This window comes from Caulobacter sp. P4_E5 (assembly GCF_056401555.1).
Window position 1 is genome coordinate 1 of record NZ_JBFUJD010000047.1, and the last position, 40,771, is coordinate 40,771.

Here is a 40,771-nt window from a genome sequence, read left to right on the forward strand (position 1 = left end):
TCCAGGGGCTTCGCCTACCCACTCACCCTCCCACCGCTACGCGGCGGGCCCCTCCCTCTCTCCATGAGAGAGGGGTTCCGGTGAGCGTCCTTGCTTGGGTGGGAATCCTTCTCCCCCGGAGAAGGAGCCCTCCTTACATCTCACGGCAAAACGATCGCAGGGCTGATCAGGTCACTCAAGGACCGCGTTCAACCCACCAGGCGAAGACCGCTTCCGCCCCTTGCATTCATTGGGCGAATGCCAGATTTCAGGCCGCGAGGAGACTTGTGATCACGATTTAACTTGTGGTTTTCAAAGATCGCCGCAAGGACGCTTCATAGCAGGGGTGACTGATATGAAGCTGAAATCGATGGCGGCGGCCTTGGCGCTCGCAAGCCTGTGCGCGGCTTCCGCCCACGCCGAGCCCGTTGCGTCGCTCTCGTTCGCGGACCGGCTGGCGCAGGCAGGGGCGCCGCTGACAGTTCGGCCGGAGGGCTTCTCGGGTCCGGGAGCCGCGATACTATCGGAGGCTATAGACGCCAGCCGGTACGTCCTCATCGGCGAGAGCCATCATTCGCGCGAGATCCCCGCCTTCACCACGAACGTCTGTCGATTGATGGCGCTCGGCGGCCTGACGGCCATGGTCGTCGAGATCGGGCCGGAGGCCGCCGGAGCGGTCAACGCGCGGCTGAGAGCGCCGAACCGGGAACAGCTGATTTCCGACTTCATGCGCTCGCATCCCGACGCCATGGCCTTCCTCAACGGCCGCGACGAGGGCCAGACGGCGGCCGATTGCGCGGGCGCCGCCGGGCCGGACTTCAAGCTGTGGGGGCTGGACCAGGAGTTCTTGGGCGCGAGCGGCTATTTGCTCGAACAGATGCTGGCGGCCGGTCCAGGACCGCTCGCCCGCGCCCAGATCGAAGCGCTGGCCGACCAGGAGCGGACGGCGACGCAGGCCGCGCTCACCTCCGGTTCACCCATGGACCTGTTCCTGCTCAAGGCCACCGATGCAACGCTGGATCAGGCGGGGAAAGCCATCGACCGGGACGGCGGCGACCGGGCCAAGGCGCTGTTCGCCGCCTTGCGCGAAACACGCGCCATCTATCAGGCCTCGCAGTCCCGCAGCGGCGATCCGAACGGGCGCAGGGCGCGGCTGATGAAGCGGACGCTGGTGGCGCATTTTGCCGAGGCGCCGCAGGCACGCCTACTGATGAAGTTCGGCGGCTACCATCTCTACAAGGGCTACAATCCACTCGGCCAGCGCGACCTGGGCAATTTCGTCGCCGAACGCGCCGACGGAGAGGGCGTGAAGTCCCTCCATATCATCGTGACCGGCGCGAGAGGCGTGCAAGCCGGATACAACGGGGTCGGCCGCCAAGTGGCCGTGCACGACTTCGATGCGACCACGGGCAAGGACAGCGACTGGTCCAAGGAGGTGACGCTGGCCCGTCCTTCGGGCACGCCGCCGGGCGACTGGTTCCTGGTGGATCTGCGCCGTTTGCGCGGCGCCGATCTGGAAGCCCTGACGCCTGAATGGCGCGCGCTCATCCGTGGCTACGACCTCGCCGTTGTTGCGCCGGAAGTGTCCGCGTCCACCATGCTGGGGGCTCGTGACGCCCCTTAGGCTCAGGACTCATTCCTCATAGCCAGCAGAGCACGATGGCGGCGAGGGCTATGGCGGACATTCACGGCCAAGGTCGCGCGGTTCGCCGCTGCGGACCGTCCCCCTTTCGCCGGGGAAATCGCATCTGCAAAACTACTTCCTATAGGCCGCGATCGTCAGCCGGCTCTGGGCCGCTGGCGACTGCCTGGCGATGAACTCCGCCTTGGCGGCGAAACCGGCGTCGCCATAGGCCCAGGCGGCCAGGTCATAGAGATCCAGCGCCTCGCGGGTCGCGTCCTCGGGCTTCAGATCCTTGTAGGGGAAAGCCTTCTCGTTGCCGACGAACTGGGCCAGGTAGTCGTAGGCGGCGCGGATCCCCTGCCCCTTCGGCCCCTTGTAGGTCCACAGATCGACGCCGACGCAGGGCCCCAGCTCGGCCATGCCGACCAGCGGCTCGAGGGCGAAATAGCTGTAGTGCAGCCCCCGGGTCCGCGCCAGTTCGCGGGGCATCTTGCCGTCGGCCTCGATCTGCGGATCGATCCGGTCCTTACCGGCGGCGGCGATCACGCGCCTGGCCAGATCGGGCTTGCGGGCGAACAGGGCGAAGGTCGCCAGCTGGTCGTCGAACCAGATACCGTGATTGTTCTCGGCCGCGCGCTCCTCCTTGCCGGTCGGGGCGGTCTGCATCCACTGGACGTAGTCGCCGAACCAGGCCTCCAGCCCCTTCTGCTCGGCGGAGGTCAGCACCTTGGATGGCGCCAGGACACCGATCGACTCCACCACCCGCAGCAGGCGGAAGGTGTCCAGCACGCCCTCGGCGCGGCCCGGCGTGCGGCCGGGAACGCCTTGCGCAAAGGTCATACCGGGGTTCATCCGCGTGGTCGGATCCAGGAACCAGACGCGCAGCAGCTGGGCGGCCTTGGCCGCGTATTTCGAATCGTCGGTGAAGTAGTAGGCCAGCGACAGGGCCTCGACCGCGCTGGCCATCGTGTCCATGCGCCCGGCGTCGAAGGCGTTGGTGTTGCGCTCGGGGTTCACCTCGCCGTCCTTGCGGATATAGGGCTCGCCGTTCGGCTGGGCGGGATCGGGCCACCAGTAGGGTCCCATCGAGATGTAGTCGTGCTTGTCGCCGCTGGGCGGGGTGCGGCTCTTGTCGACGACGCTGTAGACGGGGCCGGCCAGCGCCTTGTCGGCGCGCGCCGTCAGCGCCTGGTAGGCAGGCGACAGCTCGGCCCCCTTCGCATTGGCCTTGGCCGATCGCAGCCACTGCGGCTTCCAGCGGAAGGTGCGGCGACCGTCGAAGTCGGCGGCGTAACCATCGTCGGCCCTGCAGACGGGGCCCGCGGCGGCCGGGGTGGTGGCAAGGACGCCGGCGACGGCGGTGGCCAGGCCAGCGGACAAGGCCAGGGCGCGAATCGAAGCGGAGATCATCGGGTCTTCCTGCGAGCTTAGACGCGCACCTTAGCGTGGTCTCGGCGCCGCGCAAGGATTGGCCTGACCAAATTGGTCATCTATCTTTTCCGAAAATTTGCCTGTCATCGGCAAGATCGGTAAGACAACCTTCGACGGTCGCCGCCACCGTGGCGTCGCCGAACCCAAGCGCCCGCAGAGRCGCCCGGGACGAACACGAGGGGAAGACCACCATGCGCATGAAGCTCGCGACCGCCCTGGCCTGCCTGGCTTTCAGCGCTACGGGAGCGCTCGCCGCCCCGCCCTCGTCCGCGCCGCCGGCCGCGACGGTCGACGTGTCCGCCTCCGCCCTGACCCTGGGCCGCGCCGTCGCCGACTGGCAGCTGCGGCACATGGACGGCCAATTCGCGTACGTCCGGACCCGCCGCGAGGGCACACAGAATCCGCGCGGCTGGATCCAAGGCGCCTTCTATGTTGGCCTGACCGCTTTCGCCGAACGAACCGGTGATCCCGGCTACGTCCAGGCCATGCGCGCGCACGGCGTGGCGCAGGCCTGGGGCCTGGGCAAGCGGCCGCTGCACGCCGACGACCACGTGATCGCCCAAACCTGGATCTGGCTGAACGCCCGCGACCACGACCCGGCCCAGATCGCGCCCGTGAAGGCCCGCTTCGACGCGATCCTGGCCGACCCGCCGAAAGCCGACCTGGCCTTCATCGACGGGACGGAAGACCAGCCCTGCCAGGCCCGTTGGTGCTGGAGCGACGCCCTGTTCATGGCCCCGCCGACCTGGACGGCCCTGTCGGCCGTCACCGGCGACCCGCGCTACGCGGCCTATGGCGACCGCGAGTTCTGGGCGACCACCGACTATCTGCTCGACAAGGAGCACGGCCTCTATTTCCGCGACAGCCGCTTCTTCGACCGCCGCGACGACCAGGGCCGCAAGATCTTCTGGAGCCGCGGCAATGGCTGGGTCTATGCGGGGATCGTCAACATCCTGAAGACCTTGCCGGCCAACCACCCCGACCGGCCGCGCTATGTCGCCCTGTTCAAGCGGATGTCGGCCAAGCTGGTTTCGCTGCAAAAGCCCGACGGCTACTGGCCGGTGTCGCTTCTGGCGCCCGAGCATAGCCCGCCCGAGACCAGCGGCGCCGGCTTCTTTGTCTACGGCCTAGCCTGGGGCGTGAACCAGGGGCTGCTGAAGGACCCGAAGTACCCTCGCTCGGCTCGCCTGGGCTGGTCGGCCTTGGCCAAGGCGGTGAACCCGGACGGCAAGGTCGGCTGGGTGCAGCAGGTCGGCTACGCCCCCGACCATGTCGAAGCCGAGGACACCCAGCTCTACGGCGCCGGCGCCGTCCTGCTGGCGGCGTCGGAAGTGTCGCGCGGACGTTTCTAGCGCGCGCGCATTCCCTCTCTCTAAGAGAGAGGGATTTTCAGTCTCGCACCTTCGCGCCCGCGAACATCGTTATTCAGTAAAACCAACTATTCGAATTTTAACGCCCAGCAGCGATACAGCTCCGTCGTTCCGCGAACGGTGGGATTTCAGTTATGTTCCACAAGCTCCGCCTTAAATTTCCGTCATGTTTCGCCACCGATACCACTTTGACTTATTCATGCCCCATTTGGCGCGAGGCGTTGCCTTAAAGAGACAGCTTCACGACAATTCGATTACATTTCGAACCGTGCGATTGACCACTTCGGCTGGAGACTTCTAAGCCGCCGATAACCGCCGGATCGCGGCGGGAAACCTCATCTCGCATCGGGCTGTAAGGACGCCGGCGTTCGCGCCGACGAGGGCGGCCCGGAAGGATCGAACATGAAGTACAAGATTAGCCGGGGTCGTCTGCTCACGACCACGATGATCGCGGGCGTGGCCACGCTGGCCGGCTTCGCCGCGAATGCTCAAACCACCGCCGCTCCGGCCGCTCAGCCTGCGGCTCAAGAGAACGAAGTCGAGGCCGTCGTGGTCACCGGCTCGCTGCTGCGCCGCACCGACACCGCCACGCCCTCGCCGGTCACCGTCCAGACCAACGAGCAGCTGAAGGCCCAGGGCATCACCACGGTGGCCGACGCCATCCGCAGCCTGTCGGCCGACAATTCGGGCTCGATCCCCGCCGCCTTCGGCAACGGCTTCGCCGCCGGCTCGACCGGCGTGTCGCTGCGCGGCCTGTCGGTGAACTCGACCCTGGTCATGATCGACGGCCTGCGCAACGCCAACTACCCGCTGGCCGACGACGGCCAGAAGGCGTTCGTCGACCTGAACTCAATCCCGTTCAACGCGGTCGAGCGCATCGAGACCCTGAAGGACGGCGCCTCGTCGCTGTACGGCGCCGACGCCATCGGCGGCGTCGTCAACATCATCATGAAGTCGAACTACCAGGGCATGAGCGCCGACGCCTCGTACGGCAAGAGCCAGCATGGCGGCGGCGACCAGTATCGCTTCAACGGCGACRTCGGCTATGGCGACCTCGATACCGACAAGTACAATGCCTATTTCGACGTCGAATATCAGCTGGACAAGCGCATCCGCGGCAACCAGCGCGGCTTCCCGTTCAACACCAACGACCTGTCCTCGATCCCAGGCGGCTCGAACGACAACCCGCAGACGGGCGGCAGCACCTTCTACGGCAACATCAAGCGCGCCACCCTGACCACGCCGGGCAACCTGGCCACCGGCCTGGCGATCGACAGCCCGACCAACGTCTGGCAGCCGTTGCGCACCTGCGCCGCCGACGCGCCCCTGACCACGCAGCTCGACGAAGACGGCGTGCTGATGGGAACCTACTGCGCCCAGAACATCGCCAACTTCGGCGACATCCAGCCCAAGCAGTCGCGGATCGGCACGTATGGCCGCTTCACGATCCGGCCGAACGACAATCTGGAAGCCTACATCAGCGGCAGCTTCGTCCAGAGCAAGACGTCGGTGAACGGCACGCCCGTCTCCATCTCGTCGAGCACGCCGAACAACCTGTCGAACCTGGTCCTGCCGGTCTATGTCTGCTCGGCTGGCGTCAGCTGCGCCACCGCCGCCGACCGCCGGCTGAACCCGAACAACCCGTTCGCCTCGACCGGCGACTACGCCCTGATCAAGTACCGCTTTAGCGACCTGCCGGCCTCGGCCCGCTACACCAACCGCATGATGCGTCTGGTCGGCGGCGTGAAGGGCTCGGCGATGGACTGGGACTACCAGGCCAACGTGGTGATCGCCCACGACACCCTGGAAAGCGCCCAGACCGGCTTCCTCAGCTACAAGCAGCTGATGAGCGACATCCAGACGGGCGCCTACAACTTCGTGGACCCGTCGCAGAACAGCCAGGCCGTCCGCGACGCCCTGTCGCCCGTGCTGGCCAAGACCTCGACCACCGACATGGACTCGGTGAACTTCCAGGCCTCGCGCAGCGTGTTCAGCCTGCCGGGCGGCGACGCCCAGCTCGGCGTCGGCGGCGAGTTCCGCTACGAAGCCACCAACGATCCGGCCCTGAACCCGGTCAACGACGCCCAGGGCCTGGGCAACGCCCGCACCGAAGGCAACCGCACGGTCGCCTCGGCCTTCGCCGAACTGGGCCTGCCGGTCACCAGCCAGATCGAAGTGAACCTGTCGGGCCGCTACGACCACTATTCGGACTTCGGCGATAACTTCTCGCCGAAGCTCGGCGTCAAGTTCACGCCCATCAAGTCGCTCGCCCTGCGCGGGACGATCTCGAAGGGCTTCCGGGCGCCAAGCTTCTCGGAAGCGGGCAACTCGGCCAGCCAGGGCTTCACGACGTTCTCGTTCAAGGGCGACCAGTACGCCGCGTTCCGTGACGCCCACGGCAACAACGAGTACACCAAGGCCTATTCGCTCTCGTCGATCACCACGGCCAATCCGGACCTGAAGCCGGAGAAGTCGACCAGCTACACCTTGGGCGCAGTCTGGGCCCCGACGCGCGCCTTCAGCGTGTCGCTGGACTACTATCACATCAAGAAGAACGACGTGATCGCCCAGGCCAGCGCGGGTACGGCTCTCGCCGCCTACTACGCCGGCCAGGCCATCCCGGCCGGCTATACGGTGGTCGCCGACGCGATCGACCCGGAACACCCCACGGCCCTGCCGCGCGTGCTCTCAGTCGCCTCGCCCTACATCAACGCCGACTCGCTGATGACCAGCGGCCTCGACCTGAACGTCCAGGCCACCTTCTACCTGCCGGCCGACGTGAAGTGGACGAGCAACCTCGATGCCACGACCATCTTCAACTACAAGTACACCCAGGACGGTACGACGTATGACTATGTGGGCACCGAAGGGCCCTACGTGCTGTCGTCGGGCGCCGGCACTCCCAAGAACCGCCTGCAGTGGACCAACACGTTCGAGCGCGGCCCGATCCACGTGACGGGCACGATGAACTACACCAGCGGCATGCGCCAAGGCGACGACAGCTATCAGGAGGGCTGCCTCTACGGCAGCGCCGAGTTCAACTGCCGCATCAAGTCGTTCACGACCGTCGACCTGACGGGCGCCTACGACGTGACCGAGCACGCGACGGTCTATGCCGACGTGATGAACCTGTTCGACACCGGCCCGATGTTCAACCCGGCCAACTACGCCGCCGTCAACTGGAACCCGACCTATTCGCAGTCGGGCATCGTGGGCCGCTACTTCCGGGTGGGCGTCCGCATGAAGTACTAGGCCAAGCGTGTCGCCAAAAGTGGTCGCCGGTTTCGGCGGCCATGATGCGGCCACGCCGAAGCGCTATCTCGCGTACGGGTCGCGTGAGTATGACCCGATGAGATGGAGGGGCCGTCCGCGAGGACGGCCCCTTTCCTTTTGCCAAAACCTTTCGCCCCAAAAAATGGGCTGGCCTCGCCGTTGCTCCGACGGCGGAAATCCGCTCCAGCTTCGTCGGTTCAGAGAGGCGGCCATCATCCTGAAGGAGTCGCCGAGGGCTTACGGGGTAGAACGATGACGCGTGGTTCAGCGATGGCCGGGGCGGCCCTCGGCGTGGTGCTGGCTTTCGGCGGGATGAGCGGCGCGATCGCCGCTGACATCACCGCGCCCGACAAGGCCTTCGCCCAGCCAATCGGCAGCGACTACTTCCTGGCCGACTACACCGCCTACGAGGCCTATCTGAAGACCCTGGCCGGCCAGTCGGACCGGATGAAGCTGGTCGACATCGGCAAGACCGAGGAAGGCCGCACCATGTGGATGGCGGTCGTCTCCTCGCCGGCCAACCTCGCCAAGCTCGACGACTACAAGGCCATCGCCCGCAAGCTGGCCAAGGCCGAGGGCGTCTCACAGGACGAGGCCCGCAAGCTGGCCGCCCAAGGCAAGGCCGTGGTCTGGATCGACGCTGGCCTGCACGCCAACGAGACCATCACTTCGCAAGGCCAGATCCAGGTGCTGTACCGGATGCTGACCCAGACCGACGCCGAGACCCTGCGCCTGCTGGACGACTGCATCATCCTGTTCGCGCAGGACAATCCGGACGGGATGGAGATGATCTCGGACTGGTACATGCGCAACCAGGATCCGAAGACGCGCGAGTTCGGCTCGCTGCCGCGCCTGTACCACAAGTATATCGGCCACGATAACAACCGCGACAGCTTCATGTCGGCCATGGCCGAGACGACCAACGTCAACAAGCAGCTGTTCCGCGAGTGGTACCCGCAGATCGTCTACAACCAGCACCAGACCGGCCCCAACGGCATGGTGGTGTTCGTCCCGCCGTTCCGCGACCCGTTCAACTTCAACTACGACCCGCTGGTCATGACCGAGCTGCAGGAGGTCGGCATGGCCATGCACAGCCGCCTGGTGGCCGAGGACAAGCAAGGCTCGGGCGCGCGCAGCGCCGCCCCCTACTCCACCTGGCACAACGGCATGGAGCGGTCGGTCGCCTACTTCCACAATTCGATCGGCCTCTTGACCGAGATCATCGGCGGCCCGACCCCGACCACGGTCAATCTGGTGCCGGAGCTGCAGCTGCCCGGCAACGACCGCCCCGCCCCGATCGCGCCGCGCGAATGGCATTTGCAGGACTCACTGGACTATCAGCAGACCATGAACCTGGCGGTGCTGGACTACGCGTCCCGCAACCGCGAGCGCCTGCTCTTCAACATCTGGAAGATGGGCGACAACGGCATCAAGCGCGGCTCGCGCGACAGCTGGACGATCACCCCGACCCGGGTCGAGGAACTGGCCGCCGCCGGCAAGGGCAAGCCCGGCCCGGGCCGCGACGCCGTCGACCCCGGGCTCTACAAGTCGGTGCTGCAGACGCCGGAGGAACGCGACGCCCGCGCCTATGTCATCCCGTCCGACCAGGCCGACATGCCGACCGTGACGGCCTTCCTGAACGCCCTGATCAAGACCGGCGTCGACGTCGACAAGGCGACCAAGCCCTTCGCGATCGGCGGCAAGACCTATCCCGCCGGCTCCTACGTGGTGCGCACCGCCCAGGCCTATCGTCCGCACGTGCTGGACATGTTCGAACCCCAGGACCACCCGCACGACCTGGAATATCCAGGCGGCCCACCGAAAGCGCCGTACGACGTCACTGGCTACACCCTGGCCTACCAGATGGGGATCAAGTTCGACCGAATTCTCGATGGCTTCGAGGCCCCGACCACCCGCGTCCCCGACCTGATCGCCGTGACGCCGGGTTCGGTGAAGGGCGCTGGGAGCGCGGGCTGGCTGGTCAGCCACGAGACCAACGCCAGCTTCACCCTGACCAACCGCCTGCTGAAGGCCGGCGCCAAGGTCTATTGGCTCAAGGACGGCGCCAAGGCCGGCCCCCATGGCGACAGGGTCGCCTTCGGCCCCGGCGCCATCTGGGTCCCTGCCTCGCCCGCCGCCAAGGCGGTGATCGACAAGAGCGTCAGGGACCTGGGCGTCGACGCCTATGCCGTGGGCGGCAAGCCGTCGGGCGCGACCATCGCGCTGAAGCCGGTCCGCATCGGCCTGGTCGACGTCTATGGCGGCTCGATGCCCTCGGGCTGGAACCGCTGGATGCTCGAGAGGTTCGAGGCCCCGTTCCAGGTGGTCTATCCCCAGCGCCTGGACGCCGGCGACATCGCCAAGGACTTCGACGTCCTGGTGTTCCCGGATGGCGTGGTCCCGGCTCCGGCCGACGGCCCATTCAAGGCCGGCCGCCCATCGACCCAGCCCAAGCCCGAGGAGATCCCGGCCGAGTACCGCGCCTGGCTGGGCCGGGTGAGCGACGAGAAAACGCTGCCCCAGATCGCCGACTTCGTGAAGGGCGGCGGCACCGTGGTGGCGATCGGCGCCTCGACCCGCTTGGCCACGGCGCTGGGCGCGCCGGTCGAGGTCGCCACCGCCAAGCTCGAGAACGGCGAGCTGAAGGCCCTGACGACGCGCGAGCTCTATATCCCCGGCTCGGTGCTGCGGGCCAAGGTCGATCCCAAACAGCCGCTGGCCTATGGCGCGAGCGATCAGGTCGACGTCTTCTTCGACCGCAGCCCGACCTTCACGCTGAAGGCCGAGGCCAAGGGCGTGGCGCGGGTCTCGTGGTTCGACAGCGACAAGCCCCTGCGCAGCGGCTGGGCCGTCGGCCAGGACAGGCTGAAGGGCTCGACGGCCATGCTCGACATCGACGTCGGCAAGGGCAAGGTCTTCGCCTTCGGCCCGGAGATCACCCAGCGCGCCCAGTCGTGGGGCACGTTCAAGTTCCTGTTCAACGGGATGCTGTACGGGCCGGCGGTGAGCGGGAAATAGCTCGAGACGACGCCCCCTCCGTCACGATGCTTCGCATCGCGCCACCTCCCCCGTTTCACGGGTGAGGAGGAAACCCTCCTCCCCTGCGCAGCGGGGGAGGTGGATCGGCGCCAATAGGCGACGAGACGGAGGGGGCGCTTTCCCCATCCCCAAAACGAATATCGCCGCCGGAGGGGCAGCTCCGGCGGCGATGGATCGCGCGTTTAGGGGACGTTCGGTGGGAGGATTGTCCCCCGCGGCGCGATCACCTCGGCCCCGGATCGGGGCGCGAGAAGGGAGGGTCTAGAACCTCTTGCTCAGGTTCATGTACCAGTAGCGGCCCGTGGCGTTGTGCAGGGCGCCCAGATAGCCGAAGTTGGACGAGGCGATCGGCGGGTCCTTGTCGCCGACGTTGCGGACGCCGACCCGGACGGTGGAGCCGTCGAACCTGCCGTCCTTGAACGCGTACTGGCCGTAGAGGCTGACCGTGGTCCAGTCCTTGACCGGGAAGTACTGGCCGTTCACCTGGGACGGACCGGTGTCGTAGACCTCGCCGACATAGTTGACGAAGGCGCCGGCGCCCCAGCCGTTGTAGCGCCAGGTGAAGCTGGCCGTGCCGCGGAACTCGGGGAAGCCGTCCATCTTGATCTGGTTGCCGGCGCTGGCGATCGACACGCCCGGCAGCGAACCGGCGGCGACCGCCTGCTGCAGCAGGCTCTCGATCGGGCTGGGCGACTGGTCGTACTTGAGCAGCTTGGCGACATTGACGCTGAGGCCGAAGTCGCCCCAGGCGGTGTCGTCCAGGTCGTAGTCCAGCGAGAAGTCGACGCCCTGGACCATGCGCGGCTGCAGGTTCTGATAGGTGTCCTGGATATAGGCGATGTTGCCGACGGTGGCCGCGCCGACCGGCGCGTCGCGGACGACATTTGGGTTGGACGAGCCGCCCTGGCGCAGCAGCCAGTCGTAGGCGATCTGGTTGTAACCGCCCAGGATGCCGATGATGTTCTTCTCGCGGATCGACCAGAAGTCCGCCGTCAGGGTCAGGCCGCCGAACTGGCGGGGGATGAAGGTCGGCTGATAGACGACGCCGACGGTGGCGTTGTCGGCCTCTTCCGGCCGCAGGTTCTTGTTGCCGCTGCGCACCTCGATCGTGCTGCCGCTGGGGCAGGTGGTCGCCGCCGGGTTGTTGATCCGGCAGGCGGCGTAGTCGGTGCGGGTGTTCGAGACCGTCGAGCCGTCGCTGTAGAACTGCGGCAGGTTCGGCGCGCGGAAGCTCTGCGAGACCGAGCCGCGGATGGCCAGGCCCTGGCCGACCTTCCAGTAGATCGCGCCCTTGGGCTTCAGCACATTGCCGAAGTCGGAATAGTCCTCGTCGCGGGCGGCGATCTGCAGGCTGATCTCCTCGACGAACGGGATGTGCATCTCGGGCGAGATGATCGGCACGGCCAGTTCGAAGAAGGCCGAGGTCACCGAGCGGCGGCCCGAGATGTTCGGCGCGCCCGAGGCGCCCATCACGTCGGTGCCGTAGGTCACGCCGGTGACGCTGTTGGTGTACTTGATCTTGCCGTCCAGGCGGTCGTCGCGATCGTCCTTGTAGGTCTCGCGGCGCCACTCGACGCCGGCCGCGAAGCCGACATCGCCGCCCGGCAGGGTGAACAGGTCCTTCTTGGAGATCTTGAAGTCGGCCAGGGCCAGCGAGGTCTTGCTGATCCGATAGACGTTGATCAGGAACGCATTGATCGTGGCGCGGTCGTTGGGCGTGGCGTCGCCGACCGAATAGTTGCCCAGCGACCCGCCGTTGAACGGGTTGTAGGCCGTGGCGTCGGTGCGGTTCAGCGCCTGCTGGAACAGGGTGTTGCTGATCGCGTCGTGCGTCATGTCCTTGGTGCGGGCGGCCGAGTACAGCATGGCCGAGTCCCACTTCCAGCCGTGCCACGCGCCCTTCAGCCCGCCCAGCAGGCGATAGCTGTCGTCGGTGACGGTGTAGGTGCGCGGGCCGGTGTCGACCGGGCGGTAGGTGGTGATGTTCATCGCCAGGCCCGTGGTCGGCACGCCGGTCAGGCCCGCCAGCCGGTTGGGGCTGGTGGTCGGGCCGAAGGGGTTCCAATAGGCGTTGGCGGCGATGCTGATCGGCGCGGTGCTGAGCGGGGCCGACTGCTCGCGGCTGCCGGTGAACAGGGCGTGGTAGTAGCCCGCCTCGCCATAGGCCGTCAGCTTGCCGATCTCGTGCTCGACGGTCGAGAACAGGTTGGTGCGTTCGACGCCGCCCTTCAGGGTGCGGTCCGGGTTCTCGTCGTAGCGCAAGGCGCGGTCGGCCGCGCCGGTGATCGTGCCCGACTTCAGGCAGAGGCTGCCCGTCAGCACGGTGCTGGAGCAGCCGGCGGCGGTGTTGCCGACCGGCTCGACATGGAAGACGCCCGAGGTGGTCAGGGCCGTCGCGCCCTGGCGCACCGTCGTGGTCGGCGGGATCACCGTGAACGAGCCCCAGGGGCTGGCGGTCGAGCGGCTGTCGAAGGTGGTGTTGTCGACCCAAGGCGTGCCGGCCACCTGGGCGCGGTGGTCCTCGCTGGCGGCGTAGTCGCGCTCGCTGGCCATCAGGCGGCTGCGGCTGGTGTAGTTGCCGAAGAAGGTCAGGCGCGTGCCGTCCTCCAGCCGCGTGCCGGCCTTCAGGCTGAACGAGCCTTCGCGATAGCTGGTCCCTTCCGAGCCGCCGTATTGCGCTTCCATCTTCAGACCGCGGAAGCGGGTGTCGAGCACGGTGTTGACCACGCCGGCCACGGCGTCCGTGCCGTAGATGGCGGCGGCGCCGTCGCGCAGGACTTCCACCCGCTTGATGCCGGCGACCGGGAACGAGTTGGTGTTGACCGTCTGGACCGGCACCAGGTTCTCGGTCTGGCTGCCCGGGGCCAGCACGGCGCGGCGGCCGTTCAGCAGGGCCAGGGTGTTGCCGGTGCCCAGGCTGCGCAGGTTTAGCGACGAGACATCCCCGCGCGCGTCGTTCAGGTTGCCGGTCGTGCGAGCTTCCTGGAACTGGACGTCGCCGGCCTGCGGGATCGAACGGAACAGCTCGTCGCCCGACACCGCGCCCGTGGCGATGATGTCGTTCTCGCCGACCACCGTCACCGGCAGGGCTTCGGTGGTCCGCGCGCCCTCGATCTGCGAACCGACGACCACGACGGTTTCGACGACCTGGGCCTCTTCTTCAGTCGCGCCGGCCCCCGCGCTCAAGGACTGGGGGGGCGGAGACGCGGAGACTTCGGCCGAGGCCGGACGTAGCGTGACGGTCTTGCCGTCGTCGGCCGCGACCACCAGGCCGGCGGCCTTGGCCAGCCGCGCCAGGGCGTCGGCGTCGGCGACGTCGCCGGTCACCGCCGGCGTGCGTTTGCCCGAGGCGGCCTCGAACGGGAACAGCACCTGCTTGCCCGACTGCTTGGCGAAGGTCTGCAGCGCGGTCACCGCGTCGCCGGCCGGAATGTTGAACGTGTGTCGAGCCCCCTGCGCCAGGGCCGGACCGGCCAGGACCAGGACCGCGGCGGACGCCATCAGGAAACCGCGAACCGTGCGGCGCCGGGTGTCGATCGACATGCTCTTCGTAGCCCCTCTCGGCGCCCTCCATCCCCATGGGAAGACGCCTTCATCAGACCGACGCTGCAATGTCCGTTTTCCGCCATGGCGGATGGAACTTTTTCGGACACAAGAAACTGTCATCCCGGCCAAGCGCGTAGCGCGCCGAGCCGGGACCGCAACAAGCGCCGGCGTTTCCGGCGGTCCCGGCTCTCCGCTTCGCTGCGGCCGGGATGACAACTTCTAAGGCTTCTAACGCTACCCCCGCCGTGACAGGCGGATCGTACCGTCGGCGCCTTCCGTGGCCCGCACCGGGAAGGCGCTGGTCACGGCGGCGACGAAGCCCTTGGGCTCGGTGGTCTGGAAATAGCCGGCCAGACGCAGGCCCGAGATCGACGGGTCGGTGATGCTGACCTGCTGGCGATTGTAGCGGTTGAACTCGGCGACCGCCTGTTCCAGCGACTGGCCGTTCAGGGCGATGGCGCCCTGACGCCAGGCCAGCGCCCGGTCGATTTCGCTCTCGGACACGGCCCGCGAACGGCTGCCGGCCGAGCCGTAGATCGCCGCCACGCCGGCGTTCAGGCGCAGCTCGTCCTTGCGCTCGGTCGGTTCGGGATCCAGGTCGACCGCGCCCTTGCGGACCGTGACCACCGCCCCGTCCGAGCGCAGGCGCACGGCCAGTTCGGCGGAACCGTCGGCCTGCATCACCGCGTCGGCGGCCTTGATCACGAATGGCCGCGCGTCCTTGGCGGCCTCGAACACGGCTTCGCCCCGCACCAGCCGCACCTCGCGGACGCCGTTGCGATAGCGGACCACGACCTTGCTGTCGGTGTTCAGCTCGATACGGCTGTTGTCGCTGAGCACCACCACCCGGCGCTCGCCGATCGCGGTGGCGTAGGCGGTCGAGGTCCCGAACGACATCACCCCGGTCACGACCAGGGCGGCCACGGCCGCGGCGGCCATGCCCCGCGCCCACGGCGACCGGCTCAGGCCAGGCAATGAGGCGCGACGCGCCGGCTCCAGCAGATCGCGGTCCGGACGCTCGCCGGGCGGACGCAGCGCGCGCAGCCGGTCCAGCCGCGCCCAGGCGACGGCCTCGCGCTCGAAGGCGGCTTCGTGTTCATGGCTTTCGTCGCGCCAGGCCTGGAAGGCGGCGCGATCGGCGTCCGAGCACGAAGGATCGTCAAGCCGGACCACCCAGAGGGCGGCCGCCTGTCTCACCGTTTCGCGTCGTGATCCCGTTTCGCGCTCCATGAGCGTCCTTCGTCGACCTTGTTCTTGCGTCCGATACGCCGTCCGAGCTTGTCGGAACAGTAGCGAAGACCCTTCACCAGATGCTTCTCAACAGTAGAGACGGATAGGCCCATCCGAACCGCTATCTCCTCCGGCGAGAGGCTGTAAACTTTTCTCAACGTGAAGGCGCGGCGGCACTGGGCGGGCAGCTCGGCGATCGCGTCGGCCAGGGCCCGCAGCTCCTCACGTGATTCGAGCACCATTTGGGCGCCGGGCGCCTCGTCCATCGGCTCGATCCGTTCGAAATCGGCGACGGCGGTGATGGTCAGAACCTTGCGGCGGCGCAGGGCGTCCAGGGCGCAGTTGCGCAGGATGCGGGTGGCGAAGGCGGCCGGATTGCTCACTTCGCGCCAGGTCTTGCAGGCGATGGCGCGCGCGAAGGTCTCGTGGACCAGGTCCTCGGGATCGGTCTGGCCGTCGCGGCAGAACTGTCGGGCATAGGCCGTCAGGTCCGGCTCCAACGGCAGGATTTCCCGTCGGAACCAGGCGCGCCTGTCTTCGTCGTCCTGAGCCATCAACGCTCCCCTCGGAGCGCAGCCAAGCTCATTGGCGGGAAGATGGCAACCCGGCGGCGGGAACCTTGGCCTCGAACAGGGCCGGGCGCCTATCGCTTGGTCACACCTGATCTGTCATCCCGGCCGTAGCGAAGCGGAGAGCCGGGACCGCAAGAAACTCAGCGCTTGCGGCGGTCCCGGCTCGGCGCGCTGCGCGCTTGGCCGGGATGACAGCTTTAAAGGTCTAATCCTCGATCGGATTGTGCCGCGTATCCTTCAGGAACAGACCACCGATAACGGCGGTCACCGCCGCGATGATCACCGGGTACCAGAGGCCAGAATAGATATCGCCGGTGGCCGCAACGATGGCGAAGGCCGTGGTCGGCAGGAAGCCGCCGAACCAGCCGTTGCCGATGTGGTAGGGCAGCGACATGGCCGTGTAGCGGATCCGGGTCGGGAACATCTCGACCAGCATGGCCGCGATCGGGCCGTAGACCATGGTCACATAGATCACCAGCAGGGCCAGCAGACCGATGACCTTGGGCTTGTCGACCAGGGCCGGGTCAGCCTTGGCCGGGTAACCGGCGGCCTTCAGCTGGTCGCCGAGATCGGCTTCCCAGGCCTTGCGAGCGTCAGCGAAAGCTTTGCCCGTGGCGCCTTTGGAATCGAAGCCGTCGAGGGTGACGCCGCCGACCTTGACGCTGGTCGCCGCGCCGGCCGGGGCGGCGTGAGCGCTGTAGCTGACCCCGGCCTTGGCCAGATAAGCCTTGGCCACGTCGCAGGGCGTGTTGAACTTGGCCTTGCCGACCGGATCGAACTGGAAGGCGCACGAGGCCGGGTCGGCCGACACCACGACCGGAGCCGAGGCCTCGGCCCGCGCCAGCACGGGATTGGCGGCCACGGTGATGGCCTTGAAGATCGGGAAGTAGGTCGCCGCCGCCAGCACGCAGCCGATGATGATGATCCACTTGCGGCCGATCTTGTCCGACAGCCAGCCGAAGAACACGAAGAACGGCGTGCCGATCAGCAGGCTGGTGGCGATCAGCATGTTGGCGTGGGCGCCGTCCAGCTTCAGCGTCTTCTCGAGGAAGAACTGGGCGTAGAATTGGCCGGTGTACCAGACCACCGCCTGGCCCATGGTCAGGCCGAACAGCGCCAGGAACACGACCTTGAGGTTCTTCCAATTGCCGAAGGCCTCGGCCAGCGGCTTCTTGGTGCCTTTGCCTTCGGCGATCATGCGCTGGAAGGTCGGGCTCTCGTGCAGCTTCAGGCGGATCCACAGCGACACGCCCAGCAGCAGCAGCGAGACCAGGAACGGGATGCGCCAGCCCCAGGCCTTGAAGGCGTCCTCGCCCAGTTGCGTCCGGGTGACCAGGATCACCAGCAGCGACAGGAACAGACCCACGGTCGCCGTGGTCTGGATCCAGCTGGTGTAGAAGCCGCGCTTTCCGTCCGGCGCGTGCTCGGCGACATAGGTCGCCGCGCCGCCGTACTCGCCGCCCAGGGCCAGGCCCTGGACCAGGCGCATGACGATCAGGGCGATCGGGGCGGCCACGCCGATCTGTTCGTACGAGGGCAGCAGGCCGACGACGAAGGTCGACAGGCCCATCAGCAGCATGGTGATCAGGAAGGTGTTCTTGCGGCCCCAGATGTCGCCCAGGCGTCCGAAGATCACCGCGCCTAGCGGGCGGATCGCGAAGCCGGCGGCGAAGGCCAGCAGGGCCAGGATGAAGCCGGTCGTCTCGTTGACGCCCGAAAAGAAGTGGCCGGTGATGATCACCGCCAGCGAGCCGTAGAGATAGAAGTCGTACCACTCGAACACGGTGCCGAGCGAAGATGCTCCGATCACCAGCGCGTCGCGCCCCTTCCCCGCCTTCACTTGGCCGGGCGCGGCTTGGCTGTCAGCCCCCATACGCTTAGTTCCTTCCCTCAAATGCGCCGCGCGTCGCCCGCGGTCACCCCAATTCGGGGGGACCCTAACGCGACCAACGTGACTCTTGCGACCGAGGAAATCTGGTAACGATCACTTTTGTCGGACAAACGTTTCGCGGCTAGGGAGCGGGYGCCTCGGTCACCGGGAACGGCGCGCCGGGCAGATACAGCAGGACCGGCCGGATCTCGTAGACCGCGGTGGGGTTGGCCTTGCGCAGGTCGCGGGCGATGCCGACCGCCTCGTCCCGAGAGGCCGCGTCCACCACGTAGAGGCCCAGCAACTGCTCCTTGGTCTCCGCGAAGGGACCGTCGGTGATGAAGCCGGCGCCGGGCCCGCGCAGGGTGACGCCGCCGCCCGTGGCGCCCAGCCGCGCCGCCGGGCCCAGCCGGCCCTCGCGGACGAGGCGGGCGTTGACCTCCAGCAGGTCGGTCATCAGGGCGGCGTCTTCGTCGGGCGTCCAGGACTGGACGGTCTGTTCCTCGTGATAGGCCAGGATGGCGTACAGCATGCGGTTTCCTCTGGGGCGCTCTTCGGCGCGCGATCGCGGGAGAATTGGCACGGAATAACGCCGTTCGCCATCCCGTCTGGCGGGCTGACGGGGCCGAAATGTTGCGCCATAACCGGGTGAACAAAGGAGCCGCCATGGACCGCGCCAAGATCGCCCGCCGCATCGTGCTGGGAGCCCTCGCCTCCCCGCTTCTGGCTATCCCGGCGCTTGCCGCGCCGGCCAAGCCGCGCGTGGCGATCGAGACCGACAAGGGGACCATCGTCGTTGAGCTGGAGGACAAGAAGGCCCCGATCACGGCCGGCAACTTCCTCTACTATGTCGACAAGCACCGCTTCGACGGCGGGCAGTTCTTCCGCGCCAATCGGGCCAAGGGCGCGCCGGGTGCGGGCTCGATCCAGGGCCAGCCCAAGCCCTATTCCCGCCGGGCCCCGCCGATCGCCCACGAGAGCACCTTGAAGACGGGCCTGAAACACAGGGCCGGCGCCATCTCGATGGGCCGCGACGCACCGGGCTCGGCGACCGCTGACTTCTTCATCTGCGCCAGCGCCCAACCCTATCTCGACGCCAAGCCGGGCAAGTCGGACGCGGCTCAGGGCTATGCCGTGTTCGGCTATGTCGTGCAGGGCATGGACGTCGTGAAGAAGATCCTGGCCGGCCGCACCGACGGCGCGACCAATGTCCCCTCGATGAAGGGCCAGATCCTGAACCCGCCGGTGAAGATCCTGAGCATGAAGCGGGTTTGATTCTCCTTCTCCCCTTGCGGGAGAAGGTGTCAGCCAAAGGCTGACGGATGAGGGGTCGATCGTCCTGTCAGCTTGGCGCCCGGCCGGACCGCTTGTCGCGGTGGATCCGGTCTTCGACCCCTCATCCGTCGGCTTCGCCGACACCTTCTCCCGCAAGGGGAGAAGGAAAAATCCTAAGCCACCGTCTTCATCGGCGCGGCCACCGGCTCCGGCGGCGGAGCCGGGCAGTTCTGGGCCAGGAATTCGCCGTGGCTGGGCAAGCTGGCGACCTGGGCGGCCAGCATCGGGGCCGACTGGTCCAGGGTCTGCTGGATCACTTCGTACGGCACGGTGTCGACCAGTTGCTGGTAGCGGCGCGGCCGCACGCCCATGCCCTCCATGATCGACTGCCACGACGGGTTGCGGAACATCTCGTCGACGCCCTCGCGCAGCACCCCATGGGCCCGGAAGAGTTCGATCCGTTCCTTCAGGCTGTCGGGGATCGGCGCGTCACGGCAGGCCCGCCAGAACGGCGTGTCTTCGCGCTCGCTGGTGCAGTAGTGCAGCACGATGAAGTCGCGGATCTCCTCGTAGTCCGCCGTCATGCGGCGGTTGTACTCGGCCGCCAGGGCCGGGTCRCAGTCGCGGTCCGGGAAGAACCGCAGCAGGAAGTCCATGCCGCGATAGATCAGGTGCAGGGCGGTCGATTCCAGCGGCTCGATGAAGCCGCCGGCCAGGCCCACCGCGACCACGTTCTTCTCCCACGGGCGCTGGCGCATGCCGGTCTTGAACGGGATGAACATCGGGTTCATCAGCGCCTCGCCCTGCAGGTTGCGCACCAGGGTGGCGCGGGCCTCGTCGTCGCTGAGGTGCTTGGAACTGAACACATAGCCGTTGCCAGACCGATGCTGCAGCGGGATGCGCCAGCGCCAGCCGGCGTCCTCGGCCTTCGCCAGGGTGAAGGGGTGCGGCGCGCCGACGTTCTGGGTCTGCACCACCACGGCGCGGTCGCATAGCAGCAAGTCCGACCAGTCGACGAACGGCGTCTCCAGGGTCTTGCCGATCAGCAGGGCGCGGAAGCCCGAGCAGTCGATGAACAGGTCGCCCTCGACCTCGTGGCCATTCTTCATGATCACCTTGGCCACCCCGCCGTCGGGGCGGGTGACGACGTCGGTGACGATGCCCTCCGTCCGCTTGACGCCTCGGGCCTCGGCGTAGTCGCGCAGGAACTTGGCCACCAGGCGCGCGTCGATATGCAGGGCGTAGCTGGCCCCGGCGATCAAGCTGCGCTGGGCCTTGAACGGCAGCATGAACTTCCACTGGTCGGCCATCACCGTGCCGGGCGCGAAGTCCTGCAGGTTCGAGGGATGGCCATTGGCCTTGGCGCGCAGCCAGCACTGATAGAACTCGTGCGGGCCGATCGGGCCGCCGATGGCGCCGAACGGGTGGTAGTAGTGCTCGCCCTTCTGCTTCCAGTCCTCGAACCGGATGCCCAGTTTGAAGCTGGCCTGGGTGGCCTGGATGAACTCGCGCTCGTCGACGCCCAGGCTGGCGATCAGTTGCAGGAACGGCGGGATGGTCGACTCGCCGACCCCGATCGTGCCGATCTCCTCGGACTCGATCAGCTCGACCTCGCAGGTTTCCTTTTGAGGCCCGCCCTTTTGGAAATAGTGGCTGAGCATGGCCGCCGAGATCCAGCCGGCTGAGCCACCGCCGACGATGACAATCTTCTTGATGGCGTTGGGATTGGTGTTCGTCATCGAGAGCCTCCTACTGGGCGACTATGGGAACGGGGCGGCAGTATTCTTCGAGGAAGGCGCCGTGCGGCGGCGTGGCGGCCACCACCTCGCGGACGGCCTTGCGCATCTCGGCCAGCGGCGCGCTGAGCATCTTCGGGTCGATGCCGTCCAGGGCCGGATCGACCATCTCCGGCAGCAGCCCGAAGCCGGCATAGATCGCCATCCAGCTGGCCGGCTGGAACATCTCCCAGCGGTAGCGAACGAAGTGGCCGCGCTGGCGGAACAGGTCGACCTTGCGCTGGAGGGTGTCGGGCAGGGTGATGGCGTTGCAGTCGCGCCAGAACGCCGTATCGCCGCGCTTGTTGGCCCAATAGTGCAGGATGATGAAGTCGCGCACGCGCTCCATCTCACGCTTGGACCAGTCATTGAACTCGTCGGCCAGTTCCGGCGCGAAATCCTTGTCCGGGAACAGCGCCTTGATCTTGTCGATGCCCGTCTCGATCAGCGCGATCGAGGTGCTCTCCAGCGGCTCCAGGAAGCCCGACGCCAGGCCCAGGGCGATGACGTTCTTGTTCCAGACCTGCTTGCGCCGACCGGGGTTGAAGCGGATCTGGCGCGGCTCGTGCAGCAGCGGATCGGGCACGGCGGCCTTCAGTTCGGCCAGGGCGGCCTCGTCGCTGATGTGGCGCGAGGAATAGACATAGCCGTTGCCGTAGCGATGCTGCAGCGGGATGCGCCAGCGCCAGCCGGCCGCCTGGGCGGTGACGTCGGTATAGGGCGCCGGATCGCCGACCCCTTCGCTCTGGACGGCATAGGCGCGGTCACAGAACAGCACGTCGCTCCAGCTCTCGTAGCCGGTCTGGAGGGCCTCCTCGACCAGCAGGCCTCGAAAGCCCGAGCAGTCGATGAACAGGTCGCCCTCGACGGTCTCGCCCGTGTGCAGGTCCAGCGAGGCGACGAAGCCGTCCTCGGGCCGCAGGTTGACCTTGGTGACCTTGGCGTCGATGCGGCGCACGCCGTTGTCCTCGGCCACCCGGCGCATCAGCTGGGCGAACAGGCTGGCGTCGAAGTGCAGGGCCCAGTCGAAGATCGACAGGCTGGAAGCCGGGTTGCGCGGCGGGGCCATGAACTTGCCGGCCCGGGCCAGCGAGGCGCCCAGCGAGTAGTCGGCGATGTCGGTCGGCTCGCCCGCCTGCGCCAGCTTGCGCCAATAGTGATGGAACGGGATCCCGCGCAGATCCTGGCCGAACAGGCCAAACGGATGGATGAACGACTGGCCCTCGCCGGCCCAGCCGTTGAAGCGGATGCCCAGCTTGCAGGTCGCCCCCGTGGCCCGCATCACCTCGATGTCGGAAAGGCCCAGCTGCTGGTAGAAGCCGCGAATGGTGGGGATGGTCGCCTCGCCCACCCCGATCGTGCCGATCTCGGAGCTCTCGACGAGGGTGATCTCGAGCGGACYGCCGTGGAAGTGCCGGCGTAGCGCGGCGGCCGCCATCCAGCCGGCGGTGCCGCCGCCGACGATCACGAGCTTGCGGATACGGTTGTCCTGCATGGAGCGCTCCCACTCCGGTCTCTTGGAGGTCCGGTTGGTCGCAAGCTATCGGCTCACGTCACGACCGGACAGGTCCCGCCTCCTGAAAAAAGTGGCCGCCGTGAGGGTGYACGGCGGCCGCAGGAGGTCAGAGGGATGGTTTACCAGCGCGCCCGGACGCCCAGCGTATAGCGGGGCTCGAACTCGTTCTGGCGGATGTACTGGGTCTTACCCTTGGCGAAGCGAGCGTAATAATCCTCGATCTCGCCGGTCACGTTCGACCCGTTGAAGTAGACGGTGACGTTGTCGCGAACGTTGTAGCTGACGTTCACGTCCACATAGCCCGCGCTATCCTGGTAGATCGGGATGTTGCTGCTCATCACCTCGGCCAGACGGTCGGTGCGATAGTTGTAGGCGACGCGCGCCTGCAGCTTGTCGTCCTGATACCAGCCGACCAGGTTGAACTGATGCTTGGAGTTGTCCTGGAAGGGCAGCTCCTCGCCGTCCAGACCGGTCCGCGACTCGTTGCTCGGCGAGTAGGTGTAGTTGGTGTCGACGCCGAAGTTCGAGAAGAAGCCGGCGTCAGGCATGAAGTCGCTGACCGCCAGCTTGGCGCCGACTTCCAGACCCTTCACCTCGCCGCCATCGCCCTGGATGGGCAGGGTGACGTTGACCGTGCGGCGGATCACGCCGTCCTGGTCGGGGAAGCGGCCGGTGGTGACGCCGTTGGTGACGAAGCTGTCGATCTTCAGCTTGAAGGCCGAGATGTTCAGCATCGAGGCGCGACCGAAATAGTACTCGATGGCGCCGTCGAAGTTTTGCGACCGCCAGGGATCCAGCATCGGGTTGCCCGAGGCCTCGGCGCTGGTGACGCAGCGGACGTTCGGCAAGGCAGCGCCGCAGTCGGAGGTATTGATCTTCAGGCCGCCGCCGTAGTTGCCCAGGTCGAGCGGCTGCATCGTCTTGCTGTAAGCGAAGCGGAACTTCAGGTGCTCGTTCAGATCGTACGAGACGTTCAGCGACGGCAGCCAGTCGGTGTACTTGCGCTTGGTGACGTTGTCGCCCGCGTCGGCGTTGGTGTCGCCGTAGTTGCGGGTGTCGCCGGTGAGGTTCTGCTTCACCGTCAGCTCGGTCTCGATCACCCGCAGGCCGAAGTTGCCCGACAGCCCGCCGACCTCGAAGTTGGCCGCGCCGTAGGCGCTCTGCTCCCGCAGGCTGACGTCGTAGGTCTGGCCCGGGACCTGGACGCGGATGGCCCCGCCGAACACCTTCTTGTGGAAGGCCTCCGCGTCGTCGAAGTCGCGCGGATCGATGGCCCAGAAGCCAGGCATGCCGCTGGTCACGCCGCCCAGGTCGTCGACCCAGACCACGTTGTTGTAGGTGTCCAGACGGGTCGGCGCGTTGACTGTGTAGCCTTGGAACACCGGCAGGCCGGTGACCGGATCGGGCACGAACTCGCCCGCCTGGCACTGGTTCTGGTTCATGACGACGTCGATGGCCTTCCACTGGGCCTCGCAGCCGCCAGCCGGCACGGGCGTGCCGTTGGCCTGCACCGCGCCCGGCGAGCCGCCGTAGAAGCCCGAGAACAGGTGGAACTGCTCGACCTCGACCGAGCGTTCGCTCTGCCGCACGCCGCCGTCGACCTTGGTGATGAAGCCCAGCAGCTTGTCGTCGAACTTGTAGTGGCCGTCGGCGCGGAACACGTTCATGTCCGAATTGACTTCGTTGTTGCCCTCCGACGAGAAGGCCCCGATGGCGTAGCTGTCCTTGTTGGCCATGTAGTCCTTGAGGGACTTGCCCGCGCCAAGGCCGCCGGCCAGCGGACGGTCGAAGCCGCTCCACACCGGGTGGTCGCCGCTGATGTTGTAGTGCAGCTGCGGATTGGCGCCGTAGCCCAGCGGGTTCGGGTCCAGATAGCAGCCGCCGGCGCTGCCGGTGACGGCGTTGGTCCGGCGCGAGGAGCCGAACTTGTCGCAGATGGCCTTCGGATAGAACGTGCCGCGCGTGCGGTCGGCCGGATCCCGGAACAGGTTGAAGCGGCCGTCGGCATAGCGCCAGTTGCTCAGGTCGCCCTGGGCCTGGCCGTTCATGCTGAGGCGATCGCCGTCGGCGCGGATGGCGCGGGCCTCGAAGGTGAACGGACCGCCGTTATCGTAGTTGAGTTCGAGGTTGTAGTTCTTGGTCTTCGACTTGGTCGTTCGGTTGACGGTGAAGGAGTTCACCCACCACGCGTTGATGTCGTACTCGTCGACCGCCAGCCAGTTGCCAACGCCCACGGGCGAGGACACGGTCGGCTTGTTCCAGGTGCCGAAGGCGCCGCCGTCCCAGCGGTTGGAGATATTGATGCCGACGGCGCGATTGTACTCGTCGAGCTTGGCGTAGAAGCCCTCGGCGATCAGGGTGAAGCCCTCGCCCAGGTCGGCCTCGAACGCCGCGTTGATGCCGAGGCGCTTGCGCTCGACCACACGGTTGAAGCTCTCGTAGCCATGGGGCGAGATGTAGCTGGTGGCGAAGCCGCCGCCCCAGTCGTTGTTGCCCGACAGGCCGACGGTGCCCGAATAGTTGTTGCCGAGGTTGGCCTCGCTGGCGGCGACGCCGACCATCAGGCCGACCCGCTCGTTGCGCCAGTTGACGACGCCGTTGACCAGATAATCGTCCTTCTTGGTGCGGTCGCCGCGCTGCGCCTCGGCCGCGCCCGTGAAGGTCAGGCCCTGGTCGAACTGGAACGGACGGCGGGTGCGCAGGTCGATCGTGCCCGAGATGCCCGACAGGGCGTTCTTCGGATCGGTCGACTTGTAGACCAGCACCTGGTTCATCAGCTGCGACGGCACGTCCAGAAGATCCGGCTGGGCCGAACCCATGTTGCCGGCGCTGAGGTACTGCTCGCCGTTCAGCAGGGTGATCACCTGCCGCAGGCCGCGGATGTTGACGGTCTTGCCTTCGCCGGCGTCGCGCTGGATCTGGACGCCCGAGATGCGCTGCAGCGAGTCGGCGATGGTGACGTCGGGCAGCTTGCCGATGTCTTCCGCCGAGATGGCGTCGACGATCGAGGCCTCGCGGCGCTTGACGTCCACCGACTTGATCTGTGACCCGCGAACGCCGGTGACGACGATCTCTTCGACCTGGGTTCCGTCGGCTTGCTGGGCGAAGGCCCCGCTGGCGAGGGCCAGTTGCGACGCGCCGGCGACCAGCGCCAGCGTCAGGCCGCGCCTGAGCACGGCTTTCCTTGCTTCCTGTGACAATTGCTCGCTCCCCAAATGAATCGTTCTTATTGGCCGCCAACCCGCGCCTCGCGCCGCCGCTCTGATGGCGGCTGTCGAGGAACGTTTGAGACTTTGCGGGCGTGTCCAGTCGCCTGTCCGACGACTGTCCAATCCCCTCGGCGGCCTCGGCGCCTAGACGTTCGATTCCAGCCCCGCGCCTTCGTCGAACGCTGGCACCTTCATCAAATGTCCCGGCCAAGTCAACAACAATGTCAACGTTGTCATTCTTCCGAGACGAGGGTTTTAGAGGATCTGAGACATAGCCTGGAGCCCAGGCTTGATTGAGATCGCCTGCCGCCAACGACGGCCCTCGCTGCAAATCCCCATTGATTTTACTAATCTTTATGGGCAACGCGCCGCGCCAGCGAGAGAATCCGAGCGACTTCGTCACGACGGCCCGTCCACGACATGGATGATCCTCGAAAACCCCCGATGACGCTACGTCAGTCAGTGAAAATGTCCTGAAAATGTCCCGTTAATCGGCCACATTTGACCCATTCTTGTCCCGACGACATGACATTCAGGACAGCATGGACTATGGCTTTGGACGTTCGCCGCCTTGCGGGCGCCGCCTTTCACTGATGGGGTGGCGCGACAAGCTTGGCGGTGGAGCGGTACGGGGACCTAATGACAACGATCACCGACGTGGCCGAACGGGCGGGCGTTTCGCCCAAGACCGTCTCCCGCGTTCTCAACGATCACGACAGCGTCAGCGCCAAGACGCGCGATCGCGTCCGCGCGGCCATGCAGGACCTCGGCTACCAGCCCAGCGCCGTGGCCCGCAGCCTGCGCTCGCAGGGCTCGGGCTCGGTCGGCGTGCTGATGGGCGACCCGTCCGGCGGCTATCACACCCGCGTCCACCACGCCCTGCTGCTGGCCTGCGTCGAGACCGGCCGACACCTGTCGGTCGATCTGTCGGAGGGTCCCGTCCCCGGTTGGCAAGACCGGGTCCGCGCCTTCGTGCGCGACGGCGGCATCCGCGAGATGATCCTGCTGCCGCCCGAGTGCGACTTCGGCCCGATGAAGGAGCTGATGCGCGAGCTGGACGTGCGCTGCGTGCTGATCGCCCCCACCACGCCGGATCCCTACTTCCCCGCCATCGGCATGGACGACCGCGCCGCCGCGCGCGAGATGGTCGAGCACCTGTTCTCGCTGGGCCACACGCGGATCGGCCATATCGCCGGCCATCCGGACCACGCGGCCAGCACCCATCGCCGCAACGGCTTCTTCGAGGCCTACGCGGCCCGGGGCCTTCCCAGGCCGGCGCCCGAGCTGGTCGTGCAGGGCGAGTTCACCTTCAAGACCGGCATCGACGCGGCCAAGGCGCTGCTGGACATCGACGAGCCGCCGACCGCGATCTTCGCCAGCAACGACGACATGGCCGCCGCCACCTGCATGGAGGTCCAGCGCCGAGGCCTGCGCATCCCCGACGACGTGTCGGTGGTCGGCTTCGACGACGCGCCGATCGCCGGCGTGATCTGGCCCGCTCTCACCACCATCCGCCAGCCGTTCGAGCAGATGGCCCTGCGCGCCATGCAGGCCTTCGCCGCGTGGAACGCCAACGAGGGCGCCGGCAAGACCAACACCCCCTTCCTCGCGCAGCACAGCCTGGTGGTGCGCGAGTCCACCGGTCCCGCGCGGAGCGGCGCGCCGCCCCGCCGAAAGACTTAAACCCTCCCCCGCCGCGGTCCGACGCCGCGCGGGGCTTCTAGAACAAGACCACGGAGGAAACATGACTTCGACGACCTGGCGGGGCCTGACGCTCGCCCTGCTGATCGGCGCCTCGGCCTCGGCCCTGACCGTCGCCCCGGCCTTGGCCCAAGCCGCCAAGAAGCCCGCCGCCCAAAAGGCGGCCCAGCCCGCCCATCCGTGGCTGAACGCCAAGCTAGACGCCGACAAGCGCGCCGACCTCGCCCTGGCGGCGATGACCAGCGACGAGAAGTTCACGATCATCTTCGGCTACTTCGGCTCGGACATGAAGCCGAAGTACACGCGCCATCCGGACTCGCTGGACGCCTCGGCCGGCTATGTCGCCGGCGTGCCGCGCCTGGGCATCCCCGGCCAGTACCAGACCGACGCCGGCGTCGGCGTCGCCACCCAGGGCAGCCACCAGGACCTGCGCGCGCGCACCGCCCTGCCCTCGGGCATCGCCACCGCCGCCACCTGGAACCCCGAGCTGGCCTTCAAGGGCGGCGCAATGATCGGCAAGGAGGCCCGCGACTCGGGCTTCAACGTCCAGCTGGCCGGCGGCATCAACCTGATGCGCGAGCCGCGCAACGGGCGGAACTTCGAATATGGCGGCGAGGACCCCTGGCTGGCCGGCGCGATGGTCGCGGCCCAGATCAAGGGCATCCAGTCCAACCACATCATCTCGACGATCAAGCACTACGCCCTGAACGGCCAGGAGACCGGCCGCTTCGTGGTCAGCTCGAACATCAGCGACGCGGCCGCCCGCACCTCGGACCTGCTGGCCTTCCAGTTCGCCATCGAGCAGTCGGACCCGCAGTCGGTGATGTGCGCCTACAACCGCGTCAACGGGACCTATGCCTGCGAGAACGACTGGCTGCTCAACACCGTCCTGAAGAAGGACTGGGGCTACAAGGGCTACGTCATGTCGGACTGGGGCGCCGACCACTCGTCCGCCAAGGCCGCCAATGCCGGCCTCGACCAGGAGTCGGCCGGGGACGCCTTCGACAAGGCGCCGTTCTTCGGCGCGCCGCTGAAGGCCGACCTCGCCTCGGGCAAGGTCAGCCAGAGCCGGATCGACGACATGGCCCGCCGCGTGCTGCGCGCCATGTTCGCCAGCGGTCTGGTCGACCATCCGCTGAAGGGCGGTCCGGACGCGTTGCCCGCCGCCGAGCTGGCCGCCCACGCCAAGGTCACCCAGGCCGACGCCGAGGAGGCCATCGTTCTGCTGAAGAACGACGGCGGCCTGCTGCCCCTGGCCAAGACCGCCAAGACCATCGCCGTGATCGGCGCCCATGCCGACGTCGGCGTGCTGTCGGGCGGCGGCTCGTCCCAGGTCTATCCTGCCGGCGGTCGCGCGGTGAAGGGCCTGCAGCCCGCCTTCTGGCCCGGCCCGGTCATCTACTATCCCTCGTCGCCGATGAAGGCGCTGGCGGCGCGCTATCCCGGCGCCAAGCTCGTCTATGACGACGGGACCGATCCGGCCCGGGCCGCCAAGCTGGCGGCGGAAAGCGACCTGGCCCTGGTCTTCGCCGACCAGTGGACCACCGAGTCGGTCGACGCCGAGAGCCTGAACCTGCCCAACAACCAGGACGCCACGATCGACGCGGTGGCCTCGGCCAACAAGAAGACCGTGGTGGTGCTGATCACCGGCGGCCCGGTGGTCATGCCGTGGGTCGACAAGGTCGGCGCCGTGGTCGAGGCCTGGTATCCGGGCACGGCCGGCGGCGAGGCCATCGCCCGCGTGCTGACCGGCGAGGTCGACGCCTCGGGCCGCCTGCCCGTCAGTTTCCCCAAGAGCGAGGCCGACCTGCCGCGCCCCAAGCTGGACGGCGATCCGAAGAAGCCGGGCGACCTGTTCGACGTGAACTACGACATCGAAGGCGCCGCGGTCGGCTACAAGTGGTACGACCTCAAGCGGATCGAGCCGCTGTTCCCGTTCGGCCACGGCCTGTCGTACAGCAAGTTCGCCTATTCGAACCTGACGGCCAGCGCCGCCGGCGACAAGGTCACGGTCAGCTTCGACGTCAAGAACGTCGGCCCCCGCGCCGGCAAGGACGTGCCGCAGGTCTATGTCGGCCCGAAAGCCGGTGGCTGGGAAGCGCCCAAGCGCCTGGCCGGCTTCAAGAAGGTTTCGCTCGCGCCCGGCGCCAGCCAGCGCGTCACCCTGACGGTCGATCCACGCCTGCTGGCTGTCTGGGACGGCAAGGCCCACGGCTGGTCGATCGCGGCCGGTCAATACGACATCGCCCTGGGATCCTCGTCTCGGGCTCTTTCCTCCACCGCCCAGGTCACCCTGGCGGCCCGGAGCCTACCGGTGTCTCCGGCAGGCAAGTAAAGGATCGGCGGAGACCCCTTTTCCGCCGCCCCTTCAGTCTCTTCCCCTTCAGGAGCGTCGCCCCAAGCGGCGCTCCTTTTTTATGGCCGTCTGCTTGCGCCCTCGCATTTATACTATAATTAGGCCGAGCCGCGCGTGACGGCGGGAGGAAGCACAGCGTGATCCGGATCGGCCTCGTCGGCGTGGGCAAGATCGCCCATGACCAGCACATCCCCGCCCTCGCCGCGGACCCGCGTTTCGCGCTGGTCGCCGCCGCCAGCCGCAGCAAGCCCGACCTCGGAGGGATCCCGGTCTTCCACGACATCGGCGAGATGCTGACGCAGGGGCCCGAACTGGACGCCGTCGCCCTCTGCACGCCGCCCCAGGCCCGTCGTGAGACGGCGCTGGCCGCCCTGCGCGCCGGCAAGCACGTGTTCCTGGAGAAGCCGCCCGGCGCCACGGTCAGCGAAGTGGCCGAGCTGGCCGCCGTGGCCCGCGACCACGGCGTCGTCCTGTTCACCAGCTGGCACTCGCGGTTCGCCGCCGGCGTGCCCCAGGCCAAGGCCTGGCTGGCGTCGCGCGCCGTCCGCAAGTTGGCGATCGAGTGGCGCGAGGACGTCCGCCGCTGGCATCCTGGCCAGACCTGGATCTGGCAGGCCGGCGGCATGGGCGTCTTCGATCCGGCCATCAACGCCCTGTCGATCCTGACCGAGATCATGCCGTCCGAGGTGTTCGTCACCGACGCGAAGTTGCAAGTGCCGGAGAACGTCCAGTCGCCGATCGCCGCCCACGTCGACATGACCACGCTGGGCGGAAGCGAGATCACCGCCGACCTCGACTTCCTGCAGACCGGCCCGCAGACCTGGGACATCACCGCCTGGACCGACGGCGGCGTGCTGAAGCTGTCGCTGGGCGGGGCGAAGCTGGAGATCGACGGGGCGGTGGTCGTGGATGGTGAGAACCGGGAATATCCGGGCCTGTATGACCGGTTCGCGACGCTGGTGGCCGAGGGCCGGTCCGAGGTCGACGTGCGGCCGCTGACCTTGGTGGCCGACGCGTTTCTAGTGGGGACGCGGGAGGTGGTCGAGGCGTTCATCGAATAGCCACTTGCCCCCTCCGGGCCTTTGGCCCTCCTCCCCCGGAGGGGGAAGAAGACCCCATACCAACCTTCCGCCCCCTGCGGGGGCGGACGACCTGCGAAGCAGGTCAGGTGGGGGCCCGCTGAGCCAGCCGCCTAGTTCACCTGCCGCTCCCGCCCCACCCAATACGGCGCCCGCAGTTCGCGGCGCAGGATCTTGCCCGAGGCGTTCCGCGGCAAGGCCGCCACGAAGTCCACGCTCTTGGGCGCCTTGAAGTGGGCGATCCGGGTCCGGGCGAAGGCGATGATGTCCTCGGCGTCGGGCTCGACGCCCGGCTTGGCCGCGACCACCGCCTTGACCGCCTCGCCCCATTTCTCGTCCGGCACGCCGATCACCGCCACCTCGGCCACGTGCGGATGGCCGTAGACGGCGCTCTCGACCTCGGCCGGATAGATGTTCTCGCCGCCGGAGATGATCATGTCCTTCACCCGGTCGTGGATGAACAGATAACCGTCCTCGTCCAGATAGCCCGCGTCGCCGGTGCGCAGCCAACCGTCGGCGTCGAGCGTCTTGCGGGTGGCCTCGTCCAGCTTCCAGTAGCCGGCCATGTTGGCCAGGGAGCGCACGGCGACCTCACCCACCGCCCCGGTCGGCAGGCTGACGCCCGCCTCGTCAATCACCTTCAGCTCGACACCCGGCATCGGCAGGCCCGCCGACCGCATCCGCGCGTTGCCGGCCGGGTCGTGGTCCTCGGGCGGCAGATAGACCACCGTGCCGGTCGTCTCGGTCATGCCGTACTGCTGGACGAAGCCGCAGCCGAACACCTCCATGCACTCGCGCAGCAGGTCCAGCGGGATGGGTGCGGCGCCATAGAGGATGTGGCTCATCCGCGAATAGTCGACCTGGCGGGCCCGGGGCTGGCGCACCACGATCTGCAAGGCGGCCGGGACCATGAACATCTTCGAGACGTGGTCCTTCTCGATGAAGTCCAGCACCTTGGTCGGGTCGAACTCGCGGGCCACCACGCCCTTGGCCCCGTTGAACAGGCCGACGAGACCCCAGCCGGTGCCGCCGATGTGGGCAACGGGCATGGCCACCAGGCTGACATCCTCCGGCCCCCACTGGTTCCAGGCCAGCGGCGAGCGGGCGGCCTCGCGGCGCATGGCCAGCAGGTTGTCATGGGTCAGCATCGCGCCCTTCGGCCGGCCCGTGGTGCCCGAGGTGTAGAGCTGGATGGCGATGTCGGAGGTCTCGATCGGCTTGTGCGGGTCGGCGTCGCTGCGCGCGTCCCGCCAGGCCTCGAAGGTCGGATGCTCGCCGGCTCCGCTGGCCTCCCCTTGGGCAACCTCCATGGCGATGACCACCGGCCGATGGGTCAGCTCGGCCGCCACCTCGCCGACCTGCCCGATCAGTTCGGGACCGACGAACACCAGCTTGGCCTCGCTGTCGGCGATGATGTAGGCGATCTCCGCCGGGGCCAGGCGCCAGCCGATCGGCGTGGTCACCACCCCGGCCTTGGCGGCCCCGATCAGCAGTTCGAAATAGTGGTCGCTGTTCTTGCCGACATAGGCGACGCGGTCGCCGGTCCCCAGCCCCGCCGCGATCAGAGCGTTGGCCACCTGGCTGGTGTGCCGGTCGAAGGCGGCGAAGGTCGTTTCGCGTCCCTCGAAGCTGAGGGCCACCGCCTCGGGTCGGACCTCGGCGTGATAGCGGGCGACGTCGCCCAGGGTGGGCATGCGCTCGAAGGCGATCGCGTCGGACATCAGGCCTGCTCCCTCGGGTTCCGGCGTTCTTGTCTCTGCGCCGGGTCAAACAGATGTTGGGACAGGCTCACCCGCACGGCAAGCGCGACGTGCAGGCTTGGCGCCGGATGACAGCCGTCGCGCGGTTGAGGTATCACGCGGCCATGTCCAAGAGCACTCCCGCCACGATCGCGCTGGCCAAGGCCGGCGTCGCGTTCGACCTGCACACTTACGACTACGACCCGGGGTCCGAGCGCGTGGGCCTGCAGGCGGCCGAGGCCCTGGGCGAGGACCCGCGCCGGGTGCTCAAGACCCTGGTGGTGATGCTGGACGGCAAGCCCGCCTGCGCCATCCTGCCCTCGGACAAGGAGGTCAGCATGAAGAAGCTGGCCGCCGCCCTGAAAGGCAAGTCCGCCGCCATGGCCCCCGTCCCCGACGCCGAGCGCATCACCGGCTACAAGGTCGGCGGCGTCAGCCCGTTCGGCCAGAAGAAGCGGCTGCCGACGGTGCTGGAAGCAGCCGCCCTGGCCGAGCCCTACGTCTTCATCAACGGCGGTCAACGCGGCCTGCAGGTGAAGCTGGCGCCGGCGGACGCGGTCAAGGCTTTGGGAGCGGTGACGGCGGCGATCGTGGCGGACTAGGGTGCTTGAAACCCCCCGCGGTTCTCGCCTATAAGCCGCGCCTCCTGGTCCGGCTGGGTAGCTCAGATGGTTAGAGCGGTGGATTCATAACCCACAGGTCGGCGGTTCGATCCCGCCCCCAGCCACCATGCGGAACCCAAACTTTGGGGTTATGCAACGCGGCCATCTTGCCGTTTTGGCGAACCCAGCCCTACGCTCTTCGCCATGACCGAGATCACCTTCAAGGGCGGATGCCTGTGCGGCGCTTTGCGCTGGGAGGCCGACCGCGCGCCCGACTATATGGGCGTCTGCTGCTGCCGCGACTGCCGTCGGGCCTCGGGCTCGGGCTTCATTCCGTTCATGGGCTTTCCGGCCGAAGCGCTGACCATCACCGGCCCAGCGCGCCAGTATCGCAGCCAGGCCTTTCGCGGCGGCGAGGCGACCCGCAACTCATGCCCGACCTGCGGCGGCCTGGTCTTCGGCGGCGAGCACGGCCTGCATGACTCGCACACGATCTACGCCGGCTCGCTGGACGACCCCAGCCTGTTCAAGCCGGTCATGCTGCTCTTCAACCGCGACCGCCCGGACTGGGTCGTCCTCCCCGAGGGCGTGACGACGTTCGAGACGATGCCGGACTAGTCGGCGATCAGCCTGCCTTCCAGGACCCGATTCCGCCCTCTCGAGACGGCGCACGCGGCTGCGTGGAAAATACAGCCAGCGCTTGCAAATTGCTCCAGATGCACTTATTAGGACTCCCATCGCAATATTCTCTTAAAAATTGTATTTTCAAGGGAGGTCTTCATGTCCGCTTGCGCCCAGCTCAACTACAACAACGTCACGCCCGCGGTATGGTCGTGCGTCAGCCAACTGGCCATCAGCAACGGCGGCCCTAACCCGTTCCCCAACAGCGGGTCGTTCACCAAGAGCGGCTTCACGTTCGCCTGGAACTACAATCCCAGCACCCAACTGGCCTCCGTGCAGTGCACCGACAGCCCCTGGATCGTGCCCTGCTCGGCCATCAACAACGCTCTGCAGTCCAATATCGACGGCTGCTACCAGTCCACCGGCGCCGTCCACCAGGCCTTCACCTAAGGGGAGCGCGTGCTCCTTCCGCCGGAGCGCCTCGACGATCGGGAGGACGCCCTCGCGGCCTTCTCCCGGTTGCTGGCCCAGGCGCTGGATCTCGACGAGCCGATCCCCCAGGCCGTGGCTCTGCGCGCGGCCGTTGACCCGCTGTTCCTGCGCGACCTGATCGAGGAGCGCCCCGCCGCCCTGGCCGACTCCGCCGTCGCCGCCGGCGCGGTGGCGGCGAGCTTGCCCAAATGGGCGCCCGCGCCGACGTCGGCGCTGCTGGGCGCGGCCGCCAAGGCCCTGGGACGATGGGCGCTGATCGGCTTTCGGCCGGTCCCCGAGGACCAGGTCCGCCGGCGCAAAGCCGCCTGCCTGGCCTGCCCGGAGCTCCGCCCGCCGGGCCAGCATATCGTCCACAGGCTCCTCGGCGCCGGGGAGAGCCAGGTCTGCGGCCTTTGCGCCTGCGCGATCGACAAGAAGGCGACGCTGCCCACCGAGACCTGCCCTGCACCTTCAGGCGTGCCCGGCGTCAATCGTTGGGGCGAACCGCGTGATCCCACCGCGCCGTGGGCGGGGCGCTAAGGCCTCCAGCCGCCCAGGCCAATCACCCGCCCGGGAACGTCCCCGGCCGGATATAGGCGAACATGTGGCTGACCCAGTCAGGCTTGCCCAGGGCCACGCCCTTGTGGCGCAAGATCGCGTAGGCGGCCATCAGGTGGAAATAGACCTGAGGCAGCGCCCAGTCGCGGACGAACTGTTCGCCGGTCATGTCGAAGACGATGCCGTTGGGCAGCTTCAGCTCGATCGTCTTTTCGGCGACGCCGTCGAACACCGACGCAGGCGTCGCCTGGATCCGCTGGGCGGCGTCGGTCAGCTGGGCTCGCAGGCCGTCGAAGTCGGTCGCGTCCTCGGCCGGGGCGAACGAGTCGGCGCCGGTCAGGTGGCGCAGCAGATCGCTGGCCTGGGTGCAGACGAGCCGCACCTGGGTCGACAGCGGGAACATGTCCGGCGCCAGCCGCGCGCCCAGCAGATCTTCGGTCGACAGGCCGGTTTCGCCAGCGAAGGCCTCGGCCTTTGTCAGCTGGTTGCCGAGGCCCTTGAGCATCTGGACATAGGTGGGGACGGCAAGCGCGTGCAGGTCCATGGGTGTTCTCCGGTTGGTGAGGAGGTAAGCCAAGCAAGCAGCCACACGCCACCCACAAACCAAACTCAATACCCGTCATCCCGCGCTTTATGCGCGGGACCCATGGTTCAGCTTTCACGTGAGAGCTTCGTCCCGCTCCGCAATTGCGGCGGATGGATGGGTCCCGCGCATAAAGCGCGGGATGACGGGAAGGGTGATGACGGGAAGGGTATGGAAAGTTTCAGGCGCCAGGCCCGAACCGCGCCACCAGGTCGTAGGCCTCGCCGGGGAACACCTGGCGCACGCGGGTGACGTGCTGGCCTTCGCGCCAGGTGCGGCGATCGACGACCAGGCAGGCCGCGCCCTCGTCCAGAGCCAGCAGGCGAGCGGCCTCGGCGTCGGCGTTGATCGCGCCGATGCGGCTCTCGGCCTCGGTCCAGGCGACGTGCTCCAGCAGCCAGGCCCCGGGCGGGACAGCGGCGAAGTCGGCGGCTTCCATCTCGGGGGCGGCCTTCAGGGACACCAGGCGGCGCTCCAGGGCGAAGGGCCGGCCACCGGCGTCATGGACGCCGTCCAGCTCCAGCAGCTTGCCGCCGGCCGCCAGTTCGATCTCTTCGGGGCTGTCGCGATCGGCGGCCCGCACTCGCCGTGACAGCAGGCGGAAGGCGTAGGCCTCGCCGCGCGCGACGATCTCGGACTGGATGTCGGGGATGTTCAACACCGGCGCGTGGACCTTGGGCCGGGCCACGAACGAGCCGGCGCGTTTGCGGCGCACGATCAGCCCGGCCTCGACCAAGGCGGCCATGGCCTTGCTGACCGTCATGCGGGCGCAGCCGTACTGGGCCATCAGCTCGGTCTCGAACGGCACGCGGTGGCCCGGCTGCCATTCGCCGGAGCGGATGCGGGCCTCGATGTCGGCGCGGATGCGCTGGTGCAGCGGTCCGGTCACGCCAGCAGGGCCTTGAGGACGGCGTTGTAGCGCGCGACGATCGCCTCGCGGCCATGGTGGCGACCGCCGGACACCAGTTGGCGGCCGTGACGCCAGACGGTGTCGATCCCGCCGCCAGCGAAGACCAGGCTGTCGATCAGCGCATCGCCCGAGCGGCCGATCAAGTTCGGATGCGCGCTATCCAAGGTGACGAAGTCCGCCGCCACGCCGCGCCGCAGGCCGCCCCGGCCTACGCCCAGCGCCTGGGCCCCGCCCATGGTCGCCGCGCGCCACAGGTCGCCGCCGGTCGAACGGCGCGGGCCGCCCGCCAACACGTTGCGGGCCCGGCGGGTCAGGCGCTGGGCGTATTCCATCGTCCGCAACTCCTCGGCGGCGCTGATCAGGACGTTGGAGTCGGTGCCGATTCCAAAAGCTCCGCCAGCGGCCAGGTAGTCGGGGGTCGGGAAGATCCCGTCGCCCAGATTGGCCTCGGTCACCGGGCAGAGGCCGGCCGTCGCGCCGCTCTTGGCCAAGCGCTCGGTCTCGGTGGCGTTGATGTGGGTGGCGTGGATCAGGCACCACTGCTTGTCGACCTCGGCATGGTTCATCAGCCAGCGGACGGGACGCTGACCGGTGGCGGCCAGGCAGTCGTCGACCTCCTTGGTCTGCTCGGCCACGTGCATGTGGATCGGCCCGCCGGCGGCCAGCGGCAGGATCGCGTCCAGCTCCTCGGCGGTCACAGCGCGCAGGCTGTGGGGGGCGATTCCGACGACCGCCTCAGGCAGCGCCGCGACGATGCCCCGGCAGGCCTCGACCAGCCGCGCGAAGGCGTCGACGCCGTGGATGAAGCGCTTCTGGCCATCGGTGGGCGGCAGGCCGCCGAAGTTCGCGTGCGCGTAGAACACCGGCAGCAGGGTCAGGCCGATGCCGGTCTCCTCGGCCGCCGCCGCGATCCGCGCCGCCATCTCGGCCGGATTGTCGTAGAACCCGCCGTCGGCCGCATGGTGCAGGTAGTGGAACTCGCCCACCCGCGTGAAGCCGCCCTCCAGCATCTCGATCTGGCCCATGGCGGCGATGGCCTGGACCATGTCGGGGTCCAGCCGCTCGAGGAAGCGGTACATGACCTCGCGCCAGGTCCAGAAGTTGTCGCCGGTTTCGCCGCGCGTCTCGGCCAGGCCGGCCATGGCGCGCTGGAAGGCGTGGCTGTGGACGTTGCCCAGACCCGGCAAGGCGGGGCCGAGACGGACGGCGTCGCCGGCCGACGTGTCGGTGTCGATCCGGGCGATGCGGCCGTCGGTGATCGTGAACCTCACGCCGCGCGCCCAGCCGTCGGCCAGCATCGCGCTCTCGCACCAGACCACCGTCGAGCCTTCGGCCGGATTCTGCGTGTCGGTCACTGGACAAGCCTCATCGTTCGCAAATATGTCTATACATATTGAAACGGGCCGCAAGGGTCGGCCCACGTGTCGGGAGGCAGGCTCATGCGCTGTGATCGGGTGTGGATCAACGCCCGTCTCGCCACGCTCGCCCTCGACCGCGCGGGGCTGGGCGTCGTCGAGGACGGCGTCGTCGCCAGCCTGGACGGCCGCATCGCCTATGCCGGTCCCGCCGCCGAGGCGCCGGCCTTCGAAGCCGCCGAGACCATCGACCTCGAAGGCCGCTGGATCACGCCCGGCCTGATCGACCCGCACACCCACCTGGTCTTCGCCGGCGACCGCGCCCATGAGTTCGAGCTGCGGCTGGCGGGGGCGTCCTACGAGGAGATCGCCCGGGCCGGCGGTGGCATCGTCTCGACCATGCGCGCCACCCGCGCCGCGTCGGAGGAGGAGCTGGTCGCCGCCGCCCTGCCCCGCCTCGACGCCCTGATCGCCGAGGGCGTCACCACGGTCGAGATCAAGTCCGGCTACGGCCTGTCGCTGGACGACGAGACCAAGAGCCTGCGCGCCGCCCGGACGCTGGGCGAAATCCGCCGCGTCGGGATCAGCGCCACCTTCCTCGGGGCCCACGCCCTGCCGCCCGAATATCGCGACGACCCGGATGGCTATGTCGACCTGGTCTGCGAGAAGATGATCCCCGCCATCGCCGCGCGAGGCCTAGCCGACGCGGTCGACGGCTTCTGCGAGGGCATCGGCTTCTCGCCCGCCCAGATCCGCCGTGTGTTCGAGACCGCCCGCGACCACGGCCTGCCGGTCAAGCTGCACGCCGAGCAGCTGTCGAACCTCTCCGGCGCGGCTTTGGCGGTCGAGTTCGACGCCCTGTCGGCCGACCATCTCGAGCATCTCGACGCGGCCGGAGTCGCCGCCATGGCCGCCTCGCGCACGGTCGCGACCCTGCTGCCGGGCGCCTTCTACTTCACCCGCGAGACCCAGGTCCCGCCGATCGCGGCGCTGCGAGAAGCCAGCGTGCCGATGGCCCTGGCCACCGACTGCAACCCCGGCACCTCGCCACTGACCTCGCCGCTGCTGGTCATGAACATGGCCGCCACCCTGTTCCGGATGACCGTCGAGGAATGCCTGGCCGGCGTCACCCGCGAGGCCGCGCGGGCGCTCGACCTGCTGAACGACCGCGGGACGCTGGAGGCCGGCAAGGCCTGCGATCTCGCCATCTGGGACATCGAGCGTCCCGCCGAACTTGTCTATCGCATGGGCTTCAATCCGCTCCATGCGCGTGTGTGGAGAGGCCAGTGACCGAGCTTGTTCTGAACCCGGGCGCGGTCCCGCTGGCTGAGTGGAAGGCGATCTATCGCGGCGCGACGGCGCGGCTCGCCGAGACCGCCTGGCCGGTAATCGCCGAAAGCGCGAAGGCCGTCGAGCGCATCCTGGCAAACGATGCGCCGGTCTATGGCGTCAACACCGGCTTCGGGAAACTGGCCAGCGTCCGCATTGGCGACGCCGACCTGGAGACCCTGCAGCGCAACATCGTCCTGTCGCACGCGGCCGGCGTCGGCGAGCCTTCGCCCGTGCCGGTCATCCGCCTGATGCTGGCCCTGAAGCTGGCTAGCCTGGCTCAAGGCGCGTCGGGCGTGCGGGTCGAGACGGTGCGCCTGCTGGAGGCCATGCTGGTCCAGGGCCTGACGCCGGTCGTCCCGTGCCAGGGCTCGGTCGGCGCCTCCGGGGACCTGGCGCCGCTGGCTCACATGGCCGCGACCATGATCGGGGTCGGCGAGATCTTCGTCGGCGACCAGCGTCTGCCGGCGACTGAGGCCCTGAAGCAGGCGGGTCTCTCGCCCCTGACCTTGGGCCCGAAGGAAGGCTTGGCCCTGCTGAACGGCACCCAGTTCTCGACCGCCAACGCCCTGGCCGGCCTGTTCGAGGCCGAGCTGCTGTTTCAGTCGGCCCTGGTCACCGGCGCCCTGTCGACGGAAGCCGCCAAGGGCTCGGACACGCCGTTCGACCCACGCATCCACGCCCTGCGCCGCCACGCCGGCCAGATCGAGACCGCCGCCGCCCTGCGCGACCTGATGGCGGCCTCGGAGATCCGCGCCTCGCACCTGAAGGAGGACGAGCGGGTCCAGGACCCCTACTGCCTGCGCTGCCAGCCGCAGGTGATGGGCGCGGCGCTGGACGTGCTGCGCCAAGCGGCGACCACGCTGGGGACCGAGGCCAACGGCGTCTCGGACAATCCGCTGATCTTTCCTGAGACCGACGAGGCGCTGTCCGGCGGCAACTTCCACGCCGAACCGGTGGCCTTCGCCGCCGACATGATCGCTCTCGCCGTCTGCGAGATCGGCTCGATCGCCGAGCGCCGCATCGCCATGCTGGTCGACCCGGTGCTGTCCGGCCTGCCCGCCTTCCTGACGCCGAGGCCGGGGCTGAATTCCGGCTTCATGATCCCCCAGGTCACCGCCGCCGCCCTGGTCTCGGAGAACAAGCAGAAGGCCTATCCGGCCAGCGTCGACTCGATCCCGACCTCGGCCAACCAGGAGGACCACGTCTCGATGGCCGCCCACGGCGCCCGGCGGCTGATGGGCATGGTCGAGAGCGCCACGGCGGTGGTGGGCATCGAGCTGCTGGCGGCGGCGCAAGGGTGTGATTTCCACGCTCCGCTGCGGTCGAGCGCGGTGCTGGAGGCCGTGCGGAAGTTGACGCGGAGCAAGGTGCCGCACCTGACGGACGATCGGCACTTCCATCCGGACCTGGAGGCGGCCAGCGCTCTGGTGCGGAGCGGCGCGGTGATCGCGGCGGCGGGTGAACTGCCGGGGGTGGCGTGATGGCCCTTTTTCCCCCGACCTCCCCGGCGAAGGCGTACAGCCGGTCGACCCACCAGTCGGCGTCCTTGCGGGCGAGCCAGCGGGAGGTGAGGCGAGGTTCGAGGTCGGCGGGGATGTTCGTGCCGGTGTGGGGGAGGGAGATGATCAGTGGGGCGGCGCCGGGCGTGACTTGGAGCCAGTCGTTCATGCTCCAAGCTCCCTAAATCCCGACCTCCCCGGCGAAGGCCGGGGCCCAGATTCAGCCTGAGCGGTTTGAGTGTTCGCGCCCACGGCC

Annotated in this window: 27 protein-coding genes, 1 tRNA gene and 2 pseudogenes; 15 read left to right on the top strand and 15 right to left on the bottom strand. The window is 68.0% G+C overall.

The features are described from left to right. The first annotated feature begins 334 nt into the window (after window positions 1–334). Window positions 335–1,603, top strand: a complete 1,269-nt coding sequence (locus AC1DSO_RS15085; protein ID WP_477069594.1) for a hypothetical protein — start codon at window positions 335–337, stop codon at window positions 1,601–1,603. Window positions 1,604–1,735: 132 nt separating this feature from the next. Here AC1DSO_RS15085 and AC1DSO_RS15090 read toward each other — a convergent pair whose 3' ends face one another. Beyond that, a complete protein-coding gene (locus AC1DSO_RS15090; RefSeq protein WP_477069595.1) occupies window positions 1,736–3,013 on the bottom strand; it encodes an alginate lyase family protein in 1,278 nt (425 codons plus the stop codon). Window positions 3,014–3,225: 212 nt separating this feature from the next. On the opposite strand from AC1DSO_RS15090, the gene AC1DSO_RS15095 reads away from it, so the two are divergent. From AC1DSO_RS15095 to AC1DSO_RS15105, 3 genes are all read left to right on the top strand, one after another. Beyond that, entirely contained in the window at window positions 3,226–4,386 is a 1,161-nt protein-coding gene (locus AC1DSO_RS15095; protein WP_477069596.1) for a glycoside hydrolase family 88/105 protein, read from the top strand. A 420-nt stretch (window positions 4,387–4,806) separates the two neighbouring features. Continuing rightward, window positions 4,807–7,656: a TonB-dependent receptor gene (locus tag AC1DSO_RS15100; protein ID WP_477069597.1), complete on the top strand. Its 2,850-nt coding sequence runs from the start codon at window positions 4,807–4,809 to the stop codon at window positions 7,654–7,656. 180 nt (window positions 7,657–7,836) lie between these two features. Continuing rightward, window positions 7,837–10,695 (top strand): M14 family metallopeptidase, encoded by a 2,859-nt coding sequence (locus AC1DSO_RS15105; RefSeq protein ID WP_477069598.1) that lies wholly within the window; start codon window positions 7,837–7,839, stop codon window positions 10,693–10,695. 11 nt (window positions 10,696–10,706) lie between these two features. Here the strand turns inward: AC1DSO_RS15105 and AC1DSO_RS15110 are convergent. The 6 genes and pseudogenes from AC1DSO_RS15110 to AC1DSO_RS15135 all read right to left on the bottom strand — a co-directional run. Continuing rightward, window positions 10,707–10,837, bottom strand: a pseudogene (locus AC1DSO_RS15110) (hypothetical protein); the annotation flags it as partial. A 140-nt stretch (window positions 10,838–10,977) separates the two neighbouring features. Continuing rightward, complete coding sequence (locus AC1DSO_RS15115) at window positions 10,978–14,259, bottom strand: TonB-dependent receptor domain-containing protein (protein ID WP_477069599.1); 3,282 nt, start codon at window positions 14,257–14,259, stop codon at window positions 10,978–10,980. Window positions 14,260–14,496: 237 nt separating this feature from the next. Then, window positions 14,497–15,492, bottom strand: coding sequence for a FecR family protein (locus AC1DSO_RS15120; protein ID WP_477069600.1), 996 nt, complete (start codon window positions 15,490–15,492; stop codon window positions 14,497–14,499). Beyond that, window positions 15,456–16,049, bottom strand: coding sequence for an RNA polymerase sigma factor (locus tag AC1DSO_RS15125; protein WP_477069601.1), 594 nt, complete (start codon window positions 16,047–16,049; stop codon window positions 15,456–15,458). Before AC1DSO_RS15125 ends, AC1DSO_RS15120 begins: the two co-directional genes overlap by 37 nt. Window positions 16,050–16,269: 220 nt before the next feature. Further along, the gene (locus tag AC1DSO_RS15130; protein ID WP_477069602.1) at window positions 16,270–17,937 is read right to left on the bottom strand and encodes an MFS transporter; all 1,668 of its coding nucleotides are present in this window, start codon (window positions 17,935–17,937) and stop codon (window positions 16,270–16,272) included. A 139-nt stretch (window positions 17,938–18,076) separates the two neighbouring features. After that, window positions 18,077–18,466 (bottom strand): YciI family protein, encoded by a 390-nt coding sequence (locus AC1DSO_RS15135; protein WP_477069603.1) that lies wholly within the window; start codon window positions 18,464–18,466, stop codon window positions 18,077–18,079. A 134-nt stretch (window positions 18,467–18,600) separates the two neighbouring features. Here AC1DSO_RS15135 and AC1DSO_RS15140 point away from each other — a divergent pair, with 134 nt between their 5' ends. Beyond that, window positions 18,601–19,209 carry a peptidylprolyl isomerase gene (locus AC1DSO_RS15140; protein ID WP_477069604.1) on the top strand — a complete coding sequence of 203 codons (609 nt, stop codon included), beginning with the start codon at window positions 18,601–18,603 and terminating at the stop codon, window positions 19,207–19,209. A gap of 173 nt (window positions 19,210–19,382) precedes the next feature. On the opposite strand, the gene AC1DSO_RS15145 is transcribed toward AC1DSO_RS15140, so the two are convergent. The 3 genes from AC1DSO_RS15145 to AC1DSO_RS15155 all read right to left on the bottom strand — a co-directional run bounded on the left by AC1DSO_RS15145 (window position 19,383) and on the right by AC1DSO_RS15155 (window position 25,700). Further along, a complete protein-coding gene (locus AC1DSO_RS15145; protein WP_477069605.1) occupies window positions 19,383–20,948 on the bottom strand; it encodes a tryptophan halogenase family protein in 1,566 nt (521 codons plus the stop codon). Window positions 20,949–20,958: 10 nt separating this feature from the next. Next, window positions 20,959–22,479 (bottom strand): tryptophan halogenase family protein, encoded by a 1,521-nt coding sequence (locus AC1DSO_RS15150; protein WP_477069606.1) that lies wholly within the window; start codon window positions 22,477–22,479, stop codon window positions 20,959–20,961. 140 nt (window positions 22,480–22,619) lie between these two features. Continuing rightward, complete coding sequence (locus AC1DSO_RS15155; protein WP_477069607.1) at window positions 22,620–25,700, bottom strand: TonB-dependent receptor; 3,081 nt, start codon at window positions 25,698–25,700, stop codon at window positions 22,620–22,622. Between the two features lie 648 nt (window positions 25,701–26,348). On the opposite strand from AC1DSO_RS15155, the gene AC1DSO_RS15160 reads away from it, so the two are divergent. From AC1DSO_RS15160 to AC1DSO_RS15170, 3 genes are all read left to right on the top strand, one after another. Next, window positions 26,349–27,392: a LacI family DNA-binding transcriptional regulator gene (locus AC1DSO_RS15160; RefSeq protein WP_477069608.1), complete on the top strand. Its 1,044-nt coding sequence runs from the start codon at window positions 26,349–26,351 to the stop codon at window positions 27,390–27,392. Window positions 27,393–27,453: 61 nt separating this feature from the next. Beyond that, window positions 27,454–29,745 (top strand): beta-glucosidase, encoded by a 2,292-nt coding sequence (locus tag AC1DSO_RS15165; protein WP_477069609.1) that lies wholly within the window; start codon window positions 27,454–27,456, stop codon window positions 29,743–29,745. 158 nt (window positions 29,746–29,903) lie between these two features. Next, on the top strand, window positions 29,904–30,827 hold the full coding sequence (locus tag AC1DSO_RS15170) for a Gfo/Idh/MocA family protein (protein WP_477069610.1): 924 nt from the start codon (window positions 29,904–29,906) through the stop codon (window positions 30,825–30,827). 131 nt (window positions 30,828–30,958) lie between these two features. On the opposite strand, the gene AC1DSO_RS15175 is transcribed toward AC1DSO_RS15170, so the two are convergent. Then, entirely contained in the window at window positions 30,959–32,566 is a 1,608-nt protein-coding gene (locus AC1DSO_RS15175; RefSeq protein WP_477069611.1) for a fatty acid--CoA ligase, read from the bottom strand. Window positions 32,567–32,709: 143 nt separating this feature from the next. Between AC1DSO_RS15175 and ybaK the strand changes: the two genes are divergently transcribed. The 5 genes from ybaK (at window position 32,710) to AC1DSO_RS15200 (ending at window position 34,818) form a co-directional block, all read left to right on the top strand. Then, entirely contained in the window at window positions 32,710–33,186 is a 477-nt protein-coding gene (ybaK, locus tag AC1DSO_RS15180) for a Cys-tRNA(Pro) deacylase (RefSeq protein WP_477069612.1), read from the top strand. Window positions 33,187–33,237: 51 nt separating this feature from the next. After that, window positions 33,238–33,314, top strand: a tRNA-Met gene (locus AC1DSO_RS15185). 76 nt (window positions 33,315–33,390) lie between these two features. Beyond that, window positions 33,391–33,804, top strand: a complete 414-nt coding sequence (locus AC1DSO_RS15190) for a GFA family protein (RefSeq protein WP_477069613.1) — start codon at window positions 33,391–33,393, stop codon at window positions 33,802–33,804. Window positions 33,805–33,966: 162 nt separating this feature from the next. After that, a complete protein-coding gene (locus AC1DSO_RS15195; protein WP_477069614.1) occupies window positions 33,967–34,257 on the top strand; it encodes a hypothetical protein in 291 nt (96 codons plus the stop codon). A 9-nt stretch (window positions 34,258–34,266) separates the two neighbouring features. Further along, window positions 34,267–34,818 (top strand): hypothetical protein, encoded by a 552-nt coding sequence (locus tag AC1DSO_RS15200; RefSeq protein ID WP_477069615.1) that lies wholly within the window; start codon window positions 34,267–34,269, stop codon window positions 34,816–34,818. A 22-nt stretch (window positions 34,819–34,840) separates the two neighbouring features. Here AC1DSO_RS15200 and AC1DSO_RS15205 read toward each other — a convergent pair whose 3' ends face one another. The 3 genes from AC1DSO_RS15205 to AC1DSO_RS15215 all read right to left on the bottom strand — a co-directional run bounded on the left by AC1DSO_RS15205 (window position 34,841) and on the right by AC1DSO_RS15215 (window position 37,684). Continuing rightward, complete coding sequence (locus AC1DSO_RS15205) at window positions 34,841–35,380, bottom strand: DUF1993 domain-containing protein (protein ID WP_477069616.1); 540 nt, start codon at window positions 35,378–35,380, stop codon at window positions 34,841–34,843. Between the two features lie 220 nt (window positions 35,381–35,600). Beyond that, on the bottom strand, window positions 35,601–36,308 hold the full coding sequence (hutC, locus tag AC1DSO_RS15210) for a histidine utilization repressor (RefSeq protein ID WP_477069617.1): 708 nt from the start codon (window positions 36,306–36,308) through the stop codon (window positions 35,601–35,603). Beyond that, window positions 36,305–37,684 carry a formimidoylglutamate deiminase gene (locus tag AC1DSO_RS15215; protein ID WP_477069618.1) on the bottom strand — a complete coding sequence of 460 codons (1,380 nt, stop codon included), beginning with the start codon at window positions 37,682–37,684 and terminating at the stop codon, window positions 36,305–36,307. The genes hutC and AC1DSO_RS15215 overlap by 4 nt, the downstream gene beginning before the upstream one ends. A gap of 84 nt (window positions 37,685–37,768) precedes the next feature. On the opposite strand from AC1DSO_RS15215, the gene hutI reads away from it, so the two are divergent. Beyond that, the gene (gene hutI, locus AC1DSO_RS15220; protein WP_477069619.1) at window positions 37,769–38,974 is read left to right on the top strand and encodes an imidazolonepropionase; all 1,206 of its coding nucleotides are present in this window, start codon (window positions 37,769–37,771) and stop codon (window positions 38,972–38,974) included. Further along, the gene (hutH, locus tag AC1DSO_RS15225; protein ID WP_477069620.1) at window positions 38,959–40,497 is read left to right on the top strand and encodes a histidine ammonia-lyase; all 1,539 of its coding nucleotides are present in this window, start codon (window positions 38,959–38,961) and stop codon (window positions 40,495–40,497) included. Before hutI ends, hutH begins: the two co-directional genes overlap by 16 nt. Window positions 40,498–40,570: 73 nt before the next feature. Here the strand turns inward: hutH and AC1DSO_RS15230 are convergent. Next, window positions 40,571–40,684: pseudogene (locus AC1DSO_RS15230) on the bottom strand (N-formylglutamate deformylase); the annotation flags it as partial. Window positions 40,685–40,771 lie beyond the last annotated feature (87 nt).

What these genes read in the sequence shown, in the direction of transcription:
- AC1DSO_RS15085 (WP_477069594.1), top strand. Translation starts at nt 335, where the DNA reads ATGAAGCTGAAATCGATGGCGGCGGCCTTGGCGCTCGCAAGCCTGTGC.
- AC1DSO_RS15090 (WP_477069595.1), bottom strand. Translation starts at nt 3,013, where the DNA reads ATGATCTCCGCTTCGATTCGCGCCCTGGCCTTGTCCGCTGGCCTGGCC.
- AC1DSO_RS15095 (WP_477069596.1), top strand. Translation starts at nt 3,226, where the DNA reads ATGCGCATGAAGCTCGCGACCGCCCTGGCCTGCCTGGCTTTCAGCGCT.
- AC1DSO_RS15115 (WP_477069599.1), bottom strand. Translation starts at nt 14,259, where the DNA reads ATGTCGATCGACACCCGGCGCCGCACGGTTCGCGGTTTCCTGATGGCG.
- AC1DSO_RS15120 (WP_477069600.1), bottom strand. Translation starts at nt 15,492, where the DNA reads ATGGAGCGCGAAACGGGATCACGACGCGAAACGGTGAGACAGGCGGCC.
- AC1DSO_RS15130 (WP_477069602.1), bottom strand. Translation starts at nt 17,937, where the DNA reads ATGGGGGCTGACAGCCAAGCCGCGCCCGGCCAAGTGAAGGCGGGGAAG.
- AC1DSO_RS15140 (WP_477069604.1), top strand. Translation starts at nt 18,601, where the DNA reads ATGGACCGCGCCAAGATCGCCCGCCGCATCGTGCTGGGAGCCCTCGCC.
- AC1DSO_RS15160 (WP_477069608.1), top strand. Translation starts at nt 26,349, where the DNA reads ATGACAACGATCACCGACGTGGCCGAACGGGCGGGCGTTTCGCCCAAG.
- AC1DSO_RS15165 (WP_477069609.1), top strand. Translation starts at nt 27,454, where the DNA reads ATGACTTCGACGACCTGGCGGGGCCTGACGCTCGCCCTGCTGATCGGC.
- AC1DSO_RS15175 (WP_477069611.1), bottom strand. Translation starts at nt 32,566, where the DNA reads ATGTCCGACGCGATCGCCTTCGAGCGCATGCCCACCCTGGGCGACGTC.
- ybaK (WP_477069612.1), top strand. Translation starts at nt 32,710, where the DNA reads ATGTCCAAGAGCACTCCCGCCACGATCGCGCTGGCCAAGGCCGGCGTC.
- AC1DSO_RS15190 (WP_477069613.1), top strand. Translation starts at nt 33,391, where the DNA reads ATGACCGAGATCACCTTCAAGGGCGGATGCCTGTGCGGCGCTTTGCGC.
- AC1DSO_RS15195 (WP_477069614.1), top strand. Translation starts at nt 33,967, where the DNA reads ATGTCCGCTTGCGCCCAGCTCAACTACAACAACGTCACGCCCGCGGTA.
- AC1DSO_RS15205 (WP_477069616.1), bottom strand. Translation starts at nt 35,380, where the DNA reads ATGGACCTGCACGCGCTTGCCGTCCCCACCTATGTCCAGATGCTCAAG.
- hutI (WP_477069619.1), top strand. Translation starts at nt 37,769, where the DNA reads ATGCGCTGTGATCGGGTGTGGATCAACGCCCGTCTCGCCACGCTCGCC.